Origin of the sequence: Magnetovibrio sp. PR-2, assembly GCF_036689815.1 — a bacterium.
In the GTDB taxonomy this organism is placed as follows: Bacteria; Pseudomonadota; Alphaproteobacteria; order Rhodospirillales; family Magnetovibrionaceae; genus Magnetovibrio.
On sequence record NZ_JBAHUR010000005.1, the window covers coordinates 162,019 to 219,689 of the forward strand.

Below are 57,671 nucleotides of genomic sequence, written 5' to 3' on the forward strand. Positions count from 1 at the left end.
CGATGTTCGCGAGACGGCGTCCATGTCCGGTGCATTTGGGGGGCTTTTGGTGAAACGTTACCCCCAAAACCGTTTAGCCCACCCCTTTTATTCCTTTGCAGCCTTTGGCTCCCGCGCCCCGGCGTTGTTGTCCACGCACTTTAAACATAGCACCGGGGCGGGTTCGGTCTTTGAATGGGTGATGGAACATGACGTGGAATTGGTTTGCATCGGTCACCACTTCGTTAAATCCTTGACGGGGATACACCACGCCGAAGAAGAAGCTGGTGTGGACTATCGCTATCGAAAAACGTTTTGTGGGCGGGTTGTTGGCATGGATGAAGAAACGGACGTGGACTGTAGCTTTTTTGTGCGCGAGCTGGGCACGTGTGACTTTTCTTCAATGACCCAGGAGGGCGAACGTCATTTCCGCCAGTCTGGTCTGGTTCAATACGGTCTTGCGGGGACAGAGAAGCGCCCCGTCATGGCGCAAGGATTGAACTTAAAGGTCGCGCATTCTGAACTGGTGGCGGACTTGACGTTGGAGACGCCGAAATACGTTGATTTCTTTGGGCCAGAGCGGGACCGGCCAAATGTCATCACCGCGCGCGTGGCAGACCGGCTCTATAGCGAACAGTTGAAAGCCTTAGTGGCGCCGTAACTCTTATTTTGCAGGCAAGCTCATCAGGTGAGGGGAGGCGTAGGTGAATTCACCGCGACAAATCGTTTCGCCATTGCTGATGCCTTCGACTTTGCCTTTGGCGATGCCTCTGCGAAAGGACAAAAGCTCGGCTTCATAATCGATATCGGTTTCGGGCACAGCGGCAGAAACCAGCTGAACATTCACATTGGTGATGAATGCCCGATGTTCGCCATGGTCTTGGGCGGCATAGATCAACAGGACCAGGGTTTGCAACATGCCCTCGATCTGTAAGGTTGCGGGCATGACTTGGGATTTTGGCAAGTGGCAGGCGAAATACCAGTCGTCCGGGTTCAGTCGTTTTGTCCCCTGGGCAGTTTTTCCGGTGACGATTTCTTCAAATGCGTCGATCATCAAGAACGGCTCGGTGATGTCCAGACGCGCAGAGATTTCATCTTTTGAGAGCTTCATTGTCATGGCGTTTCCCACATAAACCTATACGCTTAGCGCAAATCGACGACGATCCGCCCCCATTGCGTTCCCTTTAAAACGGTGTCTATGGCTTTTGGCAACTGGTCCAAAGCCACTACACGGTAAAGCGCCGACAGATCTTTCGGTTTCCAAGTGGTGGCCAGTTTGGTCCAAACCCGACGGCGATGGTCGTGGCTGGTGTTTTCTGCATTGATGCCGATGAGCCGCGTGCCGCGCAGGATAAAGGGCAGGACGGTTGTTTGCAAAGCCGTGTCCCCAATCATACCCGTCGCAACAGCCACCCCATTGTCGTTGAGAGATTTTAAGGCCGTGGCCAACGTATTGCCACCGGCCACATCGATTGCCGCATCCCAGTGCGTTGGCAGAAGGTTTCGTCCCGTGGTGTCTTCGAACTCTGTGCGGGACAGGACTTCTTTTGCGCCAATGGTGCGTAAAAAATCATGGGCGTCCTCTTGCCCTGTGACGGCGCTTACTGTGCAGCCGAGCGCGCTGAGAAGGGCGACGCTGAAACACCCGACACCACCCGTGGCGCCGGTGACCAGTGCTGTGCGCTGGTCCAAATCATCGTGATTGTTTTGCAAAGCTTCGACAGACAAGGCTGCGGTGTATCCGGCCGTGCCATAGGCCATCGCGTCTTGAAGGCTTAAACCGTCAACGTTTTTCATCAACCAAGCGGATGGCACGCGCACAAACTGACCAAACCCGCCCGGCGTATTCATGCCCATGGGCGTGCTGGTGATGATGACCTCATCGCCAGGTTTGAACGCGGGGTTGGCGGACTGTTCGACCACACCTGCGGCATCTAGGCCTGGGGTGTGGGGAAAGCGGCGCGTGACGGCGGGGTTCCCCTGACAAGACATGCAGTCCTTATAATTGATGGAGCTAAAGTGAACCCGAACCAACACCTCTTCGTCGGGAAGATTTTCTATGCGGTTGGTCTTTACGCCGTACGAAAACGTTCGGTTTTCACCTTTGTTGACGATCAGCGCTTTGAAGTCTTGATTCATGACATATCCCATGTGAGCCGTGTCAGGCTTTCAAAGTCAGCAAGCCATTGTCTTTGAGTTTTTCTGCGGTTTGGGCAAGGTCGTGCAGCGCATAACCCGTCCGCTCAGCAATATCGATGAGATCGTGCCGACCGTCAGCCAAGGTCAAAAGCCACTTGATGCGACAAAGTTCGGCGTGGGCTTCTTTTTCCGCTTCGTCCGGTGTCTTGGCGACAAAATTCAAGCTCGGATAAAGGCCGCGGGGGCCCAGCTGAGGTTCGCCCACCAATTCGCGGTTTTCATACACCACACAATTGTCGGCGATCATCAACATACGTTCCAAGTCATCCACCGCGTTGATGATTTGTTCAATCCTCATGTATTCTTTGGTGTCTAACGAATTGTGATAGCCAACAAAACCTAAGTGATAAAAATCACGCGTGACGTTGCACACGGGGATGCGAACGCCGGGCGTTGCATAGTGGCGTTCATCCGCGCCTGAGTTCGGGTCGAAATCGAGGGTGTCAAGAACCACGCCGTTGGCTTGGGCAAAATGGATTGATTTGTCGATGATGCCGTCTTTGAATACGCTCTGTTTATAGGTTAGACGGTCGCGTTCTCCACCGGTCATGTTGACGATCAGACCGCCAACAGCATTGGTTTTGATTTCGTCCAAATGCTGGTGAAGCATGCACAGCGTGCCAATGGTTTCGGGCTGTATGGTAAATCGAAACGTGTGATTGCGCTTAGGCCATTTATTAAGGCGATGGTACAACCCCAAGAGGGTTAGGGGCCCGCTCAACTCATTGTTGGCAAGAGAGGGGTGGCACATATAGCTTGATAAGATAATTTCGCGCTGGCTTCGGCCTTCGAGCTTCGTTTGCGCAATATCGACCCCACCGTCAACAAATTCACTTTTGATGACCGCGTGGTATTCACCGTCTTTGAGAGTTTGCTTTTGCCGATCCGACAAGCAAAACCCCCATCGCTTTTTGTAGTAGCTGGACGTGTAGGGAATGGCGTCGGGCTTTTGCGGGATTGTAAAGAGATGGGGGTCTAACTCTTGCAGGCTCATCTTGGCGTCGATGGGGGCCGAATAATTCAAGATATGCAGGTTGCTGTCCTTCATATCGACGACGATTTCACCGTCAGGGCCGAGAAGGTAAGCTTCTTCACAACGCCATTCTTGCGGTACGGTCCAGTCAAACACCTTGGTGCCTGTGTCCACACGGCTGATGTTTAACGGCATGAATTCTTGAAGAATCCGGTAACTTTCAAGAGTGCCTGGGCCCGTGATGCTTCTCAGCAAAGGGAATAGGCGGTCGAAGATCGCACTAAAATTCTTTTCAGTTTCTTGGAAATCATCAAAAGGCATTGAGCTGTTTTCTACAGAATGAGAACGGGAAAGTGCCTTCATGCTCTGGGAAAACGGCCTTTTTTGCAAGGAGGCATTTTGAGCTCCCGAGAATTACCTGAAAAAGACAACAGGCCTGTTTTCTATATGGCGATTTAGCTGATTATCGAAGATACTGAACATAATACGAATCATAGGAAGGATTGCGACGTGGGTTCCGTAGACGCTGATCAAGAGCGCGTCCAAGAAATCTATCAACGCTTTGAGCAAAGCCGATTTGACGAGGCGATTGCTCTGGGCGTGGCATTTCTCGAGCACCATGGTGAACACCCTGACGTTTTGTTGGTGATGGGTCTGATCTCCATCCAACGCGGCGACGCGGCCAATTCCATTGTGCTGCTGGAGGCGGCTTATGCTTTGGCTCCGGACAATCCCAACATTGTTTACAACCTTGGGGTCGCCTTTCAGAAATCTGACCAGATGGACCGCGCCAAAACGTTCTGGGAAGAGGCCCTGACACTGTATCCGGAACATGTTGCCGCGCTCAAAAACTTAACCGTCAGTAGCCTGGAGAACGGAGACTTTCCTTCGGTGCGTGAATTTGCGACGCGTATTCTCAAGCTATCAGCCAATGATCGTGAAGCCCTCAATTGGTTGGCGTATGCCTATTATCAGGAAGACAACTTTGAGCTGGCCGAAGCGCTTTATCGCAAAATCATGAAACTCTATCCCGACGAACCCGAAGCTCATTATCGCCACGGGCTGGTGGCTCGCGACTTGGCCCTTGTCGACGCGTCCTTAAAGAGCTTTGAACGGGCGGTGCAATTGTGTCCCGATGACGCCAATGCGCACATGGGACTTGCGCACGCTCTGTTGATGAAGGGGCAATACCGCGACGGTTTTGCACAATATGAATGGCGGCGCAAACGGGAGGCCTGGCCTGAGGATACCGTGGATGCGCCCTATTGGGCGGGAGAAGAAATCCTGGGCAAATCGGTGTTGGTCAAGGCCGAACAAGGCCATGGAGATGTGATCCAATTCCTGCGCTATTTGCCCAAAGTTGCAAAGCGGGTTGGGCGTTTGTCCGTGTCGGTTCACCCGGCTTTGATGTCCTTGGTGGAAAAGATCGACGGCGTTGACGGCGTTGAAACGATCCACCTGGAAACAGGTCAATATGATGCACAAGTTCCCATGATGAGCTTGGCGCATATTTTTGAAACCAGCCTGGATACGATTCCAGATGCCGTGTTTCCCGATATCGATGTCAATCCTGAGCTATCCAAGATTATCCCCTCGAATTCTGAGATGAATGTCGGGGTGGTTTGGGCCGGCAATCCCGAGCGCAACAATGACCATTTCCGCTCTTGCCCCTTTGCTAGCTTCAAGCACCTGTTTGCAGCCGTTCCGCAAGCCACTTTTTTCAGTTTGCAGGTTGGTGACGTGGCCGATGATTTGCGGGCAAGCCAACCTGAAAACGTGATTGATCTGTCTCCTCAATTGAAAAGCTATGAAGATACAGCCGGTTTTATCAAAGGCATGGATTTGGTGATAAGCGTGGACACCTCAACCTTGCATCTTGCCGCCTCTATGGGGGTGGAAACGTGGAACATGCTGGGTTATGCGGCAGATTGGCGCTGGTTTGAGGCGCGGGACGATAACCCCTGGTATCCTACCATGCGATTGTTTCGACAAGAAAAACTCGGGGACTGGGATGGGCTGGTCCAGCGTTTGTCAAAAGCCTTAAGCGCGCGTATCTCTGCGCATTGAGCAAAAAACAAGGCCTGCTGTTGTCCAGCAGGCCTTGTTTTTTTATCTAGAATGGGCAGAACGTTCTGTTCCCACCCAATCCGGCAGTCATTCATTATTTGGTCCGCATCAGCTCTTCGAGCATTTGGTCGGCGGTGGTGATGATTTTGGTCGACGCTGAATAGGCACGTTGAACCACGATCATGTTGGTGAATTCCGTACCAATGTCGACCGTAGAGGCTTCCAGAGCCGCCTGGACCACCTGACCGGCGGGGCCGTTGTCGGGTTCGCGCAAGGTGTAGTCACCAGATGCCTGCGTTGCGGTCCAAACGTTACCGGATTTACTTTCCAGTTGGTTGGGGTTGACGAAGGTTGCAACCGGGATTTGGAAAATCTTGCGCGTTTCACCGTTGTCAAACAGCGCGGTCACCAGACCGTCTGCACCGATGGTCACACCGGCGAAGGTGCCGAATTTTGAACCGTTCTGGGTGATGAAATCGGGCGTGAATTCCGAACCGAACTGGGTCATGCCGTTGGCTTCATCCACATCGCCGAAGTCCAGCGTGATCTTAGCGCCTTCACCCGTCGCGTCGTTCATGTCCTGGGCACCGCTCGAGAAACCGATAATTTCGATGTCTGCAGCATTGAAGGATGCCGGGACACCGTCAGAGTCAAAAGCAAGCGCACCAGTTGAGTTTGAGGTGGTTGTGGCCACGGTGAGTGTCGGTGCCGTACCGCCACTGGTGTTGGTGGGAGTTGTCGTCGTGGTGTAACCCAAACCCGTATAGTCAGATGTGATGGTTAGGTTCGCAGCACTTGACGTGGCTGTGACGCGCTCTGACAAAAACGGGTGGCTGTTGATGGCGTTCGCCAGACCGGCATGTGCGGCCGTTGCGGTGGTGCCCGTTGCCGTATACGACACGGTGACGCCGTGTAACGTCACGGACAGCACATCGGTGGCGGCGACGTTCGCAGCTGTAACGGTATCGATCTGAGCGGTTTTACCAAACGTGTTCACAGCTTGCACAGTAAACGCCTTAGATGCTGCGGTGCCTTGAGTGGTCAAGGGGTTGCTGCTGCTATCGAGCAAGCTTGTGATGTTGACAGAGATATCGCCCAGGTGGTTTGGGCCGCCTGTGATGACAATATTGTTGGAGCTACCGCGCTCTTTCGCGATCATGTGGTACTGGGTATCCGTCGGACCAAAAGCATTCGTCGTCGATGATGTCGAAAACTCGGGGTCAACGGCTTGCACACGGGAAACCAGGGTGTCCAGATCCGAAGACAATGATGTATTGCCGGAGGTGTCAACAATGACATTGCCCGACGGAGTTTGCGTCGTGGATACGGTGACTGTACCAACCGTGCTGTCGTTGTTTGCATCATAGACGGACACGCTGCTGGTGAAGACAGCACCTGCGGTATCGCCTGTGATGGTTACGTTGGGGTCTGCGGCAGCAGCCGTCACCTGTGCGGACAGTGTCGCGTTGGTGTTGACAGCGTTCGCCAAACCAGCGGCAACGGCAGCGGTGGTCGTGGTGCCGGCAACCGTGAAGCTTACGGTTTCTGAACCAACTTGGAGATAATAAATATCGCCGGTTGCGATATTCGCGGCGCCGCCGAGAACAACGGTGTCAATTTGCTGCACAGGGCCGGAGGTCGTGCCATCACCGGAAAGGTCGAATTCATAGGTGATGCCGTTAATGCTCACGGTTGAACCATCAGGCGGGCGCGTGCCGGTGAACTCCAGGTGGCCTTTGGACATATAAACGTCAGATGAGTTCGTGCCGTTTTCTTGGTCATACAGCGTCAGGACTTGCGTGCCGGACGGCGGTTCGACGGCAACGTCCCATTGGTTGCCGGTGCCAGAGCGCAGATATTCGAAGCTCATGGTGTTGGCACCACCCAAGCTGTCAAAGAACTGAACGTCCGTTTTTTGGTAACCGAGCTGGTTGGTAATGTCGGACAGCGTGCCGTCGAACGTGGTCGCGGTTGAGGGCAAGTTGGCGCCGATGGCGATGGTCGAGGTTGCGGTCGCCGTACCACCCACACGGTTCAAGTTGATACTTTCCATATAGTCGCTGGAAATGATGTTTTGGTTGGCGATGCTCAGGTTATTGTTCGCGGGAATAACCGTGCCGCTGGCATTCGTCGGCCAACCTTGCAGGTAATATCCTTGGGCGTTTTTCAGATAACCTTCGTCATCCTGAATGAACGACCCAGCACGGGTGAACAGGTAAGGGTCCGAAACGCCGGGGACGTTGGCTTCGTTGACCACGAAGAAGCCGGAACCGGAAATGGCGATGTCGGTTGAAGATGTCGAAGCCTGCAACAGACCTTGCACATCCGTCGATTGGCGCGGCGAAGACTGCACACCACCAGCGGAATAGAACGTCGAAGACGTTTGCTTCGTGACCAGGGTTTGGAAGTTAACCGTGGTTCCTTTGTAACCAATCGTACTGACGTTCGTGATGTTGTCAGAGATGGCGCCCATGGCACTCGACTGAGCGGTGAGCCCGGAAACACCGGAAAACAATGCACCATATAAGCTCATTTTCTCTCTCCTATCCTACGTCCGACGTTTGCCGGAAATTATCCGATCTCGTCGGCTTTAAGTTATTACTCTGTTGCGACGTCGGTTTGGTTGAGAACAACCGGACGTTCGACAGAAATGATGTTGGTCATGTCGGTTTCAACATCACCCATGGAAACCGTGACGTCGCCGTCGCTGATCCCGGTTGCGGTGACATAGCCGAATACGGTTTGCGAGACATCCATCAGGTTGCCGTCGGCATCTTTGGCGGAGACGATCAGTTTGTAGGCACCGTCGTCGAGTTGTTCCGCGTCGTTGTTGGTGCCGTCCCAGCCCACTTGATGCATGCCGGTGTCGGTTTGCCCTTCTGTGGAAAAGACGGATTTGCCCGAAGCATCTACAATGGTCAGCGTGGTGTCTTTCACGCCGGCAGGCAGCGTATATGTCATCATGGCTTGGCCATTGAGCAGCTGGAATTCAGAGCCGGAAACTTCGACAACGGTGCCCAAATAGTTCACCATGGTTGCCGCCTGAGCGTTTTCGTTCACTGCCAGCAGTTGTTCCAAGTTTGAGTTCTGTTGGATTTGTTGCTCGACACTGGCGAATTGCACCAACTGTGCGGTGAATTCGTTGGCGTCCAGCGGCTCCAACGGATCTTGGTTTTGCAGCTGGGCCACCAACAGGTTCAAGAACTGGTTTAGATCTTCTTGAAGCTTTTGTTTTGATTGACCCGCCTGGGTCGATGTGTCGATGACTTCTGAGCCAACGTTGCTGAAGAGTGACATAACTCTTATCCTTTACGCTGTAATGTCCACACGGTCGTCCGAGATGATCTGCGGGCTTCCGTTTGCGGATTGTTCGAGCAGTTCCTCAAGCGTCGGTTCGTTTGAAAGTGGGCCCATACCGGATCCGCTTCCTGCGGTTTCTTGACCGCCTTGGGCGTTTTCGCCGTTTTCACGCAGGTTGAAGCTGAGATCGCCAGAGTTCATCTGCAACCCAGCTTCACGCATTGCTTTTTCAAGCTCGCGGGAGTCTTGTTTCAAAAGATCCAGCGTGTCTTTGTTGTCGGCGCTCACGACCGCAGTCACGCGCCCGTCAGAAGCCATTTCCAATTGAATATCAACGCGGCCCAAGTGGGCGGGTTTCAGTTGGATATTGATTTTGTCCATTCCACCGGCGATGGCTTTTTGAATTTGCACATTGACCTGCTCCGTCACCTGGGCGCGGGCCTGGGCTTGGGGCTGGGCATTGGTTTTGGCCTGTTGTGCAGCCTGCTGTGTTTGCTGCGTGCCGGTCGGCTGGTTCAAGCCCTGCGTGGAAGAAGCGCCTTCTGCGCCACCCACTTTTGCCGCTCCGCTGGCAAGATTATGTTGTGCAGCTTGCGAGGTTTGAGCTTTGGTATCCGTATTGCCAGCGTTTTTCGCAGCTTCGGCTTGCGCCATTTGCAGCTGCTGCTGGGCTTGTTGTTGAGCGTCGCCTTGTTGCCCACCGGCTTGGTTGCCCAGGTTATGCGAGTTCGCGGCTTGCGGACCGGCGGCCATGGGTTTGGCGGCGGCGGTGGTGTTGGTTTGGTTCAACCCTTCACCGTCTTTGGTCACGGACGCTTGTACGTTGGCACCTGCGTTCGGTTGGCTCACCAGTTTTTCGGATTGTTTGGTGACTTCAACTTTGACCTCTAAGTTTTGGTCCTTGCCAACTTTGGCGGACAGATCAGCAGCTTGCTGTTGTTTCAAGCTGGGGTCGTTTTGCAGATTGTGATTGTTTTCGGTGCGCTGGCCTAAGTTGGCTTGGGTTTGTTGCGTGCCAGCACCGTTGTTGTCTTTCTTTTGACCGGCCAAGTTTGCCAGGTCTACATCGCCAGCATCTTCACCGCCGTCGGTTTTTGCCATGCCAGCATTGGGATTGGCGACCGCTTCGCGAACCTTGTCGCCACTTTGAGCTGCAGCGGCTTGCGTTTCAGCACCTTTGTTTTGGCCGTTTTTGTTGACCATATCGACCACACCGGCCAAAGCGGCTTCGTTTTGGCCTTCACTGGCTTGTTGCACGGTGGCATCTGCGGCGGCGTCAGCAGTATCGGCGGCTTCACCGTCGGAACCGGATTGGGCCTGGTCGTTTTGGCCGTCATCGCTAGAGGCTTGTTGATCGCCAGACTGGTCTTGACCTTGTTCTGGGGCGTCGTTGCCTTGATCGTTTTGAGAGACTTCGCCGCGATCATCGTTGTGTTTCATGGTATCACGAGGCGCGTCATCTTTATGATCAACCGGACGGGCATAATCGTCGGAATTATCTTGGGCGGGTTCTGCGCGATCACGCACCGGGGCATCGTCGCGGGCCGCTACGTCGGTGTTCTGCGGTTCAGACTTTTGCTCAGGCGCGATGTCTTGTTTGATGTTGACGCCACCGGTCAGATTCGACTGGTTGGAACCGTCAACAACGCCTTGCCCAGACATTTTCATGCGTTCGGCGACGGCGGCCGAGAAGTTCCCCATGAGAGCTTCGGCGGTGCTTTTGGTTTTTGTCGATGCGTTCGCATCATTGATCGTCTTGGCTTTAACAGAAGAAACGTCCATTGGACCAACCCTCGTGACTTTGTGTTGCATTCATCCGCAACAACAGTAGCAAGGGGTGTGCCAAGGCGTGGATTGTGTTTAGTGTTTTGAAAATATTGGATAAAAATGAAACTAATTGGGGGCGGAACTAGGTCATTTTGGGTCCTGGCACTACTTTTTTCCGTTCTCGGGGCAAAAAGTGCCTAGTGAATGCGATATGGTACGGTGTTATAGGGGAAAGAATAAGTATTATAGTTGATTGACGTCTTTGGCCTTCATTAATCTTTTCCCTTCAAAACTTTCAAGGTTAAGACAATCGTCCGGCAACACATTAGGTGGGTGATGACAGAAACGGAAGATATGGAATTTGCACGCCGGTTTGAGGCGCTGAAAGCAAGCTTGCGTGAAGCTGCGTTAAGCAGGGCAGTGCAAGATTGCCAGGACTTCATTGAAAGCTTCCCGGATAAAGGGGAGGGATACTTTTGTTTGGGGATTCTTTCGTACCTGTCCCAACGTGAAGGCGACGCGCGCAAAATGCTTGAAAGGGCCCATGAGCTAGATCCCGAAGTGCGGGAATATGCCCTGATGTTGTCTGGCCTCTATGCAACCGTCGGCCAGCTTCACGATGCGCTCTATTATTCCAAATTGGGGGTGTCTTATGAGGAAAGGGATGACCTCGCCTATCTCGCTCCGCCGGAATTGTTGAACTTCGTCGAAGCGACGGAAAACTCGTTACTGCATGTGAATTATGTGAATGCCCTTTTTGCTTATGATCAACATGATTATGCAAGGGTTATTGAGCAGTGCGAGCTTGATCTTGCGCGTCACGACAATTATGAACCTGCACAGATCCTGCTGGGCAAGGGCTATATCGGCCTTCAGTCATACGGTGCTGCGGCAGAGCTCTTTCAAAACATCATCGATCAAAATCCCAATTGTGACCTGAAGGTTTTACTCCTACAGGCCGAAGTGCTTTTTAATCTGGGTATGTTTGACAATGCCAAGCAATACATCGATTTGGCATTGAGCCGTGATGAGGCGGATATAGACGTGGCCTGTCGCTGCGTTTCGTTGTTGGCAAAGCATCCCGACAGCAGCGCGGCATTGGCAAAATTGACCAACCAGATGAACGAAGACCATTTCTCTGGGGGGGAGCCTTATTACGAGCCAAGCCCAATGCCGGAAGGAAAGATCTTCATTGGATTTCTTTCCGACAAGTTTTACGACTGTTTTGAAGGGCGTGCTCTTCATGAAGTGATCAAGCGGTTGGACCCGGAAAAATTCGTACCTTTTGGTTATATGCTCAATTTTAAACGCGATGCGCTGACCAGTTCATTTGAAAATATCATGACCGATTGTCGTGAGGCGACCGACATCAATGACAAAACGCTTTCTCTCATCCTGCGCAACGATGAAATCGATGTGCTGGTCGATATGTGCGGTTATGGTGAAAACCACAGGCTTCCTCTGCTCGCCCGCACACCGGTAAATGTTCAGGTCAATTGGCTGTCGCCACCTTATGGTTTGAGAACGCCCGGCTGCGTCGGATCTTTTTGTTGCGCACCTTACAGTGGGCGGGATACGGGCAATGCAGACGATTTTGTTCTGCCATCTGTTCTGTTTTCAATGCCACTTCGTAAGTCCTTGCAAAGCAAAAACCAACTGACGCTTAAACAAGTCGGAAACTTGGTGTTTGGGGCCAAATTGGATTTGGCGGCATTGGCTATGGGGGACGGCGCCCTGTTTGCCCAAATGCTTGCAAAAGTTCCGAATGCGACACTGAAGTTTGCAGCCGAAAATATATCTGACCTTGAACTGTCGTTGCTCAACCAATATTTCGGACACGATGACATATCCGAACGTGTTTCGTTGTATACAGCCGAAGACGAACAAACGATTGATCGGTTCTATTCGTCCGTAGATGTCATGTTGGCGAGTGCAAATAGTCAGCCTGAAGATATCTCGACCCCATTGCAAATGAGCGTTCCTGTCATTATGCGTGATCGTCAGAATGTGATGAGCAGCTATGCAGGTCTGGTCCTTTTGGCGGCAGAGCGTGAAGGCTGGCAAGTCACTTCGGATGAGGCGTTTATAGAGCTTGCCTCAACCTTTTCTGATTTTGACCATCTTGGAAAAGCACGCTTGGCTCTTAAGGACAATCTACTTTCGACGAAACTTTTTGATGCAAATACCAACGCCCTCGAATTCATGTACGCCGTACTGAACGCTTGCGATCGGGTGCAATCTTTGAAGCACGATAAAGAGGTAGGGGCTGACGATGCTAAATAACCAAGAGATGTTTGAGGCGAACTTAGCTTTCTTTGAAGAAGTCCAGCCCGCACTGTACGAGCTTCTTCGGGCTTACGAACCTCTTGGAGAGGTTATAGAAGATGACGGAGATGTCGACATTTTGTTCGACGGAACGCGGCTCTACAACACGGGGGCTCAGGCGTATGTGGAAAATCAACTGCGCAATTTTTGGGCTCAGCCCGAGCGCACAAACATTCAACCGATCTCTTCTGATAATGTCGACGCTGAAGGTCAAGAGGTTCTGTTCAATGTCCTGAAGTATGCAGAAAAACAAGAGATTACGTTTTCCACACACCGTGTGATTGACCAGACATACCACCTTCTGATTTTGGGGGTTGGTTTAGGCCTCCATATTCAAGAGTTACTGGATCGCGCAAAACCTAGAAACGTCGTGATTGTCGAACCCAATCTGGAGTTCCTCTACCAATCTCTCAAAACCTTCGACTGGGTCAAGTTCGGCTCTTATTTCCGGGAATCCGGGGCGTATTTTCATTTTATCATTGATGGAAATGTCACACACGCGACGCAGGAAATGCGTTCGCTTTTCAGAAGCTATGGGCCTGTCAGTTTCGACGGATTGACCGTTTACCGCCATTATGAAAACCCGTTTAACTCGGCTGTTGTGAAGTACATCGTTGAGCATGGCGACATGACGTATTCTGGTTTGGGGTTCTTCGAAGACGAACTGAATATGATCGCCAATACGCACAAGAACTTGCGAACCGGCCAAGAACGCATGTTTTTTGCGAACTTATCGCCCAAGGACTTCCCGGTTTTTGTTGTGGGGTCCGGGCCGTCATTGGACTCGTCCATGGATGTCATTCGTGAGAACCAACACAAAGCGATCGTCATTTCTTGTGGGACAGCTTTGGCGCCTTTGTTGAGAGGCGGGGTGACACCGGACTTTCACGTGGAATTGGAACGCGGGGAATTGCAGGCAAAGATCCCCAGCTTAGTTTCCGGCGATTTCGATCTCTCCAAGATTTGTTTGGTTGCGTCCTCCACGGTTGTCGAAGAGGTCAAAGCCGTCTTCTCAAACCGTGTTTATTTCATGCGCCATATGTTGAGCTCGTACCCGATTTTTTCCGGCAACTCTAGAAACTGTTTGCGCAACCCGTCACCAATGGTTGGTAACGCTGGCTGTAGTTTTGCCCAGGACACAGGTTTTCGAGAGTTTTATCTTTTCGGCATGGACCTTGGGTTTCGAGATGAAGCCGCGCACCACTCCGACACTGCGGCCTACTGGGATCTCAACGGTCGGGATTTTAGAATGCTTTGGGATCGTTTTGCCCCAGGCAACTTCGGCGGGCGCATCATGAGTTCCTATGTTTTCCAGTGGTCTCGCGATTCGTTGGAAGCGTCTATGCAGGCGTCATCACAGGGCTATCAGTATTATAACTGTAGTGACGGTACGCGGATCAAAGGTGCACTCCCTCTGTTGCCTGAGTTTGTGTCCCTGTCGGAACCCTCAGCGCCGAAGGCCGAATTCATTGAAAAATTGATCAACGGGTTCCCTGTATACACCCAAGACGTTTTCCGTCAGCACTGGGTGGATGGGGTGCTCCGCCAACAAATTCGCGATTTGGGCGAAAGCTTGGTCAATGCGATTGAAGACAATCCGGACTTAAGCAGTAAAAAGTATGTGTCCACACTCACGCGTATGGTCGATCCGTCGGGGTACGACGATTCGGCAAAGATGGTGCTGCGGGGCTCGTTGTATCATTTGCTGATTATCAGTGAATATTATCTCGACCGGGTTATCGACTCGGAAAAACGCGAAATGTTCAGCAATTATTTGCGCGAACAGCTCATCAAGGGGATTCAAGACATGTGTCGGATTGCCGATGTTGAGTTCACACACTTAGAAGAGCACGGCACACTTAAGGACAAGGCGTCGTAATTGGCATCTCTTTGATATTGTATGGATTTTTCAGCTGATGTGCGGTGTGGAGCAAGGCGATGAACTTTATTGTTGTATAGTTTGAGGGGATTTGCTAAATTAATTACGTTCGTTATGAGTCAGAAAGACTCAGCGCGAGCTTCAGGAAGATATCCTGATTGTGACAAGTAACTCTAGAAAAGAGGATTTTTCGTTATGGCTGACGTCACACTTTCTGCCGCAGTACGCGGTAGCCTTCTCTCGCTGCAAAGCACCACCGATCTTATCGAACGTACCCAAAGCCGTCTGTCGACTGGCTTGAAGGTTTCGTCCGCTATTGATGATCCGGTCGCTTTCTTCCAAGCTAAAACACTGACTGACCGTGCGTCTGACTTCACCGAGAAGAAAGACAACATCGACCAAGGCATCAGCTCGCTGTCTGCTGCGGTTGACGGTATCGAAGCTGTTGAAAACTTGGTTAACCAGCTTAAAGGTATTGCGAACTCGATGAAATCGGCAACTGGTACCCAGTTCACCGATTTGATCACACAGTTCAATGACTTGCGCTCCCAGATCGATTTGCTCACCACGGATTCTACGTACCAAGGTGTCAACTTGATCAACGGTACGGGTCAAACCCTTTCGGTTGAATTCTCCGACAAATCGACTTCCAAATTGTCTGTGTCTTCTGTTGACGTTACGGCCAATGGTATGGACGTGAATAGCGCAACGAACATCACAGCCCTCGGCACGAACGTGCTGGCAGTGAACCACGCTGACTTTGTCTCCGCTACGACGTTGACGGGTGGCGATACGGTTTCATTGACTTATGTCGGTCCAGATGTGACCGTCACGACGGCTGCGAACAAGACCATGACATATGGTACGGCTACTCTTACTCTTGCTATGAGTGCTGGCGGTTCCGCCACCTTGACGCAGGGTACGACGTATACGGTCACGATCCGTGCAACCACCGCTGCTGGTGGTGGCGCTGCTGCAGGTGTTGTCACCTCGACAACGTTCTCTGCACAAATGTCTGGTGCCTCCGCTGGTGGTGCTGGTGCAACCGTGGCTGCTGGTACCGCTGGTAAAACGTATGTTGGTGAAAGCAACTCGACTTCCATCGATGCTGCGATCACGGATTTGAGCTCAGCTTTGACCACGCTGCGTACCGAAGCTTCTAGCTTGGGTAACAACGTTGCATTGCTGCAAACCCGCCTTGAATTCACCGAAGCGTATGTGAGTACCTTGGACGAAGGTGGTTCTAAACTTACCTTGGCCGATATCAACGAAGAAGGTGCAAACCTTCTGGCCCTGCAAACCCGCCAACAATTGGGTATCCAATCCCTTTCGTTTGCTGGTCAGGCTGAACAATCCGTCTTGGGTCTGTTCCGTTAATCGCCAATCTAAGCGAGAACTAAACGAATGGAATACCCCCGCAACTTATGTTGCGGGGGTATTTCTTTGTGTGTTTAGGCATGTTTCTTTTGGTCTGGGCACACGTTTTTGGGGATCCCTTCGTCGCGCATTTGCTCTGGTGGGAAGGGCGCCTCACCCTAAAAAGCACGGCAAAGTTTTTGTGAGCGCAAACCGAAGATGTCCTTTAGGGTGCGAAATAGGGTGGTGGGACGGCTGGAATGCCAGCAAATCCATGAGGGCTATTTTTTAGTATTTTTCTTCCAAGGATGTTGAAAATCATAGATTTTTCGTTCGCGACCCTGGTTGGCGTATGCTAATATGGATTCCAGTATTAATTGACTAGGACAGAATGTCTGCAGATGGTTTCATCTGCCTCTTTTCAAAGCCAATGGACTATGCCTGTCGGCGTTTGAAAGGGGCTCGTCATCGAAAGTCGGCCGCACTGCGGTGCACGAACGCATCACGTGGCCGGATGGCCTATACCAAAGATGCATGAGAGACATTTGAATGACGTGAACCATGTTCACACGTTCAAGTGTTCGCGCGCTATCGAGCGACAATTCTGTCCCTGGTTGTAAGTGTCAGTGACGAGTGGAAACTTCGCGCATGTCTCATATGCAGAACTACTTTCAACAGGTCAGCCAGATTGCTGAATCCATTGATCTAGCCACCATCGAACAGTTGGTCGATAAGCTTGTCGCGCTGCGCGCACGGGGTGGACGCCTGTTTGTCCTGGGTGTTGGCGGCAGCGCGGCGAACGCTTCGCATGCGGTGAATGATTTTCGCAAATTATGTGGGATTGAAACGTATGCTCCGACCGACAATGTGTCGGAGCTGACGGCCCGCACCAACGACGAAGGTTGGGAAACCGTTTTTGCCGGTTGGCTGAAGACCAGCCGCCTCAATGAGAACGATGGCGTATTTGTTTTTTCCGTCGGCGGTGGAAATGTCGAAAAAAATGTCAGCGTCAATTTGGTGAAAGCCTTGGACGTCGCTAAGGACGTCAGCGCAATGATTTTGGGCGTTGTCGGACGCGACGGCGGTTACGCCAAGCAATCGGGCGGCGATGGCGTTGTTGTCGTCCCGGTCGTGGACGAAAGCCTGGTAACCCCTCATACCGAAGCGTTTCAAGCGGTCGTGTGGCATGGCTTGGTGTCTCACCCCAAATTACAAACGCAAGCGACCAAGTGGTAAAGGAGCGTTGACAAAGTGCCTTTGAAAAGAGCCATATTCCTAGACCGGGACGGTGTGTTGAACCGTACAGACGTGCGGGACGCAAAGCCATACGCCCCAACCCGTGTTGAGGATTTTGATATTCTTCCCGATGTGGCAGAGGCTTTGTCATCTTTCAAACGCGCAGGCTTTTTTCTGGTCGTTGTGACTAATCAGCCCGATGTCGGTAACGGCAAGGTCGAAAGAGAGACTGTCGAAGCCATGCATCAAAGCCTCATGCGTGATTTGCCCATTGATGCTTTGAAAGTTTGCTACCACAAACAATCTGAAGGCTGCCCGTGTCGCAAACCCGAACCCGGTATGTTGCTGGACGCGGCAGAGGAATACGGCATAGATGTTCCCAACAGCTTCATGATTGGGGACCGGGCGGGCGACGTTTTGGCCGGTAAATCTGCAGGCTGTCGCACGGTGTTTATCGACTTGGGGTATCGCTCAAGCGAACAAACAACACAAGCCGATATCATTACTAATTCTCTCCCAGAAGCGGCAGACAGAATTCTCGCCCTTTTGACCCAGGAAGCGCCAAAGAATCTGCGCGTGGGTGCTGTGGAGATACGAGAGGTACCATGACAAAAGTCGATAATCTCAACGTCAAGATTTATGCGGACGGCGCGAACCTGGAAGAAATCAGGGCGTTGGCGCAAAACCCATTGATTGAAGGCTTTACCACCAATCCCACCTTGATGCGGCGTGCGGGTGTGAGCGACTACGAAACCTTTGCCCGTGATGTGTTGGCAGAGATTACGGATCGTCCGGTGAGTTTTGAAGTCTTTGCCGATGACAAAGACGGCATGATTGCGCAAGCGCGCACCATCGCGACATGGGGCGAAAACGTCAACGTCAAAATTCCGTTTACCAACACCTTGGGCGAATCAATGCTGCCCGCCATTGAGGAGTTATCGAACTCCGGCGTGCAAGTGAATGTGACCGCGATGATGACGGTGGACCACGTTGCCCAAACTGTGAATGTTCTCAATCCCGACGTGCCGGCAATTGTTTCTGTTTTTGCCGGGCGCATTGCCGATACCGGCATGGACCCCGTGCCGGTCATGCAAGAGGCCGTGGCCCTTTTATCCGATTGCCCCAAAGCGGAGTTGTTGTGGGCAAGCCCACGCGAACTGTTGAACATCTTTCATGCGGATGACGCAGGCTGTCATATCATTACGGTGACCAATGACTTGTTGGCAAAACTGGTGAATGTTGGGAAAGACTTAGATCAGTTCAGCTTGGAAACGGTATTGATGTTCTATCGTGATGCCAGCGAGGCCGGTTATAGCATTCGCACACAATCATAAACGGATAGGTGAACAAGCGCATGGCGGATCGTTTTCAAATCGACAGTCACAAAATGGCGTACCACCCCGAACGCACAACCGCGTTGATGGAAGCCGGTGATGATTGGGAGAAGGCAAAATCCATCTACCCGATTTATGTCGAAGTCTCCCCTGTCGGTGCGTGCAATCACAGGTGCGTGTTCTGCGCATACGACTACATCGGTTATAAAACAATCCAGCTTGACTATGAGATGCTTGCCGAGCGCCTGCCCGAAATGGGCCGTTTAGGCGTGAAGAGCATTATGTTCGCCGGCGAAGGTGAGCCGATGCTGCACAAACGCATTGTCGACATTGTCCGGGTGACGAAAGAATCCGGCATCGATGTTTCGTTTACAACGAACGCGACGGCCATGCCGAAGAACTTCCCGGATGAAGCTTTGCAGCATGTGTCTTGGATCAAGGCGTCCATCAATGCGGGCACGGCCAAAACCTATGCCGAGATACACCAAACCAAAGAACATCATTTCGATCTAGCCATTAAAAACCTGAAGGCATTGGTGGAAAAACGAAACGCAAACGGTTGGAATACGACATTGGGCGCACAGATTTTGCTATTGCCGGAAAACGCGGGTGAAATCGAACAGCTCGCGAAAATCTGCCGCGATCAGATTGGTCTGGATTATTTGGTCGTGAAACCCTATTCCCACGTCGAAGCCAGCGAAACCACGCGCTACAAAGATTTGGACTACACCCAGTTTTTAGAACTGGAAGACAGCCTCAAACACCTCAACACAGATGATTTCAGTTTGGTCTTTCGCGCCAACACCATGCGGCGTTATACGGATGCTGACCGTTATCCGGTTTGTTATTCCGTTCCCTTTATGTGGGCCCATATCATGGCGTCGGGGGATGTGTTCGGCTGCGGCGCATTTTTGCTGGACCCGCGCTTTAAATATGGGAACATCAAAGAAAACGCTTTCCAAGACATTTGGGAAGGCGAAAAACGCCATAAGAATTTCGACTTTGTTCGCCATGAATTGGATATTTCAGAATGTCGGAGGAACTGTCGTATGGATGCTGTGAACAGATATTTGTATCAAGTGATCGATCGCAAACCGGATCACGTGAATTTTATTTAATCTTTTGCAATTGGGTGCGCCATGAGCCAATGGAATCCAAATCATAAAAAAGTCGCCGTCGTCACAGGCGGGGCCGGTTTTATCGGCAGCCACATGACGGATTTGTTGTTAAGCGAAGGCTATGCGGTGTGTGTCATCGACAGTTTCGTCGGTGGGCATGAGCGCAACTTAGCGCACCTTTCGGGCAACCCGGACCTGCACATTGAACGCACGGACATTCGGGACCTGGACAGCGCTCATCCCTGTTTTGTGGGTGCTGAGTTCGTTTTTCATTTTGCTGGCATCGGCGACATTGTGCCCTCTATAGAACAGCCCATCGACTATATGGACGTGAACGTTCAAGGTACAGTGCGCGTGCTGGAGGCTGCACGGGCTGGGGGGGTGAAGAAGTTTGTCTATGCCGCGTCGTCATCGTGTTACGGTCTGGCCGACACGCCGACGCGTGAAGACCATCCCATTGATCCGAAGTATCCTTATGCATTGTCAAAGTATCAAGGCGAACAAGCGGTCTTTCATTGGCACAACGTGTATGACCTCCCGGTCAATTCCGTTCGGATTTTTAACGCATATGGAACGCGTGTGCGTACGACGGGCGCTTATGGGGCTGTGTTCGGCGTGTTCTTTAAGCAAAAGCTTGCGGACAAACCGTTCACAGTCGTTGGGGATGGGGAGCAGTCGCGTGACTTCATCTATGTCACGGATGTGGCCAAAGCATTCTATGCAGCAGCGGTTGCGGATGTGAGCGGCGAGGTCTTTAATCTTGGCGCAGGTGCGCCTCAAACCGTGAACCGCCTGGTCGAATTGTTGGGTGGAGATGTGGTCTATGTCCCCAAACGACCAGGTGAGCCCGATTGCACATGGGCGGATATCACAAACATAACCGCGAAGCTCGATTGGCAACCGAGCGTCTCTTTTGCCGACGGTGTCGCGATGATGGTGGCTGAGATTGACAACTGGAAAGACGCACCCTTGTGGGAGCCCGACAGCATTGCCGTCGCAACCGAAAGCTGGTTCAAATACATGGGGGGAGACAACGCAACATGACGGAAGAGTTCTTCGAACAATATGCGCACAAAATCGTAACGCCTGACGATCTGTGTGAACGGTTCGGGCCTTGCCCGCGCGATCAGCGCGTGATCATGTGTCACGGTGTGTTTGATGTTGTCCACCCCGGTCACGTCCGTCACTTGGCCTATGCCAAAAGCAAAGCCGATGTGTTGGTGGTCAGCATTACGGCAGACAAGCACATCACCAAAGGGGCTTATCGTCCTCACGTTCCCGAACAACTGCGCGCACACAATTTGGCTGCGTTTGAAATGGTCGATTTTGTTTTGATCGATCAAAATGCAAAGCCGCTTGAAAATATTCGAAAACTTCAACCCGATCTATTCGCCAAAGGTTTTGAGTACACCAACACCGGATTGCCCCCGGAAACCCAAGAAGAAACCGATGCTGTGGAAAGCTATGGCGGTGAGATGATCTTCACGCCGGGCGATATTGTCTATTCTTCGTCGCGTATCATTGATGCAGAACTGCCGAACATCGGTATTGAGAAGCTGTTGACGATGATGAAAGAGGGCGACTTCGGTTTTGACGATTTGCGCGAAGCCGTGAGCAACCTGCAAGGCAAGCGCGTTCACGTTGTTGGCGACACGATTGTCGACAGTTATACGCGATCCAATTTAATCGGTGGGCAAACCAAAACGCCGACGTTTAGCGTCTTGTTCGAAGGGCGCGATGACTACATCGGTGGGGCAGGCATTGTGGCCCAACACCTACGCGCAGCCGGAGCCGATGTGGTCTTCTCAACCGTGTTGGGTGACGATGAATTTAAGGACTTCGTCCTCGACGGCTTGCGCGATGCGGGGGTCGAGTGCAAGGCTATTATCGACAAGACACGCCCGACGACCAATAAAAATGCAATTATTGCAAGTGGTTATCGTCTGTTAAAGATCGATACTCTGGACAACAGTAGCATTTCAAAAACCCTTATTGGCAAGCTTGTGAAACAAATTTCCGAAACGCCCGCCGATGCGGTTGTGTTCAGTGATTTCCGTCACGGGATCTACAACGCCCTGTCCGTGCCGACGTTGACGCAAGCCATTCCAGACAACGTTTACCGTGTTGCTGATAGTCAAGTGGCTAGCCGTTGGGGTAACATCACGGAATTTCTTGGTTTTGATCTGATCACGCCGAACGAACGCGAGGCGCGGTTCTCTTTGGCGGATCAAGATTCCACCGTGCGCAACCTGTCGCTCAAACTGATGGCAAAAACCGACTGCAATACGGTCTTTTTAAAGCTCGGCAGCCGCGGTGTATTTGTGTCCTACATGGATGAAGATAAAGGCGAGTGCTTCATTGCCATCGACAGTTTTGCCGGAAACGTTGTTGATGCGGTCGGAGCTGGCGATGCCATGCTGGCGTATTCGACGTTATGCATGATGACGACGGGCTCTCCGTTCATCTCATCCATTGTTGGCAGCATGGCCGCAGCGTGTGAATGTGAATACGATGGCAACATTCCCATTCGCCCCGAAGACGTCTTGCGCAAAATCGACACTGTTGAAAAACTGGCGAATTATTCATGAGCAATTCCATGCGGATCATCATTGCTGGATTGGGTGTGCAAGGGCACAAACGTCGTGCTGTGGCTGGGACGGATTGTGTCGCCATTGTTGACCCCGTTCACGAAGATGCCGACTTTCGCACTGTAGAAGATGTTCCACTGGACAGTTATGACGCTTGTTTGGTTTGTACGCCCGATGAAGCCAAGGTTGATCTGCTGACTTATCTGTTGAACAACGCCAAGCATGTGATGGTGGAAAAGCCGTTGCTCACCCATGACGACAAAACTCTCACCACGTTGCAGGGCTTGGCCAGCGACAACGCTGTGGTTTGTTACACAGCCTACAACCACCGCTTTGAGCCGCACTTCATGGCCATGAAGGATCTCATAGATAGTGGAGAGTTGGGCGAGATTTATTCCGTTCGCATGTTCTACGGAAATGGAACGGCGCGTTTGGTTCGTGACAGCGTTTGGCGCGATCAGGCTGCGGGCGTGTTGCCGGACTTGGGCTCACACCTTTTGGACACGTTGCGCTATTGGCTGGGGGACGATTTTGACCAGACGTTTGAAACGCGCGGGGCGTTTTGCCACGAAAACAAATCTTTCGACCACGTGATCATCGGTTCCAACGCGGGCCCGGTTGTTCAGTTGGAAGCCAGTATGCTGAGTTGGCGCAACCACTTCACGTGTGATGTGTTGGCTGAAAAGGGCAGCGCACATATTGAATCGTTGTGCAAATGGGGGCCCAGTACCTTTATCCATCGCACGCGTATTTTGCCCGCAGGCCGTCCGCCGGAAAGCTCGACAACCTTGGTGAAAGATGATCCCACCTGGGAATTGGAATACGATCACTTTAAAAATCTGTGTGTGTCTGGAGGCACAGGCAATCTGGAAAATGATTTGTGGCTGAACAAAACGCTGCGTGAGTTGGCTCAGCAAGTGGGTGTTTCTTCTGTCTTGCCAAAGGACGTGCCGTCATGAACCAGCCTGTCATCGGATACTGCGGTATGACGCATCTGGGTCTGAATTCTGCCGTGGCCTCAGCAGCACATGGTTTTGAGACTTACGGCTTCGATTTGGATGGCGCGTTGGTCGATGCCATCGCCGCAGGGGACTTGCCGGTGGTGGAACCTGGTCTGGACGATCTGTTTGCCAAGCACCGCGATCACTTGACCTTTACGTCACGGGCCGAAGATTTGGCCCACTGCGATGTGGTCTATGTTGCACCCGATGTGCCGACGGATGATGCCGGCCAAAGCGATTTGTCTGGGATTGAGACGTTGTTGTCTATTGTTGAGCCGCAGGTGCGTGACGACGCGGTGCTGGTCGTGCTGTCCCAAGTGAACCCGGGCTTTACCCGTTCCCATGCCCGCCCAGCGGGACCGCTGTATTATCAAGTTGAGACCCTGATCTTTGGCCGAGCCGTTGAACGGGCCTTGTATCCGGAGCGCTTCATTGTTGGCTGTGCTAACCCCGATGAACCTTTGGCGGAGGCGTTGGAAACTTATCTAAAAGCGTTCGACTGCCCGGTTCTGCCCATGCGTTATGAGAGTGCCGAGCTGGCGAAAATTTCCATTAACATGTGTTTGGTGGCTTCCGTCACCGTGGCCAACACCATGGCGGAGATTTGTGAATCCATCGGTGCCGATTGGTCGGAAATCATCCCGTCCTTGCGGCTGGACAAGCGTATTGGTGAGTACAGTTACATCGTTCCGGGCTTAGGCATATCGGGTGGAAATTTAGAGCGAGACTTGGCGTCAGTCATTCGTATGGCCGATAGCCACGGGACGGACGCAGGTGTCGTGCGGGCTTGGCTCACGAACAGCACGCACCGCAAAAATTGGCCCATGCGGACGTTGCAAAAAGAGGTTCTGGACGACCAGCCGGATGCAACCGTCGCCGTGATTGGCTTGGCGTATAAAGAAAACACGCACAGCACCAAAAACTCACCGGCCCTTGTTTTGTTGGATCAGTTAAAAGACCGCAGCGTGAAGGTCTATGACCCGGTTGTGCCGCCCTCTGCCGGGGGTGAGCATGCTCAAGGGGCAGACAGTGCTTTGGCCGCAGCTGCGGGTGCCGACGTTGTTGTGTTGATGACTCCGTGGCCGGAATTTCGCGATATTGACCCCGTCGCACTTGCCAACGCGATGGCTGGGAAAACGGTTATAGATCCGTATGGATTGCTGGATGGTGATGCCTTGGCTGGTGCTCAAATGAAACACCATAAACTTGGCGTTGCAGGTTAGGGAAGAAGGCGAAACACATGCTGGAACATTTAAATGCTCACCCCCAAAACCCCGAGCGCGTCGTGATCCTTGGCGCGAAGGGGTTTGTGGGTTCTGCGACGGCAGATGTCTTGGCCAAAGACGGGGTCGAGGTCTTAGCCCTTGGTCGCCAAGAGCTTGATTTGCTGGGGGGCGAAGCCGCGCGTGATTTGGCAAATGTCTTAAAGCCGAGCGACAGCGTTGTTGTGATCTCTGCCCAAGCTCCGGTGAAAAACAACGCCATGTTGGAAAGCAACATCGCGATGATGAGCAACGTCTGTGCAGCCTTTGATCAGGTTGAACCGGCGCATATGGTGTATGTCAGTTCCGATGCGGTGTATGCCGACAGCATGGAGCCGTTAGACGAACGTTCATGTGCGGAGCCGGGCTCGCTTCACGGGATTATGCATATTGCGCGCGAAACCATGTTGGCTAATGCTTACAGTGGGCCATTGGGAATACTTCGCCCGACACTCATCTATGGTGAAAGCGATCCCCATAACGGATACGGTCCGAACCGTTTTCGGCGCTTGGCCGCAGAGGGTGAGGATATCGTGTTGTTTGGAGAAGGCGAAGAACAGCGCGATCACGTCTTGATTGATGATGTCGCAGACTTAATCGTGCGCATGTTAAAATCCAAAAGCCACGGTAAATTGAATGCCGCCACCGGTACGGTCATATCGTTCCGCCATATCGCTTTGGCTGTTGTGGCGCAATTCTCTGATCCCGTGGACATTAAAGGGTCGCCGCGTGTTGGTGAAATGCCGCACAATGGCTACCGCGCCTTTAATCCAGCAGCAACGAAAGCGGCTTTCCCAGATTTTTCCTATACGGACATTCAAACCGGCTTGTCACAGGTGCACGCACAAATGATGGAGAAACTCTAATGCGCGAAGTTGATCTTCTTCGGGGCTTGCCCAAAGGCAAACGCAATGTCAAAGCGCGTGAAACGGCCAAGACCGACGAGCACATCCGTGTGTCGCGCGAATACGGTGAAACTTATTTCGACGGACCGCGTGAGTATGGTTACGGCGGTTATCGTTACGACGGGCGTTGGCGTCCGGTGGCACAGGACATGGTCGATCACTTCGGCCTGAAACCGGGCGATAAGTTTTTGGACGTGGGTTGTGCAAAAGGTTTTTTGGTTAAAGACCTTTTGGAATTGGGCGTCGACGCATATGGTTTGGATATCTCGCACTATGCCATGATGAATTGTGAACCTGAAGTCGTTGGTCGTTTGCACATCGGCAGTGCGGAAAGCCTGCCGTTCCCGGATAACAGTTTTGATGCGGTTGTGTCCATCAATACGGTTCACAATTTGGAACGTGATCTGTGTGTGCAGGCCGTGAAGGAAATTGAACGCCTAGCGCCCGGCAAAGGTTTCATCCAGGTCGACAGTTATAAGACGCCTGAACAAAAAGAGATTTTTGAAAGCTGGGTTTTGACGGCTCACTTTTACGATTACCCCGAAGGTTGGCTGAAACTCTATGAAGAGGCTGGCTATACGGGGGATTATAACTGGACCATTATCAACTGACCGGGGGAAGAGGAGAGAATTGTGTCCAACACGTCGTTCGACAACACAGAGGCCCGAAAACGGTGTTTGAAATACCGTCGCCGTTTGCTTGATATCTCTCAACAAGTCAGCGCCCTACACGGTGGCGCGGCGCTGTCGGCCATGGAAATGGTTGATTGTCTCTATCACGGATTGATGCGCGACCCGGCTGGCGCGAATTCACCCGATACCTTCGTCATGTCCAAGGGCCATGGCTGTATGGTGCAGTACATTATCTTGGAAGAAATGGGTGTCTTGTCGCGCGAAGACCTTGATCTTTATTGCAAGGCCGATGGGCGACTTGGTTGTCATCCTGATTACGGAAATCCAGGGATCGAAGCGTCTACCGGGTCTTTAGGTCATGGTATGGGGCTGACCGTCGGCATGGCGTATACGGAAAAATTCGTCAAAAAGACTGACGGAAACGTTTTTGTGGTTGTCAGCGATGGCGAGTTTCAAGAGGGATCGACCTGGGAATGCATGATGATGGCGGCCAATTTGGGTGTTGATAATCTGATTGCGTGCTTGGATCACAACGGCTTTCAATCGTTTGGCCGGACCTCTGAAACGCATCCTCAGTTTTACCCGATCCGCGAAAAGGTCGAAGCTTTTGGTTGGGAATGTGCAGAAGTCAACGGCCACGACGCGGCTGCTGTGGTTGATGCCATTCAATCCAGAAAAGGCGGCAAGCCGTTCCTGTTGGTGGGCAACACCGTTAAAGGCAAGGGCGTGTCGTTTATGGAGAATATACCCATCTGGCACTATCGCTCTCCCAATCCGGAAGAATATCAGCAAGCCATTGATGAGCTGCAGGAGGTGTCATCATGAGAAACAAGTTTGCCGATGTGATTTACGAAATTGGACAAAAAGACGACAGCATTTGCGCGTTGGTCGCCGACATTTCCCCTGCGGGGTCCATGGTCAATTTTCGCGAAGACTTTCCCGAACGCTTCATCAACTGCGGTGTTGCCGAACAGTCGATGATCGGTATCGCGGCGGGCATGGCGTTGAAAGGCATGCGTCCGTTTTGCTACACCATTGCGACGTTTAGCCTCTATCGTCCGTTTGAGATGATCCGTGTCGATCTGGCTTATCAAAATTTGCCGGTCACGGTGATTGGCATGGGGGCAGGTGTGATCTATTCCACACTGGGCAGCACGCACCATTCCATGGAAGACATCGCCGTTGCGACGGCGGTTCCCAACATGACGGTTATAGCACCGTGTGATCCGGATGAAATGCGCCAAGCCACACTGTGGTGCGCGACCCAAAGCCAAGGCCCGGTCTATATGCGTCTGGGCAAAGCCGGTGAACCGGACTTGACCGAACATGCGATTGACGATTTCGAAGTTGGTAAAATCCGATACATTCGCAAGGGTAAAGACGTCGCAATCCTGACTTACGGTCCCATCACCGCAATGGCTTGTGAGATTGCGGATCGGCTGGAAGCGCAAGGCAAAAGCGTTTCGCTTGTTTCTTGTCACACCATCAAACCGCTGGATGAAGACGGTGTGTGTGGTGTGCTTACATCTCACGATCACGTGGCGGTTATAGAAGAGCATGTCCCCCATGGCGGCCTGACGTCTCGGGTCAAAGAATTGGCGTGGGAAAACAAAGTTGGTTGTCAGTTGTCAGCTTGGACGTTGAAGGACGAATTCATTCACTGTTACGGCACTTACGAAGAACTGTTGGCCGCGCACGGTATTGAGAAAGAGGCGATCATCGCTGCCCTGAGTTAGAAGGAAAACATGACGGACGTAGCTGATAGAAAATTGGCGATTTTGGGTGGAGAGCCGATGCGGGCAACTCCCATGCCGCCGCGTTTTGCGCTGGGAGCGGCGGAGGAAGCTATGATCCAAGACGTTTTGGCTCATTACCGTGCGCGCGATCTCGATCCCGGATATCAGGGCCATTTCGAACAGCTCTATTGCGACGCGTTTGTCGACTTTCAGGGCGGTGGTTACGCCGATTCCGTTGCCACAGGTACAGCAGCTATCTTCGTTGGCTTGGCTGCGCTCGAGCTTCCCAAAGGTTCAGAGGTGTTGGTTTCACCCATCACCGATCCCGGCACCTTGTCGGCCATCGTGCTAAATGGATTAAAACCGCGTTTGGTGGATGCCAAACCCAACAGCTATAACGTTGGCCCAGACGAATTCGAAGCCGCCATCACGCCCGCGTGTTCCGCTGGCGTGATTGTTCACGCTGTGGGTCAGGCAGTTGAAATTGACGGGGTCGTCGACGTGGCGCAGCGTCATGGCATCAAGGTGTTGGAAGATTGCTCTCAAGCTCATGGTGCTGGGTGGAAGGGACAACGGGTTGGCACGTTTGGCGACATTGCCGCGTTTTCGACCATGTACCGCAAAGCCCACATGAGTGGCGCTTCGGGTGGGATGATTTATACGCAAGACTTAGACTTACACCGCATGGCTCTCGCCCATGCCGACCGGGGCAAGCCCACGTGGCAAGAAGACCTAGATGATCGCAATCCCAGTCAATTTTTGTTTCCTGCATTGAACCTGCATTCGGATGAAATCTCTTGTGCCATGGGCTTGGCCTCATTGCAGCGCTTAGAGACGACGATTGAGAAACGGCTGGATTTTGTCGCGCGCTTTACACAGCGTCTGGAAGAAACATCCCACGTGTGCCGCCCTTATGGCTACACCAAAGGGGATTCTCCTTTTATCTATCCCGTTTTTGTGGACCCATCAAAGATTTCTTGTACCGTGGAAGCGTTCGCCAACGCCGTACGTGCCGAAGGCATTGGGCTTAATCCGCACTATGAATACTTGGTTGCCAATTGGCCGTTTTTAAAACCGCATATGGCCGAAGAGACGGACACCCCCAATGCCCGCACTATGCTGGACACCAGCTTTGCGCTGTATCTCAATGAGAATTATGGAGAAGCAGAAGTGGAAGACTGCATCGCGGCAATTAGCAAAGTTGAAGGTCATTATCAGTCTGGCGACAATGCAACCGATCGTCTGGAGTAAGGCTAGAGAATGCACATTGGCATCGTGACATATCAAACGGGACACAAGAAGACACTGGATGTTATCCGGCGCTTCTTGCCGAAAGGGTATGAGATCACCGTTCTCGCGTTTCCGTTCCAAAAACGCCCACATGTGGTGACGTCTTATGAAGACCGTCCGTATCAAATTTTGGATATGGATATGGAGGCGTTTTGTGAGACCTATAACATAAACTATATCCGCGTTTCTGGATGGGATGAGGCCAGCATTCAAACTATGCAAGTCCTGGCCGTGCCCGATGTTTTTGTGACGTGCATCGCAAAAATAATCCCGCAGCATCTTTTAAGATTGGGGCCGTTTGTCAACGCTCACCCTGGTCTGTTGCCCCACAACCGGGGGGTTGATGCCTTTAAATGGGCCCTGTTTCACAAATGGCCGCTTGGCGTTACTCTGCACGTTATTGATCGCGAAATCGACCGCGGTACAATCTTAAAACGTGCCAGGGTTCCAATATATAACAACGACACCTTAAAAGACGTTTGCATGCGTTCTTATGAGTTGGAGTGTGATTTAATCGGGGATATCGAACGCTATCTCCCCTTTTATCAAAAAGGTTGGGGGGTAACGGATGACTATCCACTGAGCCGCAAATCCGTTTCAGCTGAATTTGATAGCGATATTGAGAATTATTTCGTCGAAAACAGAGAAATCTTTATGAATTTGTCTGTAGACTTAACCGCACAGGCCCATGAATCAGATGGTGTGATAGATGAAACAACACGCTGAACGCTCACACAAAGAAACAGCCATTGAGGACACTTCGGTGTATGAAGTTCCTAAAATGCCTCCGCGTGTGATTGTCGATTTGCGCACGGACTGCAATTTGAAATGTCCGATGTGTATTGTTCACGGAGATACGGACAACCCCAAGCTTGATGGTTTCTTAAAACGTGATGTTGATCTCGATCAGCTGTTGAGCATGGTCGACGAGGTTGCGCCCCATAGTCCCATGATGATGGCGAGCTTGTGGAGTGAGCCGTTGCTGGCCAAAGCTTTTAAACCGTATGTCGAAAAATTGAATGGCCTGGGATTGACGCTTGCGTTGAACACAAATGGGCTACGCATTCGCAAAGATTTTGCAGAGTATCTTATTGAGCAAAATATCGATGCGATTGCCGTCAGTGTTGATGCCCACACACCTGAAACTTTGCTCAAAGTACGGGGTGTCGATAAGCTTGAAAAAATCCAAAATGCCGTACACATGCTGCTCGATGCTCGGGGGGATAAACTCGCTCCGAGGATCGGTGTCTCCATAACCGTGCAAGACGAAAATAAGCACGAAGTTGAGGATTTTGTTGAACATTGGATTGAGTATGTAGACTTTGTTCGTGTTGGTGAGCTTTATACCGTAGACGGATTTTCTCAAATCAATACGGACATGGAACGCAAACCGTGTCTAGCACTCTACAACACCATTGCCATTCATGCCGATGGTAACGTGTCATACTGTTGTTTAGATGGGTTTGCCGAAACCAGTGTCGGGAATGCTTATGAAGATGGCGTTGAGACGGTTTGGAATGGCGATAAAATGAATCAAGTGCGCCATTGGCATGAAACTGCCCAATGGGACAAAGTCCCGTTCTGCAAAAACTGTGATCGTTGGGCGTCGTATGATTTTGAAGAAACGGTGAAGGACGGCGTTTTGATCCGCAAATCACCGGAATACACGTATTATAATCGCATCGATCGCTTGGAAAATTGGAGCGAAGAGCTTTCGGGTGGACTTCACGATATCCCTACTGAAGATGTGAAGGAATAGAAGACGTGGACGTGATGGTATGAGCCAAGACACACTATCCGCATTTGCTTTGGGCGGTGTTCTGGAAGGCTTCGATCTCCAAGAACTGATCCAGCCGCCTTTAAGCAATCCCAAAGTGCGCTTTCGCAATCTTGCCGTGGAAAACGATGAACTGCGTCACAAGCTTTTAGCAGCGGTTGACGATGTGCTCAAAAGCGGTCAGTTGATCATGGGGGCTGCGGTTCGGGACATGGAAGAAAAGCTTGCGGCCTATTGTCAAACGAACCATTGCATTGGCGTCAGTTCAGGAACCAGCGCGATTTATGTTGCACTGGCAGGAAAAGGTGTCGGCCCAGGTGATGAAGTCATCACGACGTCCCTGTCTGCAATCGGCACGGCAACGGCCATTATGGCTACAGGCGCAAAGCCGGTGTTCGTCGACATTGGTGAAGACCTCAACATCAATGCTGACCTCATCGAAGGCGCCATCACGCCACTTACAAAAGCGATCTTGCCCGTTCATTACACTGGTCGCTTGTGCGACATGGACAAAATCATGGCGGTGGCGCACAAGCACGACCTCATTGTCGTAGAGGACGCCAGCCAAGCTTGGGGGGCAAAAAATCATTTGGGCTATGCGGGTGCCATCGGCGACAGCGGTGCGATCAGCACCAGCCAAATGAAAATCCTCAACAGCTATGGCGAGGCGGGGATCATTCTGACTGCGGACATAGACTATGCCGACGAAATGGTCTCCATTCGCTATCTCGGCATGGTGAATAGGGAAGTTTGTGTTTTCCCCACCATGAACCATAAAATCGATACCCTACAGGCGGCCATGATGATGGCTGGGTTCGATTTGGTGGAGGGCTATATCCAACGCCGCTTGGAAATTGCCATGCGCTATCACGATGGGCTGCACGATGTTGTGAACTGTCCGGAGCCTCCAAAGTCCTTGGAAGACCGCACATGTGTGTTTTTCGATTACACCGTCTATACACCCGAACGGTCCCGGCTGCGCTTGTGGATGGAAGAGAAGGGGGTTGAGGTCAAAATTCGCCATCCTTTGTCATTTATTGATCAGCCCTGTTTCCAAGATCTGCCAAAACCCGATGCCCCGGTCGTACAAAGACTGGTTCATGAAATTCTCAGTTTGCCAATCCATGAAAAAATGACGAACGATGATGTAGATTATGTCATAGAGGCTGTACGCAGCTATTTCAGGGCATGAGGGCTTCGACGGCATGAACCAAGAACGCAAAACAGAGACACGGTTGCAGACACGCCAGGAAAGGGAAGCCTTCATCCTGCGCCGCCAGTGCGGCCAATCTCTGAATGAGTTCGAACGCTTTCCCCAATATGTAAACATTGAAACGACAAACACATGCAATGCCCGTTGCATTATGTGCGGCATTGATTTCGACGAGCGCCCTTTGGTTCATCTCGATGATGAGATTTTCGAAAAAATTCTCAAAGAGCTGAGCCACTGGACGGCGCACATTCGAAAAGCCAATCTCTTTTCCGACAACGAACCGTTATTGGATCGCAAGCTTGGATCCAAAATCAAAGCTCTGAAAGAGATCGGCATTCAGACCGTTGCCATCTCAACCAATGCAAGTGCGTTGACCGCCAAACGCTCTCAAGAGCTCTTGGATGCAGGGCTGGATGAAATATATATCAATATCGATTCACTGGTTCCCGAGATATACGAAGATATTCGTGTCGGCCTGAAGTTTGAAAAAGTGTATGCAAATACGCTGAAGTTCATTGAGCTGCGGGATGTTTCAAACGCCCATACCGTTGTGCGCGTGCAAATGGTGCTACAGAAATTGAACGAAGCCGAAAGCGATCACTTTGCCCAGCATTGGACGCCCATACTCAGCGCGGGCGATCACATTGTCGTTCACCGGGCCCACAATTGGGGTGGTACGGTGGAAACTCTGGCACAAGACGGTGATGATGACATCAATTCTTATCCTTGCACGTCTTTGTGGTCCAACGTCATGATCCATGCGGACGGGCTTGTTGCTTTGTGTTCCGTCGACACCAAACAAAACAGCCCCTTTACACTTGGTGATATGCGCTTTCAAACGATAGAAGAGATATGGACAGGTGATGACATCCGCATGATGCGTAAACGACATTTGTCAAATGAACGCACAGGCCACCCCCTTTGTGATGGATGTACAACGTGGCGTGAATGCAAATCAGATATTCATACCGTTGTTGGCCCGCATGACAAAGATACCGAATAGCGACTTACATATATTATTGAGATTTCGACAAGCCTGATTGAAAATAGATAGAACAGTTGAAACTGGGACGACACAATGACGAAACAAGATGAAAATGATGTGAATGAAGATGAACCCTACATCGGGTTTTATACGAAAAATAAAATTTCCCCAGTTCATCAAAACATCAGCGACTTGGAAAAACATTTCAGTCGAAGGGACTATTTGTATCGCACCTTAGGCGTTCCGCCTTATGCGCTAGAGGGTAAATCTGTCGTAGAATTTGCACCAGGTTCCGGGCACAACGCTTTATACACAATGAGCTTGTCACCAAAGCGCTATCTCTTGGTCGATATGAATACAACCGGCATTGACGAAGGCAAGGCTTTGTTAAAGGAGTACTACCCTAACGCTGATTGCTATGAATTTGTGCGGTCCAAAATCCAGGACTTTCAATCTGTAGAAAAATTTGACGTCGTGATTTGTGAAGGGGCGGTCCCCAACCAAACGGATTCCGCCGCTTTCGCCAGGCATGTGGGCTCTTTTGTGAAGCCTGGTGGCATGTTGGTGATAACCGTCTGTGATAATGTTGGTGTGTTGTCAGAGCTCATCCGTCGATTGATCGCAGAGAAAATCTGTCCATCAAGTGAGCCTTTTGATACGCGCCTGGAGGCGGTTCGGTCCATATTTGCGCCTCACTTTGAGGCGATCTCTGGAACCAGCCGCCCTCTTGATCATTGGCTTATGGATAACATCATCCAAAAATGGCTCTACCCCGTCTTTGCGGTTGATGAAGCCATTGAGGCCCTGCAAGACGCGTTCGAAGTTTATGGAACGTCGCCTCAGTTCTTGACGGATTGGCGTTGGCACAAACAAATTCACGGTGACGAGGCCGGGTTGAACGAACGGGCGATCGAACAATACAAAGTCCATGGCATTTCATTCATAAATGGAAGCCGTTTATTGCCCCCGGTCATAGTGCAAGATGCAGACGTTATTCGACAGCATGCACAAAAGATCTGGGATTACATGATCGAAATTCAGGACGGTAATACCGATCTGTGGCAAATGGTGGCTGATAGCTGCAACACAATTGCGGCATCTCTACAAGCATACGACACGCAAACATCCGAAGCGATTAAAGAGGCTGCAGTCTTTTTTGAGCGTGAAGGCAAGGTTGATCCGCAGGCACATTTTGACAAGTTCACGTCCTTGTTCGGTCAAGGCCAGCAATATATCAGCTTTGTCCGTAAGCGCGATTTAATCCCCACGGCTAATGCTTGAGCAATCATTAGAATATATGGTGCGGCTATGAGTAAGTTTTCCACAAAAGGCGATAAAACAAAAACCCACGCAGCATGGGATGCGGTGACGTCTCGCGATCCGTCACATCAAGATCCCAATGAAAAAATTGATTTGGGGCCATCCGCAAGTGTGACGTTCAAGAACGATCCCAAGATGTTGCTGTTTACGCTTTCGCGCTACAAGTTCGTGGCGAAGATGCTCCGGGGGGCTCGCAATGTCTTGGAAATTGGATGCCAAGAAGGTATCGGCGCACGCTTGGTGGCGAAGGATGTCGGATCATACACCGGGATCGATTTTTTTACGCCTTATATCGATGAATGCCAATCGGGCAGTCCTACGACGATCGATAATGCTCAATTCTTGGCGCATGATATTTTGGACGGCCCCGTTGCGGGGGAATTTGATGCAGCGTTTTGTATCGATGTGATTGAACATATCGCCAACGAAGACGAGCCGGCTTTTCTCAAGAACGTGCTCTCGTCTTTGACAGAACATGGCACCATGATTGTCGGCGCCCCGACACTTGAAAGCCAGCAGTATGCCTCTGCGGGTTCTAAAATGGGACACATCAATTGCAAATCCGGCGAACAATTTCAAAATGATATGGATGCATACTTCCACAACACATTTTTGTTCGGGATGAATGATGAGGTTATCCATACGGGCTATAACCCAATGTGCCAATATCACTTTCTGATTTGCACAGGCCCCAAACGCTTATAGGTTTTTGAGGATACAATGAAGACGGTTTTATACGGCCTCAATGGGGCAACCGATATTTGCCTCAGGGAAATGGGGCATGACCACGAAATCGTGCTGGTCACGACAACAGGGGCTCCGGCCTATCAAGGGCGCGACGTTCTCAATCTCGAAAATCTGGCGCAGCTCAATTTTGATGAGATCGAGCAAGTGATCATTTGTTCTATGTTCGTCAACGAAATTACCGCTTCCTTGCTGAGCATTGGGTTTCCCATTCAAAGGGTCTACTTTCATGACATGCAAGACTGGGTGGTGAATAGGTGTGCAGATAAAATAAACAACGTCGTGCACAAAGATGACGTTTTGTATGCCTTCTTTGACCTTGCGTGCAGTGTTGCGACCTTTGATGTCGTATTTTTTGCTGTTGCGGCTGAGGTTGAACGAAAGCTTCAAAAGAAAAAGCATATTCATTTCTTTATCGTGCCCGGTGCTTCATGCAATCCGGATTGGGTGTCAATCCAGACCATTCATACGCCTGCGGATACACGCTGGCGCATTGACCACATCATTACGCCGATTTTCAACATGATTGAAGCCACAATCGGCATTTCGAGTTTGGCTTTTCGCGAAGAGACACTGAATGCCTTATCAAGCGGGACTTCGATTTTTCCTTCACACTTCAGCCCAGATAAACATGACCATCAGGTTCTGGTTCCCGAGATCAAACCTTATGTGGAGCAAGGCCACTCTCTGATTTGTCTGAAACCTCAAGAGGAAGCCAAGCGCCTTGTCGACAGCTTCTTAAGCGACAAGTTGGGCGATCGTGAGCTCGTGGTTGTGACGTTGCGTGAGTACGCGCAGCAAGGCCAGCGCAATTCTAAATATGATGTGTGGGCGGATTTTATTAAGGCGTTGGATCAACGCGCCTACATGCCGGTTCTTGTGCGCGATACGTACAAATCGACAACACCGTTGCCGCCGGAATTCGAAGACGTCGTGGATTTTCCCATGGCTTCGATTGATCTCAATGTCCGTGTCGCCCTTTATGAGAAGGCCTTTACAAATATTGGTACCGCGACAGGGCCTGCCGTGTTGCCCAACTTTGTTGCTGACACATCGTATGTCACGTTTGTACCTGATTTTAAGGATGCACCAACCTCCAATTATGAATCGTGTCGGCGTGCCGAAATGATTCCGTATGAAGAAGTGTTCTTTCGCGGCAATGAGAATCAATTGGTCGTTTGGGATGCTCCCACGACGGAGCTCATTATGAAAAGCTTCAAGAAAATTTGTGAGAACAAATCAACTTCATAAGTCTTTCTGGAAAAAGCCGTGCGCAGCTGTTTAAAACACAAAACCCGTGTTTACAGACGGGGGAGCTTCGGCCACATTGGCTTTGAATTCTTCCGGAACCTTCTCCATCAGTTCCGGCATTTTGGAGCCATAGCGTTCCCAAAGGCTGCGGGCGATATCTGAGGTTTTGATTTGGTCAACGGCCTGGTTCAAATCCTTTTGAGCCATTTCTTGATTGCCGAGTTTTGCATACGCCATTGAGCGCATATAAAGAGCAGGGACGTGGAAATCGTAGTTTCTCAGAACCATGCTGCTGAAATAATCGGCTGCACGTTGATAACGGCCATTGAGCATGTTCCGATTGCCAAAGAAATTCGTGAAGATATTGACGTCATAAACCAACTCCGTCAGCTCTTGCGCCGAAATCTCTTCCGTGTCGAATTCTCGGGCGGCGTATCCACAACGGTCCCAGTCGATGTTTTGCGGATCCAATTTTCCCATTTTGACAAAGCCATGAAAGGCTTCGGTTCCAGGAAGGGGGAGGAGTGAAAAGACCTGAATCCAGTCCACATCAATGGTCTTGATATAGTCGATGGTTTCTTGCATATGTGCGCGGGTTTCACCGGGGAAACCGAACAAGATGTTGGTTTCCACTTTCACATCTTGTGTGCGTGCGTGAGCAATCAGACTTCGCGCTTTATCCAGGTTGACCTTTTTCTTGACGATGTTTTCTTGAGCGTCTTCGGAACCGGACTCGATCATGATGCGGATATAATCAAAACCAAGCGAACAAATGGTTTCAATCAAATCATTGTCCATGACACGCACACTCAAACCGCTGGGCATGGTGAAGGAAAGTCCTTCATTGACTTTCTCTTCAAGAATTTGCTTCACCAATGCTGTGAATTTAGTTTTTCGTGCGGCCAATAGGTCGTCCCAAAGGATGATGGTTTCAAAACCGCAATCATCACGCAGGTAACGTAAGTCTGCGATGATTCGGTCGTTTGATTTCGTGCGGATGCGTCCGCCATGGATCACCATTGATGCGCAATATGTACAACTGAACGGGCAGCCGCGCTCCATCATGACGCCAATAGCCCCTTTGGCGCTGGCGTTGGAGAAGTTCCGATATGTCTCTAAATCCATCAGGTCGTAGGCGGGCAACCCAATTTCATCTAGATCGACCAATGTTTCTCCGAAGACGGCGCTGGTTATGCCCTTCTGTGAATCAGCTTCAACCTTTGCCCGGTCATAGAGCCCCGCAATGTCGTCAACACAAAGCCCATCTAAGTTCCCGGTTTTAACGTCATAGGCTCGCTCCACAAACGTTCCGAAAGCCAGTTCAGCTTCGCCGATAAAGACATAATCGATGTCCGGCGAATCTTCAAAAGTCTTGGCATGAAAAAAGGTTGGGTGACCGCCTCCAATAACGACTTTGGTGTTGGGCCACTTTGTCTTGATCAGGCTGCTTAACTTCAACGTAGACATATATGACGATGAAAACAGAACAGATATACCTACAATGTCCGGGACATAATCAATTGTGCCTAGGTGTTTATTGAAGAAGTCATCCGTAGAGGTTGGTTCCGTGTCGGCGTAGTTGCGTTTGTACAGAAACAACTCTTTAGCAAGGTCCAACATTTCAAACTTGGCGAAGTCGAACTTATTGCGGGTGTACGAAGCGAGTTCAATTAAGCCCGTTGGTGTTTCAAACTTCGGCGTCAAGTTTTTGTTGGTATGGCCCAGCAACTGTTCTTGTTCGTACAACGGCATGGTGCTGGGGCTGATAAAAAGAATGTTCATGTTATCATGTTCTATCATAACGCTTCGGTCCTTTTTAGGGTCGGCTGTATGGAGTGCACGTTAGCATTTTGCTGGGCTCGCCAAGATCGATTGCACCTGATTACAGCTTGGTTGGCAAGTCGAATATCTCAGGTTTTGGTCACTTTTTCACGACCTGTTTGGTCGGGGAAGGGGCAAAGGCGGTTGAGCGCGATCTATCGCTTCACCCTGTCGTAATCACCGTCTCCACGGGTGAAGTAGACGTTTTCTAGGTGCGCGCCTTCTATGGGAACTTGCAGAGCACCGTTAATCGGCAACAAATCGTCATCATAGTTCAGGGGACGGAATAACCTTGGGATATAGCTCTGCCCGTATTGCGCCGCCGGGAACATGCCGAAGGGTTCAAGCCGTTGGCCGGCACGCTCAACAGTGCAATAGAAGTCAATGAGAATGACATCGTGCGCTTGAGCATCGGCCACTATGGCAGACATCACACTAGAGGCCTGGGGGTCATCATCTTCTAGAGTCCATTCGAGAAGCCGTATAACTGCCCCGAAGCCGTGCATGATGTCTTCAACACGCCAAACCGCGAGCCCCGTCTGCCCTTCGGCAATGCGATAATCGTGGCCGGGGATGTCGACATATCGATGGTTTAAATATTGACCCGTTCGCGCGGCCCAGAATTTTACACCCTGAGGCGGGATGAAATAATTCTTGCTGTCATCAAGCCGAGCAGACCGCGTGGTGGGTGACGTTGATTGGGCGGTCTTGAGAAGATTTGCGGATTGCGATGCGCGTTTGGAAAACTGCTCGTCGGAGGTTTGTAAGATTGCTTTTGCTTTTTCCGGTTCGAAAACCCCAACCCAACGCGGCATAGATTGGAAACAGTACATGCCGAGTTTCTGACAGATCCGAAACGATTCTTTGGTGTTATATAAGTACACCATCGCATCCAGCTCTTGCTTGATCATTGAAGAAACACGCAAGCCGATGCCGCCTTTTACATCAGAGAACCAACACAAAGAATATCCACCGGCTAATGTGCGGTCCCCACAATGGAGATCGAACGGCTGATAGCCTTGAAATGCGACAAGTTTGTCATCCTCGACGCCAATGAAAGCTCTGAACTGCTCTTGCTCGTGATCATAAAACTGCCAATTAAAATAATCTTTGGTCACGATCAAGGGGTTGTTGGCATAGCGTTTTTTGAAATCTTCAAAGATTAACGTCACGTCATCTTCACGGGCTCGGCGAACCGTTGTTTTCATGAGCTCACCTCATCTTTAAATCTTAGAGATGAATAAATGAACATGGTTCCAGCAAAGTTGATTTTGTGTCGGTTATTGACCATAGAGAAGATACCTCAATGGGTCTGTCCAGCCCTGGTTCAGGGGGCTATACGTTTCGCGTAAAGTTTTTTTGGAGACTTTCCCGGAACTGGTGAGCGGCAGGCTATCGACGAAGAAATATTTTAAGGGGCGTTGAAACGGCGCAAGGGTGTCGTTAGCGATTTTTCTCAGTTCTTTTTCCAGGTTCTCTTGGTTTGGCGTCACACAGACGGCAACAATGACTTCACCAAGCAAGTCATCTACCACACCAATGACCGCGATTTCTTTGAGACGTTCATGGCGCGATAGTGTTTCTTCAATGTCTTTGGGGTAAATGTTAATGCCACCCGAAATGATGATGTCTTTTTGCCGAGTGAGATAGGTCAGAAAACCGCTTTCGTCGATAAAGCCAAGGTCCCCTGTTAAAAAATAATTGTCGTGGAAGGATGCAGCGGTGCGTTCTGGCTGCTGATAATACCCTTCAAACGCAAGCGGAGATCGAACCGCAATTTCCCCGACTTCACCCATGCCGACCGCCATCCTGTCTTGATCCAATATCTTGAGATCGACACCATCACAAAGCGATCCAACAGTCGCAGACTTTGTCCGGGCATCGCGTGGAAACAGGTTGGTTGCGCACGCGACTTCGGACGTGCCGTAAATTTCATGGAATTGACAGTTTATCGCCTTGTACAGGTCTTCTTTGAATTGTGCATCAATGGGTGCCGAAGAGGTCACGATGGTTTTGAGAGACTTCAGTTGATCGACATTGTCCATCAAACTGTCTTTCAGCGCGTACAGGTGGGTCGAGACCGCTGTGAAAAACGTGACCTTGTGTTTGGCCACAAGCGCTAACCAGTCGCGGGGTGTGAAGCGTTTCATATAGACCAAGGTTGCGCCCATCAACAGGGCGACAAAAACATGGCGCTGGCCGAGAGAATGATAGAACGGCGACGCACACAGCACCACATCTTCAGACGTCAGTTCATACATGTCCCAGGCTTGTTGGGCGCGTTTCAGCTTCACATCTTGGGAGATGACGATGGGTTTAGGCTGGCCTGTCGAACCTGAAGAAAAGGTGATCAAAAAATCAGTTTCTGCAGATTTACGCACCAAATTTTGTTGTGTGCCGGTCGAGGCGTCTTCATCACCGGGCGACACTTCGATGACGCCGGGAAGCTTGTGCTGTGTGCCCAAGTCGGATTGATATGGTTCTCGAAGAACGATGTTCACATCGCATGCCCGCCAAATGGGGCTGAGCTGATCTGGGTGCATTGACGAATTAGACGGGATGCTGACCCCATCAATTTTCGCCAACCCTAAAGTGGCGGATATGATGTGCAAAGGATGGTCGGTTAAAATGGCGACGCGGGGGCGAGCGGGTTGGATTTGGCAGAAGTGTTCTGCCCACTTATCCGCCCGGTTTAGGATTTCTGCGTAGGTATAAGTATTCCCCTCATAGATCAACGCCGTCTTGTCAGCATGGCGTTGGGCCTGAATTTGAAATTGAGAATAAAGGCTGCCCATAGCGTTATTTCATTTTTTCAACCACACACTGTGTAAGCGCGCCAACCGTTCTGAGGGCGGGGTCTGCCAATTCGTGGGGTTGAAATTTGATCTCGTACTCAGCCTCGAGCGTCATGATTAAGTTGAGTATTGCAAAGGAATCCAACAGGCCGTCTTCGGCGAAATTTGTACTCACGCCGATCTCGCTGATTTCGTGGCTGGCGTTTGCATAAATATATTTGATAATTTCGGATTGAATGTCGCTCATGTGTATCTCTAGCTGTCAATGACGTCCCAGGTTAGCCGGTCACCCAATTTGAGGTCACGTTTCGCCGTGCGCCCGATGACTTGATTTTTATATTTGGGATGTAGGCCGTACCCTGGACGGACGGATTTAATGTTGTCTTCGCTAAACGGTTCACCTTGTTGTACGTCGGCGCTTATATAGAGAGACCGTCGCCCATTTTTGTTTTTTAGGGCTTCAGGGGACAAAGCATAATCAACCTCACCAATCGCGGCTTCGACGCGGCGTATTTCTTGGATGAGTGTTTTAAACTCCGAAGGGGTAAGGGAGAAAAAACTGTCGACGGTTTCTTCGTTGGTTTCCAGCTTCACATGCTTTTCGATGACGTGGGCGCCCATGGCGACCGCACCGATCGATATACCAATACCTTCCGAATGATCGGAAAGGCCCGACAGGCAGTGGAACGTGTCTTCCAGGTGTTGAATGGTGCGCAAGTTCACCTCACGGGGTGGGGTTGGGTAAGCCGTGGTGCACTTCAACAAGATGATGTCTTCACAGCCTGCATTGCGCAAAAACTTCACAGCTTCATCGATGTCGCTTAGGTTCGCCAATCCGGTGGACACAATGACAGGCTTTCCCGTCTTTGCGACCTTTGTCAGCAATCCCGTGTCGATGATTTCCGGCGATGCGATCTTGTAGGCTTTGCAGTCGTGGGCTTGCAAGGCGTCAACAGACGTTTCGTCAAAAACCGATCCGAACAACTCCACGCCACGCTGTTGAGCAACCGCAAACAAAGTGGGGAACCAATCCCAGGGCGTGTGCGCATAACGGTAGAGATTGTATAAGTTTCCGTAAGATGCCCACGCATTGTCAGGTGCGATGCTAAAATCTTCGTTGTCGCAATTCAGCGTTATCGTATCGGGTGTGTAGGCTTGTATTTTGATGGCGTCGGCACCCGCATCACATGCAGCGTGAAGCAGCTCTACACAGTTATTCAGATCGCCGCCATGATTGCCGGACAGTTCCGCAATCATGTATGTCGGGCAATCATGTCCAATGACTTTGTCCCCAATTGTGATGGGTTTCATTGCCAGCCCTCCGTCACGAGGTCCTGCCAAGTTTTGTGCGTATTGGCGTTGCTGGCCGTTTGCAGCAGGCGAAGTCCTTCGTCTGCATGGTCCCAGCCAAACACATAAGGCGACGTGTGGCTGCCAGAAACGCGCTGTTGTTCGAGGGCATCGGCAATGTCTGCATAGAGATTGGCGAAAGCTTCGACAAATCCAGCCGGATGGCCGGGTTTGAAACGTTCGCGGATTTCGTCCGGATGCTGACAATTCCCACGGTCATAAGTCGTCCGCGTGGTGTCTTTTTGAAAGATATGCAGACGTTCCGGTTCTTCTTGAAGCCACTCAGCACTGGCTTGGTCACCGAACAGACGAAGCTTTAAGCCATTGCGATAGCCCAAGGCGGTCTTGCTGACCCATAGGGATGCGCGAAAATCGTTTTCGTATCGAACCCACAGATAGGCGTCATCGACAATCCCCTCAAATGTACTGTCATGATGGAAATCGGCTTGCACGCTTTGGGGCTTTAACGCTGTTAAGAAACTGCACAGCTGATGAAGGTGGACAGCCAAGTCCAGCAAGATTGTTGGAATAGGCCCATCTTTCAAACGCCAGTGTTGCGGGGACATGCGCTCTTCGGGTTGGACGAAAGCGTCAGAAGGCATTTCGATTTGGATCTGTTTAAGCGTGCCCAAATCTCCATTTTCCACATGTTTTCGCAAGACGCGCAGCAATGGATAGCCGCTGTAGTTATACGTCATGGCCAAAAACCCCTGATGTCGGTTCAGGGCGTCTTTGATGGTGGCGGATTGTTGAAGATCGGCCGCCATTGCTTTTTCGCATATGACAGGCACACCGTTTTCGATTAAGGCGCAGACAATGTCGGCATGGTCCGGGGTTGGCGTCAGCACGGCGACCGCGTCTAGGTTTTCCTTTTCCGCAGCGATGTATGCGCGCCAATCGCTATAGGTTTTGTCTTTTGAGATTTGCCATTCAAGAGCGGTTGCATTCGATTGGTTTTCGTCATGGCTGAAGCAGCCAGATACGACTTTCCAACGGTGGTCGAGCTGGCTGGATACAAAATGGGTGTAACCGACTGCGGAGGTCATTGAGCCACCAATAAAGCCAAGTGATAAAATCTTTGGGCTATTGGGTGGCGACATATCGGGTGTCTCTTTGTTTGATGGATTTATTTTTTGTCGCTTGCTGCAGTTCCACAGGATCACGGGTTAGGAAATAAAATTGATCCGTATCAGAGATGTGCAGCACTTCGGATATCAACTTAAATGATGGGTGCGTGTCGTCGATTTCGGTAAACGATAAATAGTCATTGAGTAGCTTCGTGAATTTGTTGGACCGGTGAATAACGGCGATCCACGGTGCGCTCGGATGGTGTTCGGCACAGTAGTCGAGTTGCCAATTCAGCGCGAGCAGGGGCTCGCCAAAGTCTGTTTTCTCATCATAAACAAACCACCCACCAATCAAATAAGGCTGGTCTTCATTGACAATAGTGTCGTGCCAGATAAAGAGCGTTGGCTTGTGCTGTGCTTCCAGAAGGAAGGATTCCCGGGTGCTGTTAAACCACCAAGCATAGTGATGCAAATAGGGGATCGGGTCCGTCTGTACCATGTTTTGCGCATTTTCTTGTCGGTTTCGGCTGATGAGATATTGGTTGATGTCCCGGTCAGTCACTTTGCGCAGCGTGTGAGTTGGTGACAGGTCAAGATATTCATAAGCTTCGTTGGTATAGTGAAGTGACGTCGCCGTGCCTTTGTCACCGAGAAGTGTTCCGGCAATGCGCTTGGCGCCCTTGCCGTCGATTTTCACTCTCGGTTCATCACCAAGCGCACAAACGCGCGTGTAGTGGGATTGTACAGTTCTGATGAAACGAGGCAGATCCGCAAAATCATTTTCAGACCATGCGTTCAAATGGAAATAATGCCCAAGGTCTTCGAGGTGAGACAGTTCGTTAAACTGGTTGTCGGCGAGCGAAAGCGTGAGGGCTGGGATGTTGTAGGCTCTGAGTTGATAGAGCGTGCTGCCTGCGGCTCCAATATAAAAATTGGCGTGTTTCAGGTCGGTGGAAATATCCGTTTTACCGATCAAAAGCTCGACATCTTCGTGATCTTGGTAAGCCGAGAGGAACGCTTCACTGTTTTCCGCCAAGGGCCCGACGACAACGTGCAGCTTGAGCGGCGTGGTATAGGTGTTTTGCGCGGCCAACAGTTGATCGACCATCGCCTTGACCAAATTGAAGTCACCACCTCCGCCGAGAGAAATGACAATGTCAAAGCTTGAAGATTTGCGGGGGCGGGGGCTGGGTTTATGAACGTCCAACAATACGAAAGACGGTCCCACAAGGTGGTCGGCATCTTCGTTCGTGAGCCCATTGTACGAAGCATGGGTGTCTTCGCCACGCCATTTATAGTCAACCAAGCAATCGCACGCATGGCGGCGTTGGGTGTCATCAATCACGCACAGCTTGTAGGGCTGTGCGCGCATGCGGGCTTCCCAAGTGTCGTCCAACAGGTAGTGATCAACGACCAGCCAGTTGCAGTGGTGTTCTATGCAAAGTTGGCGTGTTTTGTCAGCGTCTTCATCTTGGTTCAGAATGGAGGACGGCGCCGCATAGAGAGCGTGATAGTCAAAACCTTCCAGAAAGGGGATGATGTTCTCGTCCGCAAAGTCCAAAACGAAAACGCAGGTCGCTCCCTGGCTGGTCAACTCACGGGCAAGTACCAAGCAGCGCGTCAGATGGCCAAGGCCACTGATCTTTCCAGCATTTGTTCTGAACACGACAGTCTTCATGCTTGACCGCCTTGCGCGTCTTGCAGCGCTTTGTACATCAATTCAGCTCGCACCCAATCGTCAGGTGTATCGATATCTACGGCTTCGTAGTGTGGGATCACGTATGGCAAAGTGCTGGGCCCCCAGGCGGTTTGATCCAGGTTTGGCCGGCTATAAGCCGCCCACGAAAACTGTCCTGCATCATGATAAGCCTGTTCCAAGTCTTGGGAGCGACAAGAAAAGTATTCCGGCTGGAACATATCGGCCGCGCCGTCTTCGGTAATCCGAATGGCGCGTTGTATGGGGAAGGTATACTCCACCACTGAGAAACACTCTGCTTTATCCGGGCGCGCGCGAAAAATCTCAAAGGATTCGCGCAAGCGTTCCGGTCTCACAAACGGTGCGGTGGCGAACAACATGCAATGAAAATCGAATTCAAACCCAGATTCCTTCAACCACTCAAGAGCATGCATCATCGGCTTGCCAACACTTTGGTAGTCATCGGCGAGTTCTGCGGGGCGAAGGAAGGGGGTTTCCGCGCCGTAGTTTACAGCGATCTCGGCGATCTCTTGATCGTCCGTCGTGACGATGACACGCTTAAACACGTCGCTTTCCAACGCCGCGCGGATCGAATAGGCGATCATCGGCAAGCCGCAAAACAACTTGATGTTTTTGCGGGGAATTCGTTTGCTTCCGCCTCGAGCTGGGATAATGCAGACGGTGATGATGCTACCTCGTTCGTTTGGTTCAAGGGCCTTCAAAGGGTAAGGACCGGGTTGGGGGTTTAAAACTACCCGAATTGGCTCATTTTTCTAAGTCCTTCTGGACCTAATCACTGTGTATTTGTTGTATAACTTGAATACGATAGTCTTCCCATGCCAAAGGGCACAGCGGCCACAAGCAGGTGTGTGCCATGCCAAAAGGTGCTTGCGGGCTTGATCATAGCCCACAACCTCAACTTTTGTGTGTTGATAGCGTGATTTTGCGGGAATAGGTTCTGCGTGATGGGGGTATGCCTGGGTTTACATGCGTTCAGGACCATGTGGACCAGTTCTTGTCCAATTGTTCCTGTCCCACCCGTGATGAGAACTGTTTTGCCTTTAAAAATATCCATGAATTCTTCCTGGTATACTTAAAGTGCTGTGAGGTGCGGTCCTGCTTAAGAAGCAGGGGCCACTTCACCTTCTGATACTTCGATGTCGTCTCGGTCCGCGGCTTCTGTTTCTTCCAGAAATGCTTGGAGTTGCGCGCTGAACTCTTGCAAAACGTCGGCTTCGTATTTGATTAAGTTCCGGGCTTCTTTCAGTCCTTTGTAAACACGGTCGTTCTCGACGTGCTCGCGGACTTTGTCGGCGATATCCATGGCGTTGGGGCAAGCGGCAATGAATTCGCTCAGGCGTATGTTAAAACGTTTGAGGCTTTCATCACGCTCCGCCGGGTCCTGATGGATGTAGGCGCCTTGGAGTTCGAAATACACGCGCGACGCGGGGGTTTGAGCATCCTCTTGAGCGAGGACTTCTTTTTCGCGCAGGATGGCGGATTTGTTATGCACGAGAATTTTCGTGTTGCCGCCGATATTTTCCATCACGGAGCCATTGATCAGCAATTTGTCTCCGCTTTTAAAATCGATAAGTAGGGGCACGATTAATCCTTAAATTATAGCTCTGAAGCGTTGCGTTCGTCGGGTTAGGCAAAAAGGTTCATGACGGAGCCACTGGGAATGTCAAAGCCGTTCATCGCCGTTTGCATTTGCTCGACGCTGGCCATGCGGGCTTCGAAAGACAAGGAAATAGCACGCAAAATATTGCCGTACTTGGCTTTGATGTCTTCGATCTCGGCTTCACGCTCTTTCAGCTCAACCGTTGAAATTTTGGTCATGTCAGCCAGGCGGGTCGCCATTGTAGCCTGAATATCCAAAGAAATGTTTTGGGCGTTGTCGTTGGCGATGTCCGTGACGGTGTAGGCCGTTTCCATCAAGCTGTTCAATTCCGTCAGCTTGTCGTAGAGATTGCGGTTGTCGTTGGACGGGGAACCGGAGCCTTCGGCGTCAATGGTGCCTTCAACTGGGCTCAACGCTTCGATTTCGCTCAACAGGTTTTTGACGTCGCGCACGACAAACGGTGTTTGAATGTCGGGGTGAACCGTCAGCAACAGCTTTTTGCCGTCCTCAACCAGGCTGGTGGTCTTTTCGGTCAGCGTGGTGAGTTCGTCAGCTGTGAGATTCGTATCGTCATCGCTGGCCGTGAGCGCAGAGATGGCTTCGTTCCCGGTGGTTTGCATATTGACCAAGTGGAGCATATTGGTATGCGTGTCGAAGGCATATCCATCAATCAGCACTTTGTTGGTTTGCAGCTTGCCGTACTCTTTTTCCAACGCAGCCAAACGGGCCGGCGTATCGTCGGACGAGATAACCTTATCAATTTCAGAGTTGATGCGCTTGATCGTGGTGTTTTCGATCTGTTGATAGGAATGCTCAAACCCAATCCGAAAATTCCCCTGGGAAATTTTCAAGAGGGCCTGTCCTATCCCACCACCGTACGCTTGTATCGGGTTCATTCTTCCCGTCTCCAATCTAGGATTCTCTTTACACTTCAAAGCATTATGTGTGTTCAGAACACAACGCTAGTGTACAAAGAATCACGACCCTTCTGGATCTAGTCTACGTAACTGTATTAGACTAGCACCAAACACCCGAAAATTCAAGCAAATCAGGCCTTAGACGTTGGTGTTCAGCGTTCCGCCAGCGGGTGCAGGGGGTGTTTCGGATTCTTTTTGGCCGCCCTCTTGCTGAGATGCGTTGCTCAAGCCTTCCAAAAGGCCCTGGGCGATGTTGCGATTGATGTCGATCAGGGTTTTGATTTTTTCCGGATCCAGGTCGCTCATGCATTGGATGGTGTGGTTGTCCACGAACTGACACAACGTCAACATGTTCTGGCGCATGTCAAAGGGTACGGGATTGGTGTCTAAGGTCAATTCAGCCTGAAAAATGGTCCAAAGGCGCCAATTCAAGCGAATCGCATCACGCAATTCCCGCTTTGCAGCCGGCAATTCCAAGGCATCGACCGTGACCATTTTTTCCAATCCCACGGCAATACGCCGTGCGGCCTCTGTCAAAGCCCAGGCCTCCGTATGGCTGGGAGAGCCCGGAGAAGGAATGGAAGAGTAGTTTTGGTTAGACATGTGCGCTCCGCTCTTTTGATGCATGCCCCAATATACGATGCTCAATCCCAATACGATACGTGCCGAACGGGGGGTGTGTCTAGGGCTAACCTGTTAAATTACATGAATTTCACCAAGCTCAACTCGCGAATCCGCGCGAGAGATGTGTAAGAAGCTTCCAGCGCTGTTTGTTCGTCTTGCAAGCTCACGATACTTTCCAAGGGGTCAGCGTCTTCGACATTCGACACTTGGCCTTCGAGGTAGCCCTTATACGTCGAGTGGATGTCCGTCGTGCGATCAATCAAAACCGAGTTGTATGCGTTGGTTGTGATCAAGGCCTGCAGGTTCGACGATAACTCGTTACCGTAGGGTGCCGTGCCGGTTTCTGTGCCGTTGTACGCACTTTGCAGCAGATAAATGGCATCGTCCAGACGCGACAAGTTTTGGTCCAAACCGCCTTCGGAATTGTATGCCCCTTGGGCGATGATGCCCATGGCGCGGATGGCTTTTTCAAAGGCGGGATCCAGCCCGTTGATGTCGAAATTGAAATTGCGGAATTCGTCCACACGGTGATTGTGGGCCAATTCGTCGCCATTGTAGTAGTCCAGCGAGCTGATAGTGCCATCCGCAAGACTGACGTCCGCATCGCTGGCCACTGGGCCTTCAGCTGTCAGGGTGTTGCTGACATAGACGGTCGAACCATCACTCGAAACGGATGTCACGGTGAGGGTGGCGTCGTTGCTGGCAGTGCCTGCGATGACAAGGCTCATACCGGCGCTCAGACCAGTATACGTGCCAGCTGCGGCTGTGATGCTGTCGTCACCAGCGTTGACCGCGAAGGTTTGGTTGCCGGTGAAGTTCAACGTTGGCGTTGCGGCAGTGCCTTCGTCTGTGAACTTATTGCTTTCGATGGTGATCGTCGTCGCTGTGATCGCGCTGACCGTATACGTGGCATCGTTTTGGGCCGTGCCGGAAACGGTGAAGCTTTCGCCAACGCTGAGAGAGGTGCGCAAATCACCGGATGCCGCCGTGATCAGGTCCGTTCCGCGGGTGAATGCCAAGCTGGTGAAGTCGGTGCTGTCGAGCTTACTGCCGTCTTGTAATGTGATCTCAGCCGCTGCATTTGCGGCTTCGTCAGTCAGCATGCGCGTTTCAACTTCGATATAGTTGTTGGTCGTATCGACAGCCGTAACTTTGTAATAGCCATTGTTGTTGGCAGTGCCGCCAACTTGAATAGATGTACCCACGGCGATGTTGTCGAATTCGTCACCCGATGCGGTGATGCGTCCACTGCCCGACGTCGCCGTGTTTCCATCACCGTCTTGTTCGAACGTCAGCCAGTTCGTGGTGCCGCCGATGGTTCCAGACATATTGAATTTATCAATGTGTGTGGTGCGGGTTGTGGGATAGGTCGACGTCGAACCATTGTACTTCGACTGGAAATCGGTCAGGTTCGTCAGACCGAAATCGATGGGGGCTTGATTGACACGGCCGCCGCCAAACACAAAACGCCCGCCGGACGTCATATTCATGTCGCCTTCCAGCGCAATCAGTGCGCCGAACGCTGCGGTTTGAATGGTGGCGATGGTTTCTTCGGTTTTGCCGGTCAGTCCTTTGAAGTCTTTTAGCTCTTTCAGAAAGTCGCCAATGGTGCGGCTGATGCCGGTTTCCGATCCATCGTCAGCCTTCACACCGCCCAATGCCAAGTTGGTGACGTTGAGACGCAGGTTCATCAGCTCGTTGTTTTTCATATAGCCTTCAAGATGGCCCAACGAGTTTTCGATGTTGGTCAGATACTGTGCATCTTTTGCAATCCCTTGATAATCAGGGGATATCTTTTGCGTGCTGACGTTGTATTGCAAATCAAGCATGCGCCTTTGAGAAACTTTCAAGTAGCTCAAGAGTTGGTTGCTCGTTGCGTAGTTTGCGATCCGGGTGGACATTTTCTAGGTCTCCTTATCGCTCATCAGCTGATCACACGGTCAAGGGAATCGAACATACTTTGTATGACCGAAATCACCCGCGCCGCAGCTGAGTAAGATTGTTCGTATAGGATCAGTTGAGACATTTCTTCGTCCAAGTTGACCCCGCTAAAAGAATCGGTTTTCAGTTTCAAGCTGTCCTTCAAGCTTTCATGGTATTCCATGTTGAAATCGTTGCGATCCGCAAGGCTCGAGTTGTAGGACAAGATAGATGTGGCGCGCACAGAGAACGTCACCGTCGTGCTGGACAATCCGCCAGCAGCGTCGAAGGCGTTGCCGGTCTGGAACATCGTGGCCATATCTTTGATGATGGAGCCATCACCCTTGGAAATATAGTATTCACCCGCGAAGCCCTTTGTGGAATCCCATTGCATTTGAGAACGGGTCACGTTGCCGGGTGTCGCTTCTAAGTCTGTACGGACTTTGATGTTTTGGGTGACGCGCACATCGGCACTGTGCATGCCGATATCGGTCAGAATGGAATCGCCCGCAGCCTGGGTCACGGCAAAATTCGAACCATCGTCAGATGTGATGCGCAATCGTTCGCCCGAGCCATCGGGGATGACTGTTGCTGTGAAACCGGCACTGGCGTTGTTGATGCTATCTGCGATATTGCCCAGGTTTTGACCCGAGGTCACCGCGATATTGGTCGAGGCCGCACCCGTGTACAGGGTGATGGTTCCCGCCGTCGCTGTAAACGTGGTGTTTTGAATATTGGTTTCGTGGATGTTGTCAGCCAAATCATCGACGAAGAAATCGTTGAGTCCGAAGAAATTAGAAAACCCACTGACGGTTTCATCAATGGTGCCATCAGCATTGGCGTCGAACTGAATGGTGGCGTCTGATGCTGTGCTACCCGTGGGGGCTGGCACGGTGCCGGCAGAATTGACTTCATCGCGCATAGACACGTAGTAGGTCGTGGAATTGAGCTCGAGGTTGAGTTTCTTGGTGGTGGCGTCTACGGCAACAGTGGCCGACGAAGTTCCATTGGCTTGCAGCCAGCCTTGCATGGACAACGCGACTTCATCAATGTCCCAAGGACCGTTGGCGGCTTGGGCGCCGGTGCCATAGGTGGCGCTGGCCATGATGGTTTGGATGGTTGTCGTGGCGTATTGATCGCCTGCGCTGTCGAACACCGTCAAACGCGTGTCGGAGTTGTTGCCCATGGTGATGGTTTGGGTCGCAGAGTTCAAAAACGCACGCGTACCGTTCATCGTTGTCAGGCCTGGATAGGTGCTGCCGCGATTGTGATACAAGTTGATGGCGTCACGCATTTCGCCTGCGAACTCATCCAATTGACTTTGTAAATCGGCCAATACGCCATCGCGCAAATCAACCAAGCCTTTGAGTTCGCCATCGCGTAATTCATTGGTGATGTCGTTGGCGACGAGTTGACTGCCGATGTAGATCCCGGAAAAATCGCCCTCTGCGTGGGTCGTGGTGGGTGCCACGTTGCTGGCAGCCGTGTGCGTCACGGAAACGGCAGAGTTGTCCACCAACGTTTTGCCGTTTTGGGTAAAGACCACCACATCACCATCGCTGCGATAGAAGTATTTGATGTCGATGTATTCAGCCAAATCGTTCAGCAATGTATCGCGTTTGTCCCGCAAGTCGGTGACATCTGCACCGGCGGTATCGTTCTCGATGATCGAGTTGTTCAAGTTCACCAAGTTTTCCGCAATGGAATTGATGGAAGCAACCCGGTTCGCAATTTCCGAATCCGCCTGTTCGCGCAACTCTTGCAGGGTGTCACTCATGTCTTGGAGTTTGTCGGCAACCTCTGCACCTTGGCGGACGAACTCGGTGGCTTCCAAGCTTTGATCGGGCGATAAGGCAAGTGCTTCAATGGCGTTACCGAACTCAGTGATGGTGTGCGCAATGGAAATGTTGTCGCCCGGTGCGCCGAACAAATCCTGCATGCGCGCATAGTAGCTGTTTTGGGAGTCATGCTGGCCGGCCGTGCTGATGGATTCACGCAAGCTTTCCAACAAGCCTTCATCAACCGCGCGCACAACTTCGGACAGCTCCACGCCTGCACCGACACCGGCAACAACGCGCTGTTCCATGTGTACGATTTTGCGGGAGTAACCGGGCGAGTTGACGTTCGCAACGTTCTGTGCGACCGCGTCAAGCGCGCTTTGGCTGGTCAACAAACCGCTTTGTGCGGTTCTCAAAGCTAGGGTCAGACTACCGGACATGACATCTTCCTTTCTGGGTCTCGTCCTGTGGCTTTACAGCACTTCATCCAGGGCCAACGAAGGCGCATTGGTGCGTGCGGAGTACGTTTGCGAATCAGACTTACCGTTGGGGGCATAAGCACCGGTGCCTGGGGCCGTGTCTTTCACGGCGTTTGCAACAGCGTCCATAAAGCGGCGGCGCACTTCCAGCTCGATGCCCAACTTGCGTTCGTTTTTGACGATCAACTCATCGATTTGTGGGGCCAGTTCGCGCAAGTGTTCAACTTTGGCCAAGTCTTCTTCGTCATAGTCTTCGCCTTCGGTTTGTTTTAGGCCAAAGACGCGAATTTCATAAGCGCGGCAAAGTTTGTTTTTGCGCTCCAACAAACCGTGCACGACGTCCAGGCGGTTGGTTTCCAGTGCCGCATTTTCTTCAGTCAACAAATCGATCAAAGAGTTGACGAGAAACAACATGTCATCCAAGCGTTTTCCGGTGTCCATGTTTCTATACCTCCTGCATTTCAAGCATTGTGCGCATCACCGCGTCGGCAATGCCGACCCCGCCTTGTTTGGCGATGGATTTGCCATATTCGTCGACCATCAAGGACCGCCACATTTCTTCACCTTGCCCGCCGCCAAACATGCCGTCGGTCTCAATCCCTTCGAACATGGGCTTCAGCATTTGTGACAAAAACACGGCTTCGAAATCTTGTGCGGTTTCGCGTAGCTTGTTGATATCTGCGTTTTTGGGGACGCTCGGCAGAGAGCTACCCGAGGCGTGGGTCATAGCGGTGGCTGCGTCCATTTGAAGAGCGGTGGTCATCACATCACCTCGATTTCAGCTTGCAGCGCGCCAGCGGCCTTGACCGCTTGCAAAATCGTGATCATGTCGCGCGGACCGATGCCCAACGCGTTCAGGCTGTTGACGAACTCTTGCAAGGACACACCGTCTTGAACCACGGTCAGGCGAGCATCGCTGTCTTGATCCACTTGCACATCCGTGCGGTCGACAACAGCTGTCGTCCCGGTTTCAGAGAAAGGCCCAGGTTGGGAGACCTGTTGCGTTTCCGTGATACGCACCGTCAGGTTGCCTTGCGCGACGGCGACAGTGGACAGCCGGACGTTTTCGCCCATAACAATGACGCCGTTTTGTTCATCAATAATAATGCGTGCGATTTGATCAGGCTCAATGCGCAACTGTTCAATGTCAGTGATCATGTTCACGACTTGACCGGCGTAGGCACCGGGCACCTGCACATTGACGGAACTCGGATCTGTGGCCTCGGCCGCAGATGTGCCCAAGAAAGCGTTAATGGCCTGTGCGACGCGGCGTGACGTGGTGAAGTCGGGATTGCGCAGGCTCAAGTTGACAGAAGACATGGCGTCCATGTCGAATTCAATTTCGCGCTCGACAATCGCGCCATTGGCGATGCGTGCGGAGGTCGGAACCCCCTTGGTGACCGTTTCAGCATTGCCGCCTGCGCTAAAGCCGCCGACAGCGACTTGGCCTTGGGACACGGCATAAACTTCACCGTCGGCACCCAACAGCGGGGTGACCAAAAGTGTTCCACCCAAAAGGCTGGAGGCATCGCCCAGGGCGCTGACCGTCACATCGACGCGTGCACCTTTAGAGGCAAATGCGGGAAGGGAAGACGTCACCATCACTGCGGCAACGTTGTCGGACGACAAGCCAGCGTCCGTCGGTTTCACACCTAAGCGATTGAGCATGGCTTGCAGGCTTTGTTTGGTGAAGTGTCCGTCCGCTAAAGAATCACCGGTGCCGTTGAGGCCGACCACTAGGCCGTAACCCACCAACATGTTGTCGCGAACGCCTTCGACGTCAACGATGTCTTTAATGCGCGACGCGGCGTTGGCCGGTGAAGCCCAGGCCAGCATGAACACAATCAACAAACCGAGCAGAGCCGACCCAATGGCTTGTGTGAACAGCTGACGCGACTTGGCGCTCTCAGACATTTCGACGGCTGGAAGCGCTTCTAGGTTCTGATGTGAACTGACGATTGCGCGATACATTGTCTTTTCCCGTTTCAGACGGCCCGTTTGAGGCCTGTGATCATTTCTTGACACGGCTCGTGCCGCTTTCAACATATTAATGCGAAGTTCGTGCCAAGTCGTGAAGTGGTCTAATGCATTGAAAGTGAATAAAAAAGATGAAGGGCGTGGCGTAAAAAATCACCCCCGCACGGCAGGGTCTGCCGTGCGGGGGAAAAAAGTGCCGAGTGTGGGGTTTAGCGTAGATTTTCAGACGCTTAACGTTTGAGATCACGCGCCACGGTGGTCATTTCATCGGTGGTCTTAAAAACCGTTGAAGATGCGTTGTACGCGGTTTGCGTCGTCATCATTTTTGTGAATTCTTCAGCGATATCGACGTTGGACACTTCCCGTGCGTTGGGACTCATCGTTGCGTACCCGTCCGAACCGGCGGTCGTCAAGGTGACAGAACCGGAATCAGGGCTTTCGGCATAAACGTTACCATTTTTCGCTTCCAAGGCATTGGGGTTGGCAAACACGCCCAATGCCAATTGGTAGATTTCACGATATGTGTTGTCATCAAACACACCGATGATGTTTCCGGCATCGTCAAAATTGAATGACCGCATGCTGGATGAGGCGTACCCATTGCGCGAATAGCTGGGGTTCAAGTCCGAGCCTTCACTGACGAACTGGGTCATGGATGATATATCCAAGGTCATGCTTGACGTCGTGCCACCTGCGAAGCTGAGCGTTAAGGTCACGGTTGTTGGTGAACTAATCGTGCCGTCATCGTTGAAGGTGAGTGCGGTGGCTGTTGAGGTCTGTGTGCTGGCAACGTTGGCCGTTGTTGTGGCGGTGGTCGCGGTGTTATCCGCTGTCGCACCGCCGTTGGCAGCAGAAGAGGTTTGCGTAAACGACGTACCGGCGCTGTCGGCAGTAATCGTCAGCGCGCCCGTGCCACCTGCAGCAGCTGTCACCGATCCGTTCACAGATGTATTGGTATTTATCGCACTGACTAAACTGTCGCGAATGGCGTCTAGGCTGGCTTCTGTCCCGTCGGTCGTATAGGAGATGGTTGTGCCGTTGATGACCACACTGTAATTGTCCCCGACCTCACCCACAGTGCCGCCCAACGTTACGGTGTTGACTTGGGCAACTGGGTCTTGAGATGTGGTATGCGTCATATTCCAGGCGTTGATGTCGGTTTTGGTGAAGGTCAATTGGTCAGATTGTTTGTTCCCGCCACTGTCAATCATGGTGATATCGTATGTCCGTGTATCACCAACGGAATCGCTTGCTGAAAGGTTCAACCCAAGGGTCCCGCTCGTCGTTGCTTCGAAGACGCTGCTAAATGCATACTGATCAACGCGCAAGCTCTGGGTTGAGCCTGTGGTCGTGACAGAGCCGTTCACATAGGGCCAACCTTGGACAAAATATCCATTTTTATCAACAAGATAACCGTCCTTTGTGGAGACGTTTGTGCCGCCTATACCAGTGACGGTGATGTCGTTGACGGTGGCCAAACCAAAGCTGCCATCGCGTGTAAAGAGATTGGTGCCGGAGCCGTCTTGTTCGGAATTCAGAGCAAAAAAGCCTTTGCCCGCAATGGCCACATCGGTCGCTGAGGAGCTTGCAACGATGTTGCCTTGCTGGGCGACCGTCGAAACGTCTTGGGGCTTCACACCACCGACATCACTGATGGAATCCGCGTAACTGCGACTGAGGATCGTCGAAAACGCCGTATCCACGCGCTTGTAGCCGCCCGTATTCACGTTGGCGACGTTGGTGCCGATGTTGTGCAGGGCATGGGACTGCGACATCATGCCAAGCACGGAATTGGAAAAGGCGCCGTAGAGGGCCATGGGACTTCTCCGTCTTACGATCCAGTGCAGACCCATTGCCTGCACACATTTACCTGCGGATAGCAAAGCAAGATGGATGCCAAACTTTAACGGAGGTTATCTATCTGAAGTAGAACGACTTTTCAAATTCCGACTGGGCAAGCTTTTCCGGTTTTGCCCGGTTGAATTTGCGGGGCAGCAAAACTTGCCCAGTGAGGTCAATCGTGCGCGAAGGCAAAGGCTTGTTTCGGATCAGCCCAAACGGTGACCGTTGCGCCGGGTTCTGGTTTCATCACCCCCGATACACGCACGTGCAGCAGCACTTTGTGTCCATCGGGTAGAAGATGATTTTCTGGGACACGAATATGTAGATGGGTCGAGCGACCCAACAAATAGGCGTTTTCGACACGGCCCGTGGTATAGCCACACTCTTGGGGCAAATCATCGTTGCGCCCTAAGGTGACGTTGATGCCTTCCATGCGCACCAAAACCTTGGCCGGTTGTCCGTCGGGGATGGACGGAATGGGGAAGGGGCCGAACGGTGTTATCAAGGCCCCTTTGTCCACCAAACCCTCAAAATGGTTCATCGGCCCAAACAGTTCGGCGACGTAAGCATCGACCGGGTGGAAATAGGTCCGCACCGGCGTTCCGGCTTGCACCACTTTGCCGTCTTTCATCACCACGATGTGATCGGCCATGAACATGGCTTCTTCGGGGTCGTGGGTGACCATCAATACGGCAACGCCGCATTCTTTCAAAAAGTTCAAGGTGTCTTCGCGCACTTGGGCGCGGCGCGTGACATCCAGTCCTGAAAAAGGCTCATCCAACAGCAAGATTTGCGGCTCTGGCGCCAGTGCGCGCAGCAAAGCGACACGTTGCTGCTGGCCACCGGAAAGCATGTGCGGATAGCTTTCGCGGTGCTCAGCGAGCCCCATGCGTTCCAAGCCTTCGGTGATCCATTGTCGGCGCTCCGCCGTGAGGCTCTTGAGGCCGAACGCAATGTTTTTGAAGACAGAGAGGTGCGGGAACAAGGCATAGTCTTGAAACATCAAACCCACGTCGCGTTTTTCCGGGGGCAAGCTCAAGCGCGCGGCTCCGTCGCCGACCTGCTTTTTGTTTAAGTGGATTTGACCGTCTTGCACGGTTTCCAATCCGCCGGCCAGGCGCAACAGCGTGGTCTTGCCGCAGCCGCTCGGCCCCAGCAGGCAGGTGAGTTTGCCCGCCTCCGCGACGATGGAGACGTCTTTTAAAACTTCGTTCGCGCCATAAGAATGGCGGATGCGTTGCATGACCAGTCCGCTTGTCATTCGGCGGTGTTCTCCTTACCCGTTTGGTGGCCCGCGCGTGAGCGCGTGATGGTGATGGACAGTAAGATCACCGGGATGATCCCGGCAATCACGATGCTGAGCGCGGCCAGCGCTGCTTCGGGCAACATTTCATCGGATGCATATTGATGTACGAACGTCGCCAAAGTTTCAAAGTTAAATGGACGCAGCATCACCGTCATGGGCAATTCTTTCATGCAATCGACGAACACCAACAGGGCTGCAGTCATGATGGACCCACGCATAATCGGCAGGTGAACGCGGCGCA

The 57,671-nt window shown here is 51.6% G+C and carries 50 protein-coding genes (2 of these 50 only partly in view); 25 read left to right on the top strand and 25 right to left on the bottom strand.

Going from position 1 to position 57,671, the window contains the following annotated elements:
• Positions 1 to 640: the 3' portion of an AAC(3) family N-acetyltransferase gene (locus V5T82_RS07585; RefSeq protein WP_332895008.1), read on the top strand. 266 nt of this gene lie to the left of the window's left edge; 640 of the gene's 906 nt are visible here — the last part of the coding sequence; its start codon lies off the left edge, out of view; it ends in the stop codon at positions 638 to 640.
• 3 nt (positions 641 to 643) lie between these two features.
• Here V5T82_RS07585 and V5T82_RS07590 read toward each other — a convergent pair whose 3' ends face one another.
• Genes V5T82_RS07590 through V5T82_RS07600 form a run of 3 tightly spaced genes read right to left on the bottom strand, consistent with a single transcriptional unit; the run spans position 644 to position 3,514 of the window.
• Positions 644 to 1,096: a 3-hydroxyacyl-ACP dehydratase FabZ family protein gene (locus V5T82_RS07590; protein ID WP_332895009.1), complete on the bottom strand. Its 453-nt coding sequence runs from the start codon at positions 1,094 to 1,096 to the stop codon at positions 644 to 646.
• Positions 1,097 to 1,122: 26 nt separating this feature from the next.
• Complete coding sequence (locus V5T82_RS07595; RefSeq protein ID WP_332895010.1) at positions 1,123 to 2,118, bottom strand: YhdH/YhfP family quinone oxidoreductase; 996 nt, start codon at positions 2,116 to 2,118, stop codon at positions 1,123 to 1,125.
• A gap of 22 nt (positions 2,119 to 2,140) precedes the next feature.
• A complete protein-coding gene (locus V5T82_RS07600) occupies positions 2,141 to 3,514 on the bottom strand; it encodes a DUF4910 domain-containing protein (RefSeq protein WP_332895011.1) in 1,374 nt (457 codons plus the stop codon).
• 147 nt (positions 3,515 to 3,661) lie between these two features.
• Between V5T82_RS07600 and V5T82_RS07605 the strand changes: the two genes are divergently transcribed.
• Positions 3,662 to 5,218 (top strand): tetratricopeptide repeat protein, encoded by a 1,557-nt coding sequence (locus V5T82_RS07605; protein ID WP_332895012.1) that lies wholly within the window; start codon positions 3,662 to 3,664, stop codon positions 5,216 to 5,218.
• A gap of 94 nt (positions 5,219 to 5,312) precedes the next feature.
• On the opposite strand, the gene V5T82_RS07610 is transcribed toward V5T82_RS07605, so the two are convergent.
• The 3 genes from V5T82_RS07610 to V5T82_RS07620 form a co-directional block, all read right to left on the bottom strand.
• Positions 5,313 to 7,751, bottom strand: coding sequence for a flagellar hook-basal body complex protein (locus V5T82_RS07610; protein ID WP_332895013.1), 2,439 nt, complete (start codon positions 7,749 to 7,751; stop codon positions 5,313 to 5,315).
• A gap of 65 nt (positions 7,752 to 7,816) precedes the next feature.
• Complete coding sequence (locus tag V5T82_RS07615; protein ID WP_332895014.1) at positions 7,817 to 8,515, bottom strand: flagellar hook assembly protein FlgD; 699 nt, start codon at positions 8,513 to 8,515, stop codon at positions 7,817 to 7,819.
• A 12-nt stretch (positions 8,516 to 8,527) separates the two neighbouring features.
• Positions 8,528 to 10,300: a flagellar hook-length control protein FliK gene (locus V5T82_RS07620; RefSeq protein WP_332895015.1), complete on the bottom strand. Its 1,773-nt coding sequence runs from the start codon at positions 10,298 to 10,300 to the stop codon at positions 8,528 to 8,530.
• 321 nt (positions 10,301 to 10,621) lie between these two features.
• Between V5T82_RS07620 and V5T82_RS07625 the strand changes: the two genes are divergently transcribed.
• The 23 genes from V5T82_RS07625 (at position 10,622) to V5T82_RS07735 (ending at position 36,237) form a co-directional block, all read left to right on the top strand.
• Complete coding sequence (locus V5T82_RS07625; RefSeq protein WP_332895016.1) at positions 10,622 to 12,568, top strand: hypothetical protein; 1,947 nt, start codon at positions 10,622 to 10,624, stop codon at positions 12,566 to 12,568.
• Positions 12,558 to 14,489 (top strand): motility associated factor glycosyltransferase family protein, encoded by a 1,932-nt coding sequence (locus V5T82_RS07630; RefSeq protein ID WP_332895017.1) that lies wholly within the window; start codon positions 12,558 to 12,560, stop codon positions 14,487 to 14,489. Before V5T82_RS07625 ends, V5T82_RS07630 begins: the two co-directional genes overlap by 11 nt.
• Positions 14,490 to 14,684: 195 nt before the next feature.
• Positions 14,685 to 15,866: a flagellin N-terminal helical domain-containing protein gene (locus tag V5T82_RS07635; RefSeq protein WP_332895018.1), complete on the top strand. Its 1,182-nt coding sequence runs from the start codon at positions 14,685 to 14,687 to the stop codon at positions 15,864 to 15,866.
• A gap of 627 nt (positions 15,867 to 16,493) precedes the next feature.
• Positions 16,494 to 17,081: an SIS domain-containing protein gene (locus V5T82_RS07640; RefSeq protein ID WP_332895019.1), complete on the top strand. Its 588-nt coding sequence runs from the start codon at positions 16,494 to 16,496 to the stop codon at positions 17,079 to 17,081.
• A 15-nt stretch (positions 17,082 to 17,096) separates the two neighbouring features.
• The gene (locus V5T82_RS07645; protein ID WP_332895020.1) at positions 17,097 to 17,690 is read left to right on the top strand and encodes a D-glycero-alpha-D-manno-heptose-1,7-bisphosphate 7-phosphatase; all 594 of its coding nucleotides are present in this window, start codon (positions 17,097 to 17,099) and stop codon (positions 17,688 to 17,690) included.
• Positions 17,687 to 18,415, top strand: a complete 729-nt coding sequence (locus V5T82_RS07650) for a transaldolase (RefSeq protein ID WP_332895021.1) — start codon at positions 17,687 to 17,689, stop codon at positions 18,413 to 18,415. The genes V5T82_RS07645 and V5T82_RS07650 overlap by 4 nt, the downstream gene beginning before the upstream one ends.
• Before the next feature lie 20 nt (positions 18,416 to 18,435).
• Entirely contained in the window at positions 18,436 to 19,533 is a 1,098-nt protein-coding gene (locus tag V5T82_RS07655) for a radical SAM protein (RefSeq protein WP_332895022.1), read from the top strand.
• A 21-nt stretch (positions 19,534 to 19,554) separates the two neighbouring features.
• Positions 19,555 to 20,577, top strand: a complete 1,023-nt coding sequence (locus V5T82_RS07660; protein ID WP_332895023.1) for an NAD-dependent epimerase/dehydratase family protein — start codon at positions 19,555 to 19,557, stop codon at positions 20,575 to 20,577.
• Positions 20,574 to 22,121: a PfkB family carbohydrate kinase gene (locus tag V5T82_RS07665; protein WP_332895024.1), complete on the top strand. Its 1,548-nt coding sequence runs from the start codon at positions 20,574 to 20,576 to the stop codon at positions 22,119 to 22,121. Before V5T82_RS07660 ends, V5T82_RS07665 begins: the two co-directional genes overlap by 4 nt.
• Positions 22,118 to 23,080 carry a Gfo/Idh/MocA family protein gene (locus V5T82_RS07670; protein WP_332895025.1) on the top strand — a complete coding sequence of 321 codons (963 nt, stop codon included), beginning with the start codon at positions 22,118 to 22,120 and terminating at the stop codon, positions 23,078 to 23,080. The genes V5T82_RS07665 and V5T82_RS07670 overlap by 4 nt, the downstream gene beginning before the upstream one ends.
• On the top strand, positions 23,077 to 24,345 hold the full coding sequence (locus V5T82_RS07675) for a nucleotide sugar dehydrogenase (RefSeq protein ID WP_332895026.1): 1,269 nt from the start codon (positions 23,077 to 23,079) through the stop codon (positions 24,343 to 24,345). Before V5T82_RS07670 ends, V5T82_RS07675 begins: the two co-directional genes overlap by 4 nt.
• A 17-nt stretch (positions 24,346 to 24,362) precedes the next feature.
• On the top strand, positions 24,363 to 25,250 hold the full coding sequence (locus V5T82_RS07680; protein ID WP_332895027.1) for an NAD-dependent epimerase/dehydratase family protein: 888 nt from the start codon (positions 24,363 to 24,365) through the stop codon (positions 25,248 to 25,250).
• Positions 25,250 to 25,900: a class I SAM-dependent methyltransferase gene (locus V5T82_RS07685; protein ID WP_332895028.1), complete on the top strand. Its 651-nt coding sequence runs from the start codon at positions 25,250 to 25,252 to the stop codon at positions 25,898 to 25,900. The genes V5T82_RS07680 and V5T82_RS07685 overlap by 1 nt, the downstream gene beginning before the upstream one ends.
• A gap of 21 nt (positions 25,901 to 25,921) precedes the next feature.
• Positions 25,922 to 26,746, top strand: coding sequence for a transketolase (locus tag V5T82_RS07690; protein ID WP_332895029.1), 825 nt, complete (start codon positions 25,922 to 25,924; stop codon positions 26,744 to 26,746).
• Complete coding sequence (locus V5T82_RS07695; protein WP_332895030.1) at positions 26,743 to 27,657, top strand: transketolase family protein; 915 nt, start codon at positions 26,743 to 26,745, stop codon at positions 27,655 to 27,657. The genes V5T82_RS07690 and V5T82_RS07695 overlap by 4 nt, the downstream gene beginning before the upstream one ends.
• 9 nt (positions 27,658 to 27,666) lie before the next feature.
• Positions 27,667 to 28,908, top strand: coding sequence for a DegT/DnrJ/EryC1/StrS family aminotransferase (locus V5T82_RS07700; RefSeq protein WP_332895031.1), 1,242 nt, complete (start codon positions 27,667 to 27,669; stop codon positions 28,906 to 28,908).
• 9 nt (positions 28,909 to 28,917) lie between these two features.
• The gene (locus tag V5T82_RS07705) at positions 28,918 to 29,673 is read left to right on the top strand and encodes a formyltransferase family protein (protein WP_332895032.1); all 756 of its coding nucleotides are present in this window, start codon (positions 28,918 to 28,920) and stop codon (positions 29,671 to 29,673) included.
• A complete protein-coding gene (locus V5T82_RS07710) occupies positions 29,657 to 30,706 on the top strand; it encodes a radical SAM/SPASM domain-containing protein (protein WP_332895033.1) in 1,050 nt (349 codons plus the stop codon). Before V5T82_RS07705 ends, V5T82_RS07710 begins: the two co-directional genes overlap by 17 nt.
• A 19-nt stretch (positions 30,707 to 30,725) precedes the next feature.
• The gene (locus V5T82_RS07715) at positions 30,726 to 31,916 is read left to right on the top strand and encodes a DegT/DnrJ/EryC1/StrS family aminotransferase (protein WP_332895034.1); all 1,191 of its coding nucleotides are present in this window, start codon (positions 30,726 to 30,728) and stop codon (positions 31,914 to 31,916) included.
• Positions 31,917 to 31,929: 13 nt separating this feature from the next.
• On the top strand, positions 31,930 to 32,940 hold the full coding sequence (locus V5T82_RS07720) for a radical SAM/SPASM domain-containing protein (protein WP_332895035.1): 1,011 nt from the start codon (positions 31,930 to 31,932) through the stop codon (positions 32,938 to 32,940).
• 75 nt (positions 32,941 to 33,015) lie between these two features.
• Positions 33,016 to 34,203, top strand: a complete 1,188-nt coding sequence (locus tag V5T82_RS07725) for a class I SAM-dependent methyltransferase (protein WP_332895036.1) — start codon at positions 33,016 to 33,018, stop codon at positions 34,201 to 34,203.
• Between the two features lie 27 nt (positions 34,204 to 34,230).
• On the top strand, positions 34,231 to 34,947 hold the full coding sequence (locus V5T82_RS07730) for a class I SAM-dependent methyltransferase (protein ID WP_332895037.1): 717 nt from the start codon (positions 34,231 to 34,233) through the stop codon (positions 34,945 to 34,947).
• A 15-nt stretch (positions 34,948 to 34,962) separates the two neighbouring features.
• Entirely contained in the window at positions 34,963 to 36,237 is a 1,275-nt protein-coding gene (locus V5T82_RS07735; protein WP_332895038.1) for a hypothetical protein, read from the top strand.
• Between the two features lie 30 nt (positions 36,238 to 36,267).
• Here V5T82_RS07735 and V5T82_RS07740 read toward each other — a convergent pair whose 3' ends face one another.
• From V5T82_RS07740 to V5T82_RS07830, 19 genes are all read right to left on the bottom strand, one after another.
• Positions 36,268 to 38,019, bottom strand: coding sequence for a B12-binding domain-containing radical SAM protein (locus V5T82_RS07740; protein ID WP_332895039.1), 1,752 nt, complete (start codon positions 38,017 to 38,019; stop codon positions 36,268 to 36,270).
• A gap of 194 nt (positions 38,020 to 38,213) precedes the next feature.
• Complete coding sequence (locus V5T82_RS07745) at positions 38,214 to 39,266, bottom strand: hypothetical protein (protein WP_332895040.1); 1,053 nt, start codon at positions 39,264 to 39,266, stop codon at positions 38,214 to 38,216.
• A gap of 72 nt (positions 39,267 to 39,338) precedes the next feature.
• The gene (locus V5T82_RS07750) at positions 39,339 to 40,853 is read right to left on the bottom strand and encodes a class I adenylate-forming enzyme family protein (protein WP_332895041.1); all 1,515 of its coding nucleotides are present in this window, start codon (positions 40,851 to 40,853) and stop codon (positions 39,339 to 39,341) included.
• 4 nt (positions 40,854 to 40,857) lie between these two features.
• Entirely contained in the window at positions 40,858 to 41,100 is a 243-nt protein-coding gene (locus V5T82_RS07755; protein WP_332895042.1) for an acyl carrier protein, read from the bottom strand.
• 8 nt (positions 41,101 to 41,108) lie between these two features.
• Positions 41,109 to 42,164: a pseudaminic acid synthase gene (pseI, locus tag V5T82_RS07760; protein WP_332895043.1), complete on the bottom strand. Its 1,056-nt coding sequence runs from the start codon at positions 42,162 to 42,164 to the stop codon at positions 41,109 to 41,111.
• The gene (locus tag V5T82_RS07765) at positions 42,161 to 43,303 is read right to left on the bottom strand and encodes a Gfo/Idh/MocA family protein (protein WP_332895044.1); all 1,143 of its coding nucleotides are present in this window, start codon (positions 43,301 to 43,303) and stop codon (positions 42,161 to 42,163) included. Before V5T82_RS07765 ends, pseI begins: the two co-directional genes overlap by 4 nt.
• Positions 43,287 to 44,948 (bottom strand): UDP-2,4-diacetamido-2,4,6-trideoxy-beta-L-altropyranose hydrolase, encoded by a 1,662-nt coding sequence (gene pseG / locus V5T82_RS07770; RefSeq protein ID WP_332895045.1) that lies wholly within the window; start codon positions 44,946 to 44,948, stop codon positions 43,287 to 43,289. Before pseG ends, V5T82_RS07765 begins: the two co-directional genes overlap by 17 nt.
• Positions 44,945 to 45,688: a pseudaminic acid cytidylyltransferase gene (gene pseF / locus V5T82_RS07775; RefSeq protein WP_332895046.1), complete on the bottom strand. Its 744-nt coding sequence runs from the start codon at positions 45,686 to 45,688 to the stop codon at positions 44,945 to 44,947. The genes pseG and pseF overlap by 4 nt, the downstream gene beginning before the upstream one ends.
• 398 nt (positions 45,689 to 46,086) lie before the next feature.
• Positions 46,087 to 46,569, bottom strand: a complete 483-nt coding sequence (locus tag V5T82_RS07780) for a flagellar biosynthesis repressor FlbT (protein WP_332895047.1) — start codon at positions 46,567 to 46,569, stop codon at positions 46,087 to 46,089.
• A 44-nt stretch (positions 46,570 to 46,613) separates the two neighbouring features.
• On the bottom strand, positions 46,614 to 47,438 hold the full coding sequence (locus V5T82_RS07785; RefSeq protein WP_332895048.1) for a hypothetical protein: 825 nt from the start codon (positions 47,436 to 47,438) through the stop codon (positions 46,614 to 46,616).
• 204 nt (positions 47,439 to 47,642) lie between these two features.
• The gene (locus V5T82_RS07790; protein ID WP_332895049.1) at positions 47,643 to 48,107 is read right to left on the bottom strand and encodes a flagellar biosynthesis regulator FlaF; all 465 of its coding nucleotides are present in this window, start codon (positions 48,105 to 48,107) and stop codon (positions 47,643 to 47,645) included.
• Between the two features lie 98 nt (positions 48,108 to 48,205).
• Entirely contained in the window at positions 48,206 to 50,029 is a 1,824-nt protein-coding gene (locus V5T82_RS07795) for a hypothetical protein (protein ID WP_332895050.1), read from the bottom strand.
• 23 nt (positions 50,030 to 50,052) lie between these two features.
• Positions 50,053 to 52,266 (bottom strand): flagellar hook-associated protein FlgK, encoded by a 2,214-nt coding sequence (gene flgK, locus V5T82_RS07800; RefSeq protein ID WP_332895051.1) that lies wholly within the window; start codon positions 52,264 to 52,266, stop codon positions 50,053 to 50,055.
• Between the two features lie 33 nt (positions 52,267 to 52,299).
• Positions 52,300 to 52,746 (bottom strand): hypothetical protein, encoded by a 447-nt coding sequence (locus V5T82_RS07805; RefSeq protein ID WP_332895052.1) that lies wholly within the window; start codon positions 52,744 to 52,746, stop codon positions 52,300 to 52,302.
• A 4-nt stretch (positions 52,747 to 52,750) separates the two neighbouring features.
• Positions 52,751 to 53,068: a rod-binding protein gene (locus tag V5T82_RS07810; RefSeq protein WP_332895053.1), complete on the bottom strand. Its 318-nt coding sequence runs from the start codon at positions 53,066 to 53,068 to the stop codon at positions 52,751 to 52,753.
• Positions 53,068 to 54,219, bottom strand: coding sequence for a flagellar basal body P-ring protein FlgI (locus V5T82_RS07815; RefSeq protein WP_442917432.1), 1,152 nt, complete (start codon positions 54,217 to 54,219; stop codon positions 53,068 to 53,070). Before V5T82_RS07815 ends, V5T82_RS07810 begins: the two co-directional genes overlap by 1 nt.
• Positions 54,220 to 54,512: 293 nt before the next feature.
• Positions 54,513 to 56,099 carry a flagellar hook-basal body complex protein gene (locus V5T82_RS07820; protein WP_332895054.1) on the bottom strand — a complete coding sequence of 529 codons (1,587 nt, stop codon included), beginning with the start codon at positions 56,097 to 56,099 and terminating at the stop codon, positions 54,513 to 54,515.
• 197 nt (positions 56,100 to 56,296) lie between these two features.
• Positions 56,297 to 57,385: an ABC transporter ATP-binding protein gene (locus V5T82_RS07825; RefSeq protein WP_332895055.1), complete on the bottom strand. Its 1,089-nt coding sequence runs from the start codon at positions 57,383 to 57,385 to the stop codon at positions 56,297 to 56,299.
• A protein-coding gene (locus V5T82_RS07830) for an ABC transporter permease (RefSeq protein ID WP_332895056.1) crosses the window boundary here: on the bottom strand, positions 57,382 to 57,671 show its 3' portion. 1,426 nt of this gene lie beyond the right edge of the window; 290 of the gene's 1,716 nt are visible here — the last part of the coding sequence; its start codon lies off the right edge, out of view; its stop codon occupies positions 57,382 to 57,384. The genes V5T82_RS07825 and V5T82_RS07830 overlap by 4 nt, the downstream gene beginning before the upstream one ends.

What these genes read in the sequence shown, in the direction of transcription:
- V5T82_RS07590 (WP_332895009.1), bottom strand. Translation starts at nt 1,096, where the DNA reads ATGACAATGAAGCTCTCAAAAGATGAAATCTCTGCGCGTCTGGACATC.
- V5T82_RS07595 (WP_332895010.1), bottom strand. Translation starts at nt 2,118, where the DNA reads ATGAATCAAGACTTCAAAGCGCTGATCGTCAACAAAGGTGAAAACCGA.
- V5T82_RS07600 (WP_332895011.1), bottom strand. Translation starts at nt 3,514, where the DNA reads ATGAAGGCACTTTCCCGTTCTCATTCTGTAGAAAACAGCTCAATGCCT.
- V5T82_RS07610 (WP_332895013.1), bottom strand. Translation starts at nt 7,751, where the DNA reads ATGAGCTTATATGGTGCATTGTTTTCCGGTGTTTCCGGGCTCACCGCT.
- V5T82_RS07615 (WP_332895014.1), bottom strand. Translation starts at nt 8,515, where the DNA reads ATGTCACTCTTCAGCAACGTTGGCTCAGAAGTCATCGACACATCGACC.
- V5T82_RS07620 (WP_332895015.1), bottom strand. Translation starts at nt 10,300, where the DNA reads ATGGACGTTTCTTCTGTTAAAGCCAAGACGATCAATGATGCGAACGCA.
- V5T82_RS07625 (WP_332895016.1), top strand. Translation starts at nt 10,622, where the DNA reads ATGACAGAAACGGAAGATATGGAATTTGCACGCCGGTTTGAGGCGCTG.
- V5T82_RS07630 (WP_332895017.1), top strand. Translation starts at nt 12,558, where the DNA reads ATGCTAAATAACCAAGAGATGTTTGAGGCGAACTTAGCTTTCTTTGAA.
- V5T82_RS07635 (WP_332895018.1), top strand. Translation starts at nt 14,685, where the DNA reads ATGGCTGACGTCACACTTTCTGCCGCAGTACGCGGTAGCCTTCTCTCG.
- V5T82_RS07640 (WP_332895019.1), top strand. Translation starts at nt 16,494, where the DNA reads ATGTCTCATATGCAGAACTACTTTCAACAGGTCAGCCAGATTGCTGAA.
- V5T82_RS07650 (WP_332895021.1), top strand. Translation starts at nt 17,687, where the DNA reads ATGACAAAAGTCGATAATCTCAACGTCAAGATTTATGCGGACGGCGCG.
- V5T82_RS07655 (WP_332895022.1), top strand. Translation starts at nt 18,436, where the DNA reads ATGGCGGATCGTTTTCAAATCGACAGTCACAAAATGGCGTACCACCCC.
- V5T82_RS07660 (WP_332895023.1), top strand. Translation starts at nt 19,555, where the DNA reads ATGAGCCAATGGAATCCAAATCATAAAAAAGTCGCCGTCGTCACAGGC.
- V5T82_RS07665 (WP_332895024.1), top strand. Translation starts at nt 20,574, where the DNA reads ATGACGGAAGAGTTCTTCGAACAATATGCGCACAAAATCGTAACGCCT.
- V5T82_RS07670 (WP_332895025.1), top strand. Translation starts at nt 22,118, where the DNA reads ATGAGCAATTCCATGCGGATCATCATTGCTGGATTGGGTGTGCAAGGG.
- V5T82_RS07675 (WP_332895026.1), top strand. Translation starts at nt 23,077, where the DNA reads ATGAACCAGCCTGTCATCGGATACTGCGGTATGACGCATCTGGGTCTG.
- V5T82_RS07680 (WP_332895027.1), top strand. Translation starts at nt 24,363, where the DNA reads ATGCTGGAACATTTAAATGCTCACCCCCAAAACCCCGAGCGCGTCGTG.
- V5T82_RS07685 (WP_332895028.1), top strand. Translation starts at nt 25,250, where the DNA reads ATGCGCGAAGTTGATCTTCTTCGGGGCTTGCCCAAAGGCAAACGCAAT.
- V5T82_RS07695 (WP_332895030.1), top strand. Translation starts at nt 26,743, where the DNA reads ATGAGAAACAAGTTTGCCGATGTGATTTACGAAATTGGACAAAAAGAC.
- V5T82_RS07700 (WP_332895031.1), top strand. Translation starts at nt 27,667, where the DNA reads ATGACGGACGTAGCTGATAGAAAATTGGCGATTTTGGGTGGAGAGCCG.
- V5T82_RS07705 (WP_332895032.1), top strand. Translation starts at nt 28,918, where the DNA reads ATGCACATTGGCATCGTGACATATCAAACGGGACACAAGAAGACACTG.
- V5T82_RS07710 (WP_332895033.1), top strand. Translation starts at nt 29,657, where the DNA reads ATGAAACAACACGCTGAACGCTCACACAAAGAAACAGCCATTGAGGAC.
- V5T82_RS07715 (WP_332895034.1), top strand. Translation starts at nt 30,726, where the DNA reads ATGAGCCAAGACACACTATCCGCATTTGCTTTGGGCGGTGTTCTGGAA.
- V5T82_RS07720 (WP_332895035.1), top strand. Translation starts at nt 31,930, where the DNA reads ATGAACCAAGAACGCAAAACAGAGACACGGTTGCAGACACGCCAGGAA.
- V5T82_RS07725 (WP_332895036.1), top strand. Translation starts at nt 33,016, where the DNA reads ATGACGAAACAAGATGAAAATGATGTGAATGAAGATGAACCCTACATC.
- V5T82_RS07730 (WP_332895037.1), top strand. Translation starts at nt 34,231, where the DNA reads ATGAGTAAGTTTTCCACAAAAGGCGATAAAACAAAAACCCACGCAGCA.
- V5T82_RS07735 (WP_332895038.1), top strand. Translation starts at nt 34,963, where the DNA reads ATGAAGACGGTTTTATACGGCCTCAATGGGGCAACCGATATTTGCCTC.
- V5T82_RS07740 (WP_332895039.1), bottom strand. Translation starts at nt 38,019, where the DNA reads ATGAACATTCTTTTTATCAGCCCCAGCACCATGCCGTTGTACGAACAA.
- V5T82_RS07745 (WP_332895040.1), bottom strand. Translation starts at nt 39,266, where the DNA reads ATGAAAACAACGGTTCGCCGAGCCCGTGAAGATGACGTGACGTTAATC.
- V5T82_RS07750 (WP_332895041.1), bottom strand. Translation starts at nt 40,853, where the DNA reads ATGGGCAGCCTTTATTCTCAATTTCAAATTCAGGCCCAACGCCATGCT.
- V5T82_RS07755 (WP_332895042.1), bottom strand. Translation starts at nt 41,100, where the DNA reads ATGAGCGACATTCAATCCGAAATTATCAAATATATTTATGCAAACGCC.
- pseI (WP_332895043.1), bottom strand. Translation starts at nt 42,164, where the DNA reads ATGAAACCCATCACAATTGGGGACAAAGTCATTGGACATGATTGCCCG.
- V5T82_RS07765 (WP_332895044.1), bottom strand. Translation starts at nt 43,303, where the DNA reads ATGTCGCCACCCAATAGCCCAAAGATTTTATCACTTGGCTTTATTGGT.
- pseG (WP_332895045.1), bottom strand. Translation starts at nt 44,948, where the DNA reads ATGAAGACTGTCGTGTTCAGAACAAATGCTGGAAAGATCAGTGGCCTT.
- V5T82_RS07790 (WP_332895049.1), bottom strand. Translation starts at nt 48,107, where the DNA reads ATGTCTAACCAAAACTACTCTTCCATTCCTTCTCCGGGCTCTCCCAGC.
- V5T82_RS07795 (WP_332895050.1), bottom strand. Translation starts at nt 50,029, where the DNA reads ATGTCCACCCGGATCGCAAACTACGCAACGAGCAACCAACTCTTGAGC.
- flgK (WP_332895051.1), bottom strand. Translation starts at nt 52,266, where the DNA reads ATGTCCGGTAGTCTGACCCTAGCTTTGAGAACCGCACAAAGCGGTTTG.
- V5T82_RS07805 (WP_332895052.1), bottom strand. Translation starts at nt 52,746, where the DNA reads ATGGACACCGGAAAACGCTTGGATGACATGTTGTTTCTCGTCAACTCT.
- V5T82_RS07810 (WP_332895053.1), bottom strand. Translation starts at nt 53,068, where the DNA reads ATGACCACCGCTCTTCAAATGGACGCAGCCACCGCTATGACCCACGCC.
- V5T82_RS07815 (WP_442917432.1), bottom strand. Translation starts at nt 54,219, where the DNA reads ATGTCTGAGAGCGCCAAGTCGCGTCAGCTGTTCACACAAGCCATTGGG.
- V5T82_RS07820 (WP_332895054.1), bottom strand. Translation starts at nt 56,099, where the DNA reads ATGGCCCTCTACGGCGCCTTTTCCAATTCCGTGCTTGGCATGATGTCG.
- V5T82_RS07825 (WP_332895055.1), bottom strand. Translation starts at nt 57,385, where the DNA reads ATGACAAGCGGACTGGTCATGCAACGCATCCGCCATTCTTATGGCGCG.